Raw genomic sequence first — 56,748 nt, forward strand, 5'->3', positions numbered from 1 at the left:
CCCAGGAATAGGCCTCGTACTCGGGCAGGCCCGACTCGGCAATGGTGGGCACCTCGGGCAGCATGGCCGAACGCTGGCGGCTGGCCACGCCCAGCACCTTGATGCGGCCGGACTTGATGTGCTGCAGCGCGCTGGGCGCATCGGCAAACATCAGCTGCACCTGGCCGCCCAGCAGGTCGTTCATGGCCGGCGCGCTGCCCTTGTAGGGAATGTGCTGCAGCTTGATGCCTGCATGCATGTTGAACAGCTCGCCGGCCAGGTGCGTGCCGCCGCCATTGCCCGAGGAGCCGAAGCTCAGGCCGTTGCCGGACTTGGCCAGCGCGATCAGCTCGCGCACATTGCTGGCGGGCACCGAGGGATGGGCCACCAGGAAGACCGGGAACATGGCGGCAAAGCTCACAGGCGCGAAGTCGCGCTCTATGTCGTAGGTCATCTTCGGCTGCAGCGCCGGGTTCACCGCATGGTGGATGGAGCCCACGAACAGCGTGTAGCCGTCGGCAGGCTCCTTGGCTGCGAGGGCAGCGCCCACCATGCCGCCGGCGCCCGCGCGGTTGTCCACCAGATTGGGCTGCTGCCAGATCTCGCCCAGCTTCTGGGTGAAGGCGCGCGCCGTGGTGTCCACGGGACCGCCGGGCGGAAAGGGCACGATGAAGCGCACGGGCCGCGTGGGCCAGGCATCGGCCGCATGGGCCACCCGGGCTGCGGGAAACAGGCTGCTGGCAGCCAGCGCGCCGCCGGCGGACAGCAGGCGGCGGCGCTGCGACGAAAAGGAAGACGGGCAAGAGGATGGGAGGGAAGACGGGGGCATGGCGAAACTCCGGGCAACGGGCGGCGGCTTGCCGCGCGGCCCATTCTGGGCAAGCCGGCCTGCGCCGTGTTTCGCGAATGTGGAAGGCGCGCTTCCAGGGCTCCCAAGCGGTGGAAACCCTGGGAAGCGGTCCACTCCGATGCCGCCTAGTGGCTGATCATCCAGGGCCGCCGCGAGGGCGCGGACTTTGCGCCGTTGGGCGCCGTCACCGTGGCGCTGCGCCGGCCCGATCCGCAGCAGCCGCAGCCTGCCGGGTGCTTGAAGCGCGCATAGCCATGGTCATAGTCGCGCGAGCTGGCGGGCTCGTGGCGCGCGCGCTCGTTGGTGTCCATGGCGCGGCGCGTGCCGTCGGCCATCAGCGCCAGCCGGGGCGCGGCGGCCAGCACGCGCACAGCAGCCGTGCCGCAGCCGGGGCAGGCCGCGGGCTCGTCGCGCTGGCGCAGCGGCCGCAGGGCCTCGAAGCCGCCGCATTGCACGCAGTCATAGTCGTAGGTGGGCATGGGCGGACTCCTTGGCGTCAGCGCAGGTCGGGGGACAGGGGCATGTCGATGCTGCCGTCGAACTGGACGACAGGCCCTGCGGCGTTGGGGTTGATGTCGAAGTCGAAGATGCCCGTGGGCAGCCACAGCGTGGCGCAGGAGTTGGGCACGTCCACCACGCCGCTGATATGGCCCTGCACGGGCGCCGTGCCCAGGATGGAATACGCCTGGGCGCCGCTGTAGCCGAATTTCTTCAGGTATTCGATGGCGTTCAGGCAGGCCTGGCGGTAGGCCACATTGACATCCAGGTAGTGCTGCCTGCCGCTCTCGTCCACCGAGATGCCCTCGAAGATCAGGTAGTCGTCATAGCGCGGCGTGATGGGGCTGGGCTTGAAGATGGGGTTCTTGATGCCGTACTTGGCCATGCCGCCCTTGATCAGCGAGACCTTCATGTGCACCCAGCCCGCCATCTCGATGGCGCCGCAGAAGGTGATCTCGCCATCGCCCTGGCTGAAGTGCAGGTCGCCCACGCTCAGGCCGGCGCCATCCACATAGACGGGGAAGAACACCTTGGCGCCGCGCGAGAGGTCCTTGATGTCGCAGTTGCCGCCATGCTCGCGCGGCGGCACGGTGCGCGCGCCCTCGGCGGCGGCCTTGTCGCGCGCTTCGCCGCGCATCTGGCCCATGTGGGCCGTGCCGGCCGACGGCGGGTTGGCCAGTCCGGGCACGCGTTCGGGATCGGTGGCGATCAGGGCGCGCTCGCGCTCGTTCCACATCTCCAGCATGGGCCGGTCGGGCAGGCAGCCGATGAGGCCGGGATGGATGAGGCCGGGGAAGTTCACGCCCGGGATATGGCGCGAGCTGGTGAACATGCCCTTGAAGTCCCAGATCGATTTCTGGGCCGAGGGGAAATGGTCGGTCAGGAAGCCGCCGCCATTGTTTTTGGAGAAAAAGCCGTTGAAGCCCCAGAGGCTGTCGGGCTTGGCGCCGATGTCCAGCAGGTCCACCACCAGCAGGTCGCCGGGCTGGGCGCCCTTCACGCCCACGGGTCCGGACAGGTAGTGCACCGTGGTCAGGTCGATGTCGCGCACATCGTCGGCGCTGTCGTTGTTCTTGATGAAGCCGCCGGTCCAGTCGTAGGTCTCCAGGATGAAGTCGTCGCCGGGCTGGACCCAGCAGGCCATGGGAATGTCCGGGTGCCAGCGGTTGTGGACTCTTTCGTTGTCGGTGGGCGGGCGGTTCAGGTCAACCTTGATCAGCGTATCCGTCATGTGCAAAAACCTCCTGGGTGGGTGGGGATCGACAGCGGAGAACGGGCCGGGGTGCGGCGCGCCATTGCCGGCCTTCCTGTGGCGCCACGCTGTGCCAAAGCAGCGGCGCGCCCTCGGTGCGCTGGCAGGCGGCGCAGGGCGGGTATGAAGAAAAGGCCGGGAATGCATAAACACCATAGCAGCCGTGCCCGCCGGCCCGCCTAGGCAGCAACCCTGGGTTGACAGCCGGGCGCCGGCACTGGTGAAGCCACCCTTCCAGATTGGCGAATTGAAGCGGCCCCGCGATGCGGGCATGCTGGCGGACAGCCGCTGCGCCCGCGTGCCGGGTGCAGCGCCAAGAACACCGAGAACGGAAACACCGCCCATGCACCTGAGCGCACAGACCCACTACCAGGCCGAACTCGATGCCGGCCGCTTCTGCATACAGCAGTGCCCGCAATGCACGCGCCATGTCTTCATCCCGCGCGAGCTGTGCCCGCACTGCGGCGCCAGCCCGCTGCGCTGGGTGCGCACCAGCGGCCAGGGCACGGTCTACTCCACCAGCACCGTCGCGCGCAAGAGCGATGCCGGTGGTGACTACAACGTGGCCCTGATCGACCTGGACGAAGGCGTGCGCATGATGGGCCGCGTCGAAGGCATTGCGCCGGCCGACGTGCGCATAGGCCAGCGCGTGAGCGCCCATGTGGCGAGCAAGGACGGACGCGGCCTGGTGCTGTTCCAGCCCGCGCTCGGACAGGCGGCACAGGGATCGCAGGGAGGTGCAGCATGAACACCCGCATCCCCCAATCCACCCTGGACGCCGCCGCCGTGAACCGCCCGCTGCGCGGGCGCGTGACCATTGCCGGCGCCGCCACCTATGGCTGCGGCGAGGCCCCCGGCATGGACGACATGACCCTGCTGGTGCGCGCCGCCCATGCGGCCGTGGCCGATGCGGGCCTGACCATGCAGGACATCGACGGCCTGGCCACCTGCAGCGTCAACGCCAGCATGTGGACCATGCCCGTGATCGAGCACCTGGGCATCAACCCGACCTATGTGGACGGCACGATGATCGGCGGCAGCAGCTTCATCGCCCACCTGCTGCCCGCCATCCGCGCGCTGGAGGCCGGCCAGTGCAAGGCCGTGCTGGTGTGCTACGGCAGCGCCCAGCGCTCGGCCACCTTCGGCCGCAAGGAAGGCCAGGCGGCGCGGCGTTTCCTGGACCCGCAGCCCTACGAGTTCCCCTACGAGCCCGTGCTGCCCGTGACCGCCTATGCGCTGGCGGCCGCGCGCCACATGCACGAGTTCGGCACCACGCGCGAGCAACTGGCCGAGGTGGCCGTGGCCGCGCGTGCCTGGGCCCAGCTCAACCCCGAAGCCTTCATGCGCGACCCGCTGACCATCGAGGATGTGCTCTCGGCCCGCCCCATCGCCAGCCCCTTGAGCGTGCGCGACTGCTGCCTGGTGACGGACGGCGCGGGCGCCATCGTGCTGGTGCGCGGCGAGCGCGCCCGCGACCTGCCGCGCCCCCCCGTCTACGTACTGGGCAATGCCACGGCCATCTGGAACCGCCAGATCTCCTGCATGCCCGACCTGACCACCACGGCCGCCGCGCAGTCGGGCGCCCAGGCCTTTGCCATGGCGGGGCTCACCGCTGCCGACATGGACATGGCCCAGGTCTACGACGCCTTCACCATCAACACCCTGCTGTTCCTGGAGGACCTGGGCTTTTGCGCCAAGGGCGAGGGCGGCGCCTTCGTGTCCAAGGGCGGTATCGCGCCCGGCGGGCGGCTGGCCGTCAACACCAACGGCGGCGGCCTGTCCTGCGTGCACCCGGGCATGTACGGCATCTTTGCGCTGATCGAGGCCGTGCGCCAGCTGCGCGGCGAGGCCGGCCAGCGCCAGCTGGGACGCCACCGCACGGCCGTGGTCCATGGCAATGGCGGCACCCTCTCCAGCCAGTCCACGGCTGTGCTGGGTACGGCCGAAGCGCTTTGATTCCGTAGAGAGAAGAAAGAACACCGCAATGATCCGCGACCAAGAAACCCTCGAAGCCCTGCTGGACAGCGTGCGCCGCTTTGTGCGCGAGCGCCTGGTGCCCGCCGAGAACGAAGTGGCCGAGACCGACGAGATTCCCGAGTCCATCGTGCAGGAGATGCGCAACCTGGGCCTGTTCGGCATGACCATCCCCGAGCAGTTCGGCGGGCTGGAACTGACCATGGAGGAAGAGGTGCGCGTGCTCTTCGAGCTGTGCCAGACCGCGCCGGCCTTCCGCTCGGTGATCGGCACGACCGTGGGCATAGGCTCGCAGGGCATCCTCATCGACGGCACGCCCGAGCAGCAGGCGGCCTGGCTGCCCAAGCTGGCCACGGGCGAGATCATGGCCTCGTTCGCGCTGACCGAGCCCGAGGCGGGATCGGACGCGGCCTCGCTGCGCACCACCGCCATCAGGGATGGGGACCACTACGTGGTCAACGGCAACAAGCGCTTCATCACCAATGCGCCGCATGCGGGCATGTTCACGCTGATGGCGCGCACCGACCCGGCCAACAAGGGCGCGGGCGGCGTCTCGGCCTTCATCGTGGATGCGAAGTCGCCGGGCATCAGCTTCGGCAAGAACGACGTGAAGATGGGCCAGAAGGGCGCGCACACCTGCGACGTGTTCTTCGACAACGTGCGCGTGCCGGCGGCCAACCTCATCGGCCTGAAGGAAGGCCAGGGCTTCAAGACCGCCATGAAGGTGCTGGACAAGGGCCGCATCCACATCGCGGCGGTGAGCGTGGGCGTGGCGCGGCGCATCCTGCGCGACGCGCTGAACTATGCGCTGGAGCGCAAGCAGTTCGGCCAGCCCATCTGCGAGTTCCAGCTGGTGCAGGCCATGCTGGCCGACAGCCAGGCCGAGCTGTATGCGGCCGAGTGCATGGTGATCGACGCCGCGCGCCGCCGCGACGAGGGCCGCAACGTTTCCACCGAGGCCTCGTGCTGCAAGATGTTTGCCACCGAGATGGTGGGCCGCGTGGCCGACCGCGCCGTGCAGATCCTGGGCGGCTCGGGCTACCTGGCCGAGTTCGGCATCGAGCGCTTCTACCGCGACGTGCGGCTGTTCCGCCTGTACGAAGGCACGACCCAGATCCAGCAGGTCATCATCGCGCGCAACATGGTGCGCGAGGCGCGCGCCGCATGAGCCGCATGAGCGCACCGGCCCCCGACCGCAATGCCTTCATGCGGCTGATCGGCGCCTCGCAGGTGCCCGCGCCGCCCGGCAAGGTCCATGTGCGCCTGCCCCACATGCGCGAGGAACTGCTCAACCAGCTGCCCGCCGCGCACGGCGGCGTGCTCATGACGCTGCTGGACTCCGTGATGTCGCGCGCCGCGGGCGAGCTGCCCGGTGCGCCATCGCAGACCGCCGTGACGGTGGAGATGAGCAGCCGCTTCCACCGCCCGGGCAAGGGCGCGCTGCTGGCCGAAGGCTGGGTGGTGCACGCCAGCCGCAGCCTGTGCAGCTGCGCGGCGCAGTTGCTCGATGAAGACGGAAAGCTCGTGGCCACGGCCACCGGCACCTTCAAGTACTGGCTGGCACCGACCACGCTGGACCGGGGCACGGCCCAGGCCGACTGAACGGGCAGCGGTCGGCGGGCTGCTGTTGGCCGGCGGCTACTCCAGCGTGAGCCGGCCCTGTGCGTCGGCCACCAGCAGCTCCACCAGCTCCTGGGCGAAGGACGGCAGGGCCTCCAGGCTGCGCACGCAGATCTGCATCTCGCGCACCGACCAGGCATCGGACAGCGGCACGATGGCGATGTCCATGGAATGCGCATGGCGGCTGGCGGCCGATTCGGGCAGCACGCCCACGCCCACGCCGGACTCGATCATGCGGCAGGCCGTCTCGAAGTTGCCCACCTGGATGCGCTGCTTGATGGGCCGGTGCAGCTGGTCGCTGGCCTGGCGCAGGAAGGCATGGATGGCGCTGGATTCGTGCAGGCCCACATGGTCCAGGTCCAGCGTGTCGGCAAAGGCCATCTGCATCTCGCCATCGAGCGCATGGCCGCGCGGCACCACCAGCACCAGGCGGTCGCGGCGGTAGGGCAGGGTCTCCAGGTTCTCCGTGCGCACCAGGCCGGCGACGATGCCGATGTCGGTCTGCCCCTCGGTCACGGCACGCACGATGTCGTGCGACAGGCGCTCGCGCAGGTCGATGTTCACGTCGGGATTGCGGCGCAGGTAGTGGCGCAGCACGGGCGGCAGGAACTCGCCCAGCGAGGTGGTGTTGGCAAACACCCGCACATGCCCCTTGATACCGCGCACGTACTCCTGCATGTCGCCGCGCAGGTGCTCGATCTGGCCCAGCACCATGCGCGCATGGGTGACGAAGGCCTGGCCCGGCGGCGTCAGCGTCACGCCCTGGCTGGTGCGGTACAGCAGCTTGGTGCCGATGCTCTCTTCCAGGTTCTTGATGCGGGTGCTGGCCGCCGGCAGGGAGATGAAGGAAAGTTCCGCGCCACGCGTCATGCTGTTGGCGTCGGCGATGTGCACCATAAGGCGCAGATCCACAAGATCGAAATGCATGGCCATCCGGCATTGTAGAAAGCCGCAGGCTCCGGCACTGAGCCGCGCGCGTCAGTACAAACCGCAGTGCCGGCCCGTGCGCGAACGCGCGCTTTCACAAATGCGAAGCCGCAGCAGGTCCGCGCGCCGTAGCATGGGCCCATCTGCCCGGGATAGCCGCCTCAGCCCATGAACCACACAGAAACCCCCTCCCCCAGCCCCATCCACAACACGGCCACCCAGACCGCAGGAGCGCTGGGCCATCTGCGCGTACTCGACCTCTCGCGCGTGCTGGCCGGCCCCTGGTGCACCCAGAACCTGGCCGACATGGGGGCCGACGTGATCAAGATCGAAAAGCCCGGCGAGGGCGACGACACGCGCCACTGGGGCCCGCCCTTCTTCCCCGATGCGCAAGGCAATCCCTCGGACAACGCCGTGTACTTCGCGGCCTGCAACCGCAACAAGCGCTCGGTCACCGTGGACATGGCCACGGCCGAGGGCCAGCAGCTGATCCGCGAGCTGGCCATGCAAAGCGATGTGGTGGTGGAGAACTTCAAGACCGGAGGCCTCAAGCGCTACGGGCTGGACTACGCCTCGCTGAGCGCGCTGAACCCGCGCCTGATCTACTGCTCGGTCACGGGCTTCGGACAGACCGGGCCCTATGCGCCGCGCGCCGGCTACGACCTGCTGGTGCAGGCCATGAGCGGCCTCATGAGCATCACGGGCCGCGCCGACAGCGAGCCCGGCGGCGGCCCGCTGCGCGTGGGCGTGGCCGTGATCGACCTGTTCACCGGCATGTATGCGACCACGGCCATCCTGGGCGCCGTGGAGGCGCGCCACCACACGGGGCGGGGCCAGCACATCGACATGGCCTTGCTGGACGTGGCCATGGCCGTGCTGGCCAACCAGGGCGCGGGTTTCCTGAACACCGGCCATGTGCCGGGCCGCCAGGGCAACACCCACCCCAGCGTCGTGCCCTACCAGGACTTCCCCACGGCCGACGGCCGCATGCTGCTGGCCATCGGCAACGACGGCCAGTTCGCGCGCTTTTGCGGGGCCGCTGGCGTGGACTGGGCGCGCGACGAGCGCTTTGCCACCAATGCCGGCCGCGTCATCCACCGCGATGCGCTGATCCCGCTGATGGCCGAACTCACGCGCGGCCGGCCCACGGCCGAGTGGATCGCGCTGCTGGAGGACAAGGCCGTGCCCTGCGGCCCCATCAACCACATCGGCCAGGCCTTCGACGATGCCCAGGTGCGCGCGCGCGGCCTGCGCGTGGAGCAGGAGCGCTATCCGGGCGCCACGCCGCCTGCGGGCGAGACCATCAACCGCGTGGTGACCACGGCCAGCCCGCTGCGCCTGTCGGACACGCCCACCACGCTGCGCCATGCGCCACCCGCCCTGGGCCAGCACACGGACGAGGTGCTGCGCGAGCGCCTGGGCCTGGATGCGCAGCAGCTGCAGGCCCTGCGCGGCAAGGGCGTGGTCTAAGCGACTGGCGACAGACGCCGGTCGCCTTGATGCGCTGAAGTTTCCGATGCCTTGAAACCGGCCATCCGCGGACGCGGATGGCTGGGCTGCGGGCCTGCAAACGGCTTTTAGGACACGTCCTATCCAAAATCAGATGGCGGGCATCCTCATCCTCAGACGGTGCGGAAATAATTCCCACCACAGATGCAGATAGCCACTTTTTCCCTGTCCGAAGTCCCTAGGACAACTACCCGCAATGCCCGCCCCCAGCGCGCGGCAGCCGCCGCCGAACGCCTGGCCGCAGCGGGTATCCGCGTGCCAAACGGTGCAGGCGGATGGTTCGCAATCCTCTGCATCCTCCCCGCCGCTGCGGCATGCCCGCGAAGCGCCCGCCGCAGCGCAGGCGCACGGACAGGGCCTGCGCCATGAGGCCCCGCATCAAGGGCCGCATCTGCCGGACCTCGGGCTGGTTCCCTCCCTGAGCGGGCACTGCGGCCCCCGTTTTCTCTTTCGCTGATACCCGTTCCACCTTGCTCTGCACGGCAGGCAAGGTGCGCCCTGCTGCACGCCTTTTTTCCCCCTTGCCGTTCAAGGGACACGCCTACAGGACTTCGCCATGCAAGCCTTTCGCAATCTCAAGATCTCCTCCAAGCTGCTGCTGGCCTTCGTGGCCGTCCTGGCGCTGACCACCTTCGTGGGCCTCTATGCCGTGCTGCAGCTCAGCCGGATCAACCAGGCGTCCATCGATATCGCCACGCGCTGGATGCCTTCATCACGCATGTTGCTCGACATCCGCGCCACCACGGCCCGCTACCGCGTCAACGAGCTGCAGTACCTGATATCCACCAGCGAGCAGGACATCGGTGCCTTCGACAGGATCATGGGCGAGCTGTGGAAGAAGACCCAGACCAGCTACGACAACTACGCCAGCTTCATCAGCTCCGCGCCGGAGAAGGCCGCCTACGACGAACTGGGCCGGCTGCGCAACGAGTACGCCAAGGAGCACGCCATGGTCATGGCCCTGGCGCGCAATGACCGCAAGGACGAAGCCCTGGTGCTGGCCCAGGGCGAATCGCTGGAGCTGAGCCGACGCCTGTATGACCAGATCGACCGCATGGTGCAGATCGACCACGAAGGCGGACAGCAGGCCAACGACCACGCCAATGACCTCTACCGCAGCGCACGCATCTGGGTGGTCGGCCTGCTGGGAGCCAGCATTTTGCTGGGGCTGGCCCTGGCGCTCACGCTGGCGCGCATCGTGGCGCGTCCGCTGAACGAGGCCCTGGGCGTGGCCCAGGCCGTGGCCGAAGGCGACCTGACGCGCCGCATCCAGGCCACCACCACCGACGAAACAGGCCAGCTGCTGCACGCACTGCACCGCATGGACCAGAGCCTCATCCACATCGTCCGGCAGGTGCGCAGTGGCACGGACTCGATCGCCACGGCCTCCAGCCAGATCGCCTCGGGCAACAACGATCTTTCGGTGCGCACCGAGCACCAGGCCAGCTCGCTGGAAGAAACCGCTGCCTCCATGGAGCAGCTCACCGTCACGGTGCGTCAGAACACCGACAACGCGCGCCAGGCCAACCAGCTGGCGGCCTCGGCCTCGGCCGTCGCCCAGCAAGGCGGCGAGGTGGTCTCCCAGGTGGTGGACACCATGGGCGCCATCCATGCCTCCTCGCGCAAGATCGCCGACATCATCGGCGTGATCGACGCCATCGCCTTTCAGACCAACATCCTCGCGCTCAACGCGGCCGTGGAAGCGGCCCGCGCGGGCGAGCAGGGCCGTGGGTTTGCCGTGGTGGCTGCCGAAGTGCGCGCCCTGGCGCGGCGCTGCGCCGATGCGGCCAAGGAGATCAAGCTGCTCATCGAGGACTCCAACGGCAAGGTCAGCACCGGATCGGCCCTGGTGGCGCAGGCCGGGCAGACCATGCAGAACATCGTCAGCAGCGTGCGCAACGTGACCGACATCATGGGAGAGATCACGGCCGCCAGCGTCGAGCAGACGGCGGGCCTGGAGCAGATCAACCAGGCCATCTCGCAGATGGACCAGGTCACCCAGCAGAACGCCGCCCTGGTCGAGGAAGCCGCCGCCGCCGCCCAGTCCCTGCAGGAGCAGGCCTATGGCCTGCAGCAGGCCGTGAGCGTCTTCAAGCTGGAGCAAGGCCTGGAACTCACCGCCCTGCCCGCAACCCCTCAGCCCATGCCGGCTCCGGGCCTGGCCAGGATCACCAGCGCTGCCCAGTCAGGCCGCTGGGAAGCGCATTGATCAGAAGGAATGGGCCATGCCCACGCCGAAGGCCGTGCGCGAGCTCTGGTTCTCGTAGCGCTGGTGTCCCAGGCTGGTGTAGAGCATGGTGCGCTTGGACAGCGCGTACTCGGCGCCCAGCGACAGCATGTTGTTGGTATCGCGGTCCAGCCGCTGGCGTGCATAGCTGGCCTTGAGCGTGGTCGCCCCGATGCCGTAGGTGGCGCCCAGCGAGACCATGCGCGACTTGTCGGGCCCCGTGCCGGGCGTGCCCGACTTGCTGCGGTCATAGGCCAGCATCACCGCTGCCGTGCCGATGCGGTACTTGCCGCCCATGTACAGGTCGGTGTCGCCGCTGCCGTTGCGCTCGTGCGCCAGCATGGCCGCCACCGCGCCCTGGTCGTAGTTGACCGACACCGAGCGCGCACGGCCCTGGCGGCCCGGCGCCTCGGTGCGCTCGGGCGAGGCGCTCAGGTGCAGCGAAAAGCCGCCGAACTTGGGCGAGTCGTAGAACACGCCGTTGGACATGCGGCCGTACTCGGGCGAGCCGTTGTTGCTGGCGCGGTCGGTCGGCGTCAGGTAGTGGGCCATGTGCCAGGCCGGCGAGGCGATGCGGTTGAAGTTGCCCCAGGGATCGAACTGCCACTCCTGGCTCCACATGGCGCTGAGCGCGCGGCCCAGGCGCAGATGGCCCCAGCTGCCCTGCAGGCCCACGGTGGACTCGTCATGCCAGAAGGGCTTCTTCGGATAGTCCTCGGTCAGGCCCGTGTCCAGGTCGAAGCGCGTGCTCAGCCGGAAGGTGGCCTTCAGGCCACCGCCCAGGTCCTCGAAACCGGCAATCGCCAGGTTGCTGCGCTGAATCGTGCCCAGCTTGCTGGTCTTGTCGAAATCCCGGAACACGCCAGCGTCGAGATAACCGCTGATGGTGACGTTGGAGCCTGTGGCAGATGACTGGGCAGCCACCGGCAGGGCAGCCGCAACGGCGAGAGAAGCAAGGGTCAAGCGGGAGGTACAACGCATCCTGAACGGGTTCCTGGAAATGAAAGATGGCACAACACCGGCGCGGCCCGGGGGCATGCGCAAACGGCGACGGGGGTTGCCACGACAGAGGTGGCTGGAAGGTGCGCGGCGGGCTGGTGGCTTGCAGCGACTTGGAGGCAGCCAGGATGCAGATCGCAGCATGATCGCTGCACATTCATTGCACATCCCGGCCAAAGACGTCATCCGCGCAGATGGCGAACGACAGCCGGCATTATGAAAGCTGGGGCCGGCGATGACCACGCCACCGTCAGGCCCGGTCAGTTTCGTAGCGTGGCGGCCCCGGGCCGGGGCCAGGTCGTCAGCGGCTGCGCTCGGTGCGCGACACGTCCCAGAGACGGTTCATCTCGCTGCAAAAAGGCTGGGCGCAGGGCGCGCGGCCCTCGTACTGGCAGCCTTCGGTGGTGCAGAAATGCGACTGGTGCTCGAAGGCGCGGCGCTCGCGCGGCAAGGCGCCCGAGGCCTGGGCCGCCGCCATGTGCAGCCAGGGATCGTTGCGCTGCTGCAGCATCTGCTGCACCTCCTGCGCAAGCGCAGGCGACAGCGAAGCCACCGAGGCCAGGCCGGCCGGCGACGCCATGGCGCCGCCCGGCTGGCGCAGCGGCTGCAGCTCCAGCAGCAGCAGGGCGCTGGTGCGCAGCGCATCGGCGCCACGCGGCTGCACCACCACGGCCACCGGCCCCGAGGCCAAGGACTGCAGCGAGGCATCCAGCGGCAGGCGCAGGCCCGGCTCCGTGGCCTGCGCGCCCGCCAAGGGCAGCGCAGCGCCCGCAGGCAGGGCCGCCGCAGCCGTGAAAGGGGCCGCACCCGGCGCGGAAGCCGATGCGGCCGCCAGCGCCATGGCCGCGCCCTGCGCCTGGGCCCAGGCCTGGGGCACCTGCAGGCTCAGCGTGAAGCCGCGCTCGCCCTGGGGCGTCAGCAGCGTGCCCTGCTGCACCCACCAGCTTTGCAGCGCGGGCAGGGTCTGGGTTGCGCCGCCTGCAACCCCTCCAGGCGCGCTGGCACCGGCCTGCGGTGCCAGTCCCGATCCGGCCAGCAGCGCATCCACCACCTTGGCCTTGGCGGCTGCCACGGCCAGCGTCACTGCGGCAGCAGCGGGCTGCAGGGAGGCTGCGGCCTGCAATGCAGGCGAGGAAGACGCCGCCTGCGGCGCGCCGGCGGCCTGGGCAGAGGCTGATGTCCCCGTCTGCGGACTCTGCGATGGCTGCGCTTGCCCTCCGGCCGGCGCTGTACCTGCCGCTGTACCAGCTGTCGTGCCGGTGGCCAGCGCCTGCAGCAACGCGGCCGATCCGGGCTGGGCCGCGAGCAACTGCAGGGCCTGGCCCTGCTGGGTCCCTACTTGGGCCAGCAAGGCCTCCAGCAGCCGGCCCAGCGCCTCGGACACGCCGCTGGCCGGCCACTGCGGCGCGGGCGCGCCGGGGCTGGACTGGACCTGGCGCGCCAGCTGGGCCACCAATTGCTCGAAGGCCTGCAGGCGCAGGCTTTGCAGCATCTCGGGCGACCAGCGCACGGCCGTGGCCGCTGGCGGCGTGACGGGAACGGAGGGTGAGGCGGATGACGCGGGTGAATCCGGCGCCACCGGCGCGCCAGCGGCCGGGCCGGAGACTGGTGCCGCCACTGGCAGCGGCAGCCCTGCGGCAGGGGACGGGACGGGCGGCAGCGGCGAACTCATGTCAGAGGCTCCGCCCGGGCCATCAGGCCGATTCCGGGTAGAACAGGCGGCGCGTGGGCGTGCTGCCCACGGCCTTGGCGATGGCGCCGATGTGGTCCGGCGTGGTGCCGCAGCAGCCGCCCACGATGTTGACCAGGCCTTCGGACGCGAATTCGTGCACCAGGCGGCTGGTGACCTCGGGCGTCTCGTCGAAGCCCGTGTCGCTCATGGGATTGGGCAGGCCGGCGTTGGGGTAGCAGCTGATGAAGGTCTCGGGCGCGGCCTTGTTCAGTTCCTGGACGTAGGGGCGCATCAGCGCCGCGCCCAGCGCGCAGTTCAGGCCGATGGACAGCGGGTTGGCATGGCGCACGCTGTGCCAGAAGGCCGTCACCGTCTGCCCGGACAGGATGCGGCCCGAGGCATCGGTCACCGTGCCGCTGATCATGATGGGCAGGCATTCGCCGCTTTGCTCGAAGGCCTCGTCCACCGCGAACAGCGCGGCCTTGGCGTTGAGCGTGTCGAAGATGGTCTCGACCAGGATGACGTCGGAGCCGCCCTCGATCAGCGCCAGCGTCTGCTCCAGGTAGGCCTGGCGCAGCTGCTCGAAATTCACGTTGCGCGCGCCCGGATCGTTCACGTCGGGACTGATGCTGGCCGTCTTGGGCGTGGGGCCCAGGGCGCCGGCCACGTAGCGCGGATGGCCGGGCGTGCTGTACTTGTCGCAGGCCGCGCGGGCCAGCTGGGCGCTCTTGAGATTCATCTCGCGCGCCAGATCGGCCATGTGGTAGTCGTCCTGCGCAATCGTGGTCGCGCCGAAGGTGTTGGTCTCGATCAGGTCGGCGCCGGCGGCCAGGTACTTGTCGTGGATATCGCGGATCACGTCGGGGCGGGTGAGCGACAGCAGCTCGTTGTTGCCCTTGACGTCATGCGGGAAGTCCTTGAAGCGGTCGCCCACGCTGCCGGGGCCCGTGTAGCCCTGGCCCCGGTACTGGGCCTCTCCCAGCTTGAAGCGCTGGATCATGGTGCCCATGGCGCCGTCAAGAATGACGAGGCGCTTGGCAAGGATGGCGGGAAGCTCTTTGGCGCGGGTGTACTGGGGCAGGCTCATGGGCAGCGATTGTAGGAACTCCGGGGCGGCCGTGCCGGGCACGAGGATTCCCCCAGAAAAACGGCCTGCGCCCCAAACAAGAGGCGCGACCTATGAAACTAGCGCACCCCCACGCCAGAGACACCGAGGAAGGGCCTATGCCGGCCGCGCCGCCCCGCACCGAGGGTGTCGTCCCCCTCCCGCGTAGCGAGAGAGGGGGAAGCGGCGCAGCCGCTCAGGGGGTGCTAACCATTTCAGCTGCAGACAGAGACGACTTGAGCCGGCTGGCGGCTCAGGCTCACATACACATGGCCCACGCCGCTGTCGAAATACGCGGCCTCGTGGCGGCCCAGTTCCACCGATTCGCCGTTCTCGAACAGGATGCGCACTCGGCCCGAGAGCACCATCACGAACTCCTGGCCCGCATGGCGGATGGTCTCCGAGAATTCGCCGGCCTCGCGCGCATTGATCACGGCCACCAGGGGCTGCATCTTCTTGCCCGGGAAGGCGCCGCACAGCACGCTGTAGAGGTACTGGTCGGTCTCGTAGCGCTGCACGTCCTCGAAGCAGTCCTTGACCACGGTGGGCGTGTCGCCGGCCGCCTGCTGGGCGTCCCCGACCATGAACAGCCGTGTCATGTCGATGTCCAGCGCGTTGCCCAGCATGAGCACCTTCTCGTAACTCAGCGCGATCTGGCCGCGCTCGGCCTTGGAGATGGTGGACACGGCCAGCCCGCTGCTTTCGGCCACCTGCTGCAGCGTCAGGCCGCGCTCCTTGCGCGCCTTGCGCAGCTTGGCGCCCACTTCGTGCTTGCCCGCAGGCATGGCGGCGGCCGTGCGGGCGCCCGGCAGCACGGCGGCGAGGACCTGGTCTGGCGTGGGGAGAGTGCTGGACCTGGGGCTGGACCTGGGGCTGGATCTGGTGCGGGGGCTGGGCATGAAGCGGGCGATCGGGGCTGGCGACCGCCCGATTCTAGGGTCAGGCCCGGCCGTCAGGCGCCGCGCAGGCCGGCCCCGGGCGCCTGCCTGCGGCCCATGCGCAGCCAGCCTACCAGCGCGCAGGCCATGAGGGCGAAGCCGATGTAGCCATAGACCGGGTAGACCATGCCCACCAGCGTGATGAAGCCCGCGAAGCTGCCGCCCAGGGCCAGCACGCCCGCCACGCCCGTGCCCCAGCGAAAACGCGGCGTGCCGGCCGGCAGGATGCGGGCCACGAAGGCATAGAGCATGCCCACGGCCGTGTTGAGGATCATGCCGAAGATGACCAGCGACATCAGGTGCCCCAGCCAGGGCGAGATCTGCGTGGCCAGCGACAGCATGGGCATGGACAGGCCGCCCAGCGTGTCCATGCGCCAGTACATCGCGGCCGCGATCATCAGCATCAGCAGGCCCAGCAGCAGCCCGCCCGCCACGCCGCCCCACAGCGCCACGCGGCGCGAGCTGGCCTGCCCGCCCATGATCACCAGGAAGGGCATGCCCGCCACCACGTTGTAGGAGACATAGAGCAGCGCGGCCACCAGCCAGTGGCCGGCGCCCCGGGGCTGGGAGGCAGCGGCGGCCTCCAGCGCGGCCATGTCGCCGTGGGGCGTCAGCAGCACGTAGCCGGCGACCACCACGGTCATGAACACCAGCAGCGGCGTGACGGCGCCGATGAAGGCGATCACCCGGCCCACATCCAGGCAGACGATGAGCACCGTGGCGACGGTGGCCAGCACGCTGCCCCAGACCTCGGGCAGGCCCAGCCACTGGTGCAGCAGCGAGCCTGCGCCCGCCAGCATGACCACGGTGATGGCAAACAGGAAGAAGGTGATCAGCACATCGAACACCATGCCCACATGCCGGCCCAGCAGGGCCTGCACCACCTCCTTGTGCGAGCCGGCCTGCAGGCGCTGGCCCATGGTGGAGAACGCCATGGACAGGAAGACGAAGGCCAGGGCCGCCACCAGGCAGCCTGCCAGGCCGATGGCGCCAAAGCCCGCGAAGAACTGCAATATCTCCTGCCCCGAGGCGAAGCCCGCCCCGACGATGACGCCGACGAAGGCGCCGGCAATCCTGCTCACTTCCTTGAATGCACCCATGCCTGTCTCCTTGGATTGTTGTGTGTTGCGGGGGCCGAAAAGGTGAAAAAGGGATGACGGGTCAGGCCGCGAAGCGCGCCGGACTCAGCCGCAGGGCATCGACGCCCTGCGCCAGCAGCTCGGCGGGCAGCGGCTCGCGCATCAGCAGCGCGGCCGCGGCGGCCGAGGCGCCGGCCGCCGTCTGTATGCCGTAGCCGCCCTGCCCGGCCAGCCAGAAAAATCCCTCGCGCTGCGCATCCCAGCCGATCACGAAGTCGTCGTCGGGCGCAAAGCTGCGCAGCCCGGCCCAGACATGGCGCGGCCGGCGTATGCGCAGGCGGGTCAGTGTCTCGATGCGGTCTATGCCCATGGCCACGTCCAGCTCCTCGGCCACCACGTCGTGCGGCGGCACGGGATCGGCATTGGCGGGAGAGCCCAGCAGCTGGCCCGCATCGGGCTTGAAGTAGAAGCTCTCGTCCACGCCGATCACGGCAGGCCAGCCGTGGATGTCCTCGCCCTCGGGGGCGGCAAAGGTAAAGGCCGAGCGGCGCCGGGGCTCGATGCCCAGCGGCCGCGCGCCGCACAGCCGGGCCACGGCATCGGCCCAGGCGCCTGCGGCATTGACCACGGCGCGGGCACGGACCTGCGACCCGTCCTGCAGCACCAGGGTCCACAGGCCCTGGCCATCACCATCCACCTCACGCTCGGCGCCGGACAGTTCGGCGCCGCAGCGCAGCCGCGCACCGGCACGCGCCATGCCGCGCAGAAAGCCCTGGTGCAGTTCGGCCACGTCGATGTCCATGGCGTCCAGGTCATGCACGGCGCCCACGAGCAGGCTCTCCTGCAGGCAGGGCACCAGGGCGCAGGCCTGGCGCGCGTCGATGCGCTCGGCGCGCAGGCCGTCGCGGCGGTACATGGCCAGGGCCTCGTCCAGCTGGGGTTCCTGGCCGGCCGTTCCTATGTAGAGCACGCTGCGCGGCTGCAGCAGCGCGTGCTCGCAAAAACCTTCGGGCGGCGCGCTGTAGAAGCCACGGCTGGCGCGTGTCAGCGCGCGTATCTGCGCGGTGCCGTAGCTCTCCATGAACATGGCGGCCGAGCGGCCCGTGGCGTGGTATCCGGGCTGCGGCTCGCGTTCCAGCACCAGCACCGAGGTGCCCGCACCGGCCAGCCGCCAGGCCACGGAGGCGCCGGCCATGCCGGCACCGATCACGGCGAAATCCAGAACCTGGCTTTCCATCATCCATTGCTCCATTTTTTTCCAATGAGAAAATTATCCGATAAGAAAAAAATGAGGCAAGCCCCTGGTCCTCGTGGTTTTCACCGGGGGCGCCGCACAAGAAAAAAGGGACGGCGCCTGGCCGTCCCTTGTGGCAATGCGCGTCGCACGCTCAGGCCGGCGGCAGCTTTCCGTCCCAGCCACCGGCCAGGGCCTGGTACAGCGCCACGGCGGCGCGCAGGCCGCGCGCACGGCTGTCGGCGGCCGCGTCCTGGGCCGCATACAGGTCGCGCTGCGCATCCAGCACTTCGTACAGGCCCACGCTGCCCAGCTGGTAGCGGCGCTGCGCCAGCTGTTCTGCGCGCTGGCGCTGCTCGGCAGCCTGGGCCAGGTGGGCGTCTTCGCTGCGCGTGCGCTGCAGGCGCACCAGGGCGTTCTCCGTGTCCTCCAGCGCCAGCAGCACGGTCTGCTGGTACTGGGCCAGCGCAGCCTGGGCGCCGGCCTCGCTGGCCGCGATGCGCGCCCGCACGCGGCCCACGTCGAGAAAGGACCAGTCCACGCCCAGGAACACGCTGCTGCGGGCGCTGGCGCCCTCGAACAGCGAGCCGCCGTGCAATGCCGTGCTGCCCAGCAGCCCGCCCAGCGACAGGCGCGGGAACAGGTCGGCCGTGGCCACGCCGATGCGTGCCGTGGCCGCATGCAGCCGTGCCTCGGCCACGGCCACGTCCGGGCGCCGGCGCAGCAGGCCGGCCGGCGTGCCGGGGTCGATGGCCGGCGGCAGCTGCGGCAGGGCGGCAGGCACATCCAGCGCGGCAATCAGCGCCTCGGGCACCTGGCCCGTGAGCACGGCCAGCCGGTGCTGCGCCATGGCGATCTGCGCCTGCAGCGCGGGAATGCGCGAGCGCGTGGCCTCCAGCTGGGCCTGGGCGCGCGCCAGGTCGAACTCGGTGCCGCTGCCGTGCGCCAGGCGCAGCTGCACCAGGCGCAGCGTGTCCTGCTGGTTGGCCGCGTTGGCCTGCGCCAAGGCCAGGCGCTGCTGCCAGCCGCGCAGGTCGGCGTAGCTGCCCGCCACCTGGGCCGCAATGGCCACCTGCAGGGCCGCCAGGTCGGCCGCATCGGCGCGCAGGTCGGCATGCCGCGCCTCGATGCTGCGCCGCACGCGGCCGAACACGTCGATCTCCCAGCTGGCGGCCAATCCGGCCGTGTAGCTGCGCTGGCTGCGCGGGCCATAGAAGGCCTCGCTCTCGCTGAGCTTTTGCTGCGTGGCCCGGCCCGACATCGTGACCGTGGGCAGCTGGTCGAAGCGGCTTTCGCGCAGCAGCGCCTGGGCACCGTCCAGCCGCGCCAGCGCCACCTGCAGGTCCTGGTTGTCGCCCAGCGCGCGCTCCACCAGCTGCGTCAGCTGCGGGTCCTGGAACTGGCGCCAGAAGGCGGCATCGGGCTCGGCCTGGGGGGTGGCCGGTGCAGGCTCGGCCCGCGCGAACTGCGCTGCGGCCCGCGGCGCCGCAGGCGCCTTGAAGTCGGGGCCGACCGCGCAGCCGCCCACCAGGGCGGCGGATGCCAGCGCCAGCGCGTGGCGGCTCAGGGACTTGCGTATCTCAGGCATGTGGGGACTCCAGGGAGGCGGGCTGGGCAGGCCCGGTGGAATGCGCAGGCGCATGCCCCGTCAGCGCGCGGCCCGAAAGCCGGCGCAGCGTGACGTAGAACACCGGCGTGAGGAACAGGCCGAACAGGGTCACGCCCAGCATTCCCGAGAACACGGTCACGCCCGTGGCCGCGCGCACCTCGCTGCCCGCGCCGCCACCGATGAGCAGGGGCACGGCACCCGCGATGAAGGCGATCGAGGTCATGACGATGGGCCGCAGCCGCAGGCGGCAGGCCTGCAGCGCGGCATCGACGATGCCCACGCCGCGCAGCTCCAGCTCGCGCGCGAATTCCACGATCAGGATGGCGTTCTTGCAGGCCAGCCCCATCAGCACCACCAGCCCCACCTGCACGAAGACGTTGTTGTCGCCGCCGGCCAGCCAGACGCCGAACAGCGCCGCGCAGATGCACACGGGCACGATGAGGATCACGGCCAGCGGCAGCGTCCAGCTTTCGTAGAGCGCGGCCAGCACCAGGAAGACCAGCATCACGGCAATGGCGAAGACCACGGCCGCGGCGTTGCTCTGCTCCACCTGCTGGTAGCTCAGGTCGGTCCAGGCCAGCTCGATGCCGCGCGGCAGCGTGCGCTGCGCGATCTCCTGGAGCTTGGCCAGCACCTCGCCCGAGGACAGCACGCGCGGGTCGGAGTCGCCGATCAGATCGGCCGCCGGAAAGCCGTTGTAGCGCAGCACCGGGTCGGGGCCGAAGCTGGGCACCACGGTGACCATGGAGCCTATGGGCACCATCTCGCCGCGCGCATTGCGCGTGCGCAGACTGGCGATGTCCTCCACGGTCTGGCGGTGGTCAGCGTCGGCCTGCAGCATCACGCGCCAGACGCGGCCGAAGGCGTTGAAGTCGTTGACGTAGACCGATCCCAGGTAGGCCTGCAGCGTCTGGAACAGGTCGGTCAGCGCCACGCCCTGGGCCTTGGCCTTGGTGCGGTCCACCTTGACTTCCAGCTGCGGGATGTTGGACTGGTAGCTGCTGACCGGGTAGGTCATGCCCGGTGTTTTGGCGATCTCGGCCTGGAAGGCCTGCAGCGCCTGCTGCAGCGCCGCGTAGCCCAGGCCCGCGCGGTCCTGCAGGAACAGCGAGTAGCCCGAGCCGTTGCCCAGGCCCTGGATGGGCGGGGGCATCAGCGCATAGGCGAAGCCGCCTTCGATCTGCGAGAACTTCGCGCCCAGCTCGGCATTGATGGCCTCGGCGCTGCGCGTGCGCTCGCCGAAGGGCTTGAGCATGATGTAGGCGCTGGTCAGGTTGGGCGTGGTCGTGGACTGCAGCGCGTTGAAGCCCGCGAAGGCGGCGACCATGTCCACGCCTTCCACGCTTTTGGCGGCATCGACCATCTGGCGCGTGACCGCATCCGTGCGGTTCAGCGAAGCCCCCTCGGGCAGCTTGGCGCCGCCGAACAGGTACAGCTTGTCCTGCAGCGGGATGAAGCCGCCCGGCACGGCCTGGAACAGCACGGCCGTGCCCGCCAGCAGCGCCGCATAGACCGCGAACACCAGGCCCCGGCGGCGCAGCGAATGCCCCACCGAGTTCTGGTAGCCGTGGGCGCTGCGGTCGAAGAAGCGGTTGAAGGGCCGGAAGAGCCAGCCCAGGCTGCGGTCCAGCCCGCGCGCCAGCGGATCGCGCGGCGCGCCGCGCGGCTGCAGCAGCTTGGCCGCCAGCGCGGGCGACAGCGTCAGCGAGTTGATGGCCGAGATCACCGTGGAGATGGCAATCGTCACGGCGAACTGCTTGTAGAACTGCCCCGTCACGCCGCTGAGAAAGGCCATGGGCACGAAGACCGCGCACAGCACCAGGGCGATGGCGATGATGGGGCCCGAGACCTCCTTCATCGCCAGGTGGGCCGCCTCCAGGGGCGTGTGCCCTTCCTCGATGTAGCGCTCCACGTTCTCCACCACCACGATGGCGTCGTCCACCACGATGCCGATGGCCAGCACCAGGCCGAACAGGGTCAGCGTGTTGATGGAGTAGCCCAGCAGGTACAGCCCCGCGAAGGTGCCGACGATGGACACGGGCACGGCCAGCAGCGGGATGATGGAGGCGCGCCAGGTCTGCAGGAAGACGATGACCACCAGCACCACGAGGATGACGGCCTCGATCAGCGTGCTCTGCACCGCCTTGATGGAGTCGCGCACGAAGACCGTGGGGTCCCAGACCGTCTCGAAGGCCACGCCCTCGGGCAGGTCCTGGGAGAGCTTGTCCATGGCCGCGTAGACCTGCTCGGCCACGCCCAGCGCATTGGCGCCGGGCGACAGGAAGATGCCCACGGCCGCCATGTTCTTCTTGTCGCTCCACGAGCGCAGCGTGTAGTCGCTGGCGCCCAGCTCGATGCGCGCCACGTCGGCCAGGCGCACGACCTGGCCGTCCGCGCCGCCCTTGAGCACGATGCTGCCGAATTCCTCGGGCGTCTTCAGCCGCCCGCGCACGTTGATGGACAGCAGCTTGTCCGCGCTCTGCGGACTGGGCTGCGCGCCCAACTGCCCGGCCGAGACCTGGATGTTCTGCTCGCGGATGGCGGCAATCACCTCGGGCGCCGTGAGCTGGCGCGCGGCCACCTTGTCCGGGTCCAGCCACACGCGCATGGCGTAGTCGCCCGCGCCGTAGATGCCCACGTCGCCAATGCCCGGAATGCGCGCCAGCACGTCCTTGATCTTGAGCGTGACGTAGTTGCGCAGGTACAGCGCGTCATGCTGGCCGTCCTGGGACACCAGGCCCACGTACATCAGCGGCGTGGACGACTGCTTTTGCGTGGTCACGCCGAACTGGCGCACCTCCTCGGGCAGACGGCTCTGGGCCTGGCTGACGCGGTTTTGCACGCGCACGGCGGCCGTGTCGGGGTCGACGTCGGGGCGGAAGGTGGAGACCACCTGCAGGCTGCCGTCGGACGCCGCGACCGACTTCATGTACATCAGGCCTTCGACGCCGTTGATGGCCTCCTCCAGCGGCACGGCCACCGACTCGGCGACCTCCTTGGGATTGGCGCCCGGATAGGTGGCGCGCACCACCACGCTGGGCGGCACGACCTCGGGATACTCGCCCACGGGCAGCTGCGGAATCGCGACCAGCCCCACGGCGAACAGGATGATGGAGAGCACGACCGCGAAGATCGGCCGGTCTATGAAGAATTTGGAGAAGTCCATGGTGCGCTTCCCGGTTCACTGCGCGGCCACGGCCGGCGCCTTGGCCACCGCCGCCTGCCCGTCGCCGGGAGCAGGCTTGGGGCTGATCGGCATGCCGGGGTAGTAGATGCGCTGCAGGCCGCCGACCACGAGGCGGTCGCCCGCCGCCAGCCCCTTGTCCACCACGCGCCGGCCATCGACCATGCGGCCCAGCTCCAGGTCACGGCGCTCGGCCTTGTTGCCCTCGCCCACCACATAGACGTACTTGCGGTCCTGGTCGGTGAGCACGGCCTTGTCGTCGATCAGCAGCGTCTGCCGCTCGCCGCCCAGGCCCTGCGCGTCTTGCAGTTGCACACGCGCGAACAGGCCCGGCGTCAGCAGGCGGTCGGGATTGGGCAGGCGGGCGCGCATGCGCACCGTGCCCGTGCCCGCGTTGAGCTGGTTGTCGGTGAAGTCCAGGCTGCCCGCATGCGGAAAGCCTTCGTCGCCAGCCAGCCCCACACGCACGGGCCGCTGCACGCCGGGCCGCCCCTTGGTGTCCTTGGCGGCCTGCTGCTGCCGCAGGAAGCTGTGCTCGTCCGCATCGAAGTAGACATACACCGGGTCCTGCGAGACCACGGTGATCAGCACGCTCTGGTCGGCCTGGGCCAGGTTGCCCACGGTGAGCAGGGCGCGGCCCGCGCGGCCGGAGACCGGCGCGCGCACCTCGGTGAAATCCAGGTTGAGCCGAGCTGCCGCCAGCGCGGCCTCGGCGGCACGCACCTGGGCGGCGCTCTGGGCCAGGGCGCCGGCGCGCGTATCGGCTTCCTCGCGCGAGACGGCATGCTCGGCCACCAGCTGGCGGGCACGCTGGTCCTGGGTGCGGGCCAGCGCGGCGCCTGCGCGCGTGCGCTCCAGCTCGGCCTCGGCGCTGGCCAGGGCGGCGCGGTAGGGCCGCTGGTCGATCACGAACAGCAACTGGCCCTTCCTGACCTCCTGCCCCTCGCTGAAGGCAATGCGCTCGATATAGCCCGACACGCGCGGGCGCAGTTGGACCGACTCCACGGCATCGATGCGGCCGTTGAACTCGTCCCAGACACGCACGCTGGCCGGCACGACCTCGCTCACCAGTACCTCGGGCGCAGGCGGCGGGCCGTCGCTGGCGTGGGCATCGCCCACGGCCTGCGGGCGGCAGCCGGCAAGCAGGGCCAGCGCCGCCAGGGCGCCTCCGAACAGGGCACGCCGCAACGGCGGCGGTGGAAGAACGGGCATGGATCGACTCTCCTTGAGGGGGATGGGCAAGGCCCTGCTGCCGGGGCTGCGGCGGGGCCGGAAAAAGGGGCGGGACCGCAGGCTCTGGAGGCCTTCCAGGCGGTTGCTCACAATGGGTTGCATTCTTCAAGTTCAAGTGAACTTGAAGTCAAGATCCGTGCGCAAAGACACCACGAAAATTGAGGACGGTTTGCCGGGGACATCGCTGGCCGGATCGGACAAGCGCAGCGGCAATTGACCAGGAACGACCTGAAAAGACCTGGACAGGCGCGCACAGACGGACACACGCGCGTTGCCGCACCTGCAGGACGCCACCACTACACTGCAAGGCCATCTGACCCAGGGTGGCGGCCAGGTTTCACCAGGAACCGCCAGGTACCGCCAAAAGCCGCCGACTACTGCCGACGAACGCCGACACCCTCCATGGAAAAGCACTGGATGCCTGCCGCATGAATCTGCTTGCTCACGCCACACTGTCCCGGCCACAGGGACGCAACGAACGCATCAGCACCGTGAGGGTGCTGGCCCTGGAGATGCCGAGCGGCGACACCACGGCCACCGCAGCGCGCCATGTCGTGACCTTGCAGGTCACGCAATTGAAGGCCGGCGTCGTCGCGCAGGTCGATGACAGCACGCTCACCCCCTTGCCCCAGGCGCTGGAGCCTGCACGCCAGCGCGCGCTGGCCTACCTGCGCCAGCGCCTGGGCGCGGGCGATGTGCTGCAGTCCCATGAGGGCTTTGCGGAGCTGGATGCTGAAGCAGGCCCGGCGCCCTCCCCCGGCCCGGCCCGGGAACAGGCCACGGTGCCGCCCGGCCTGCCGGAGTCGGCCCTGCAGGCCGGCGCCATTTCCGCCCTGTGCAAACGCCTGGACGGCAGCGCCTGGCGGCTGATGCCCTCGGGCCAGCAGGCCCGGTTGGTGTGGCGGCTGGCCGAGTATGCGGACCCCGCGCGCAGCGGCGCCGCCCAGCGCCTGCTGCATGCCCAGGTTCCACGCCTGGTGGCACTGCTGGGCACGGGGGACGATCTGCTCGACTACTGCCTGGCCTACCTCATCGGGCGCCTGGGCGATGGCGGCGCGGCAGTGGCCCTCCAGGCGCTCTCGCAACGCGGCACCAGCGAGGCCACGCGCGATCTGGCGCACCAGGCCTGGCTGGCCCTGCTGGAGCCGCGGGAACGCCAGGCGGCGCTGCAGGAGTACCAGGCGCAGTGGGCCGGGATCCCCCCGCAGGAAAACGGCCCGAAAGAGGACGGACCGCAGGCCGAACAGGCCTTCTTCCAGGCCCTTGGGCCACAGGCGCTGCTGGCGGCCGATGCGCTGGGCGCGCACGACGGCGCCGTCCACCAGCAGCTGCTGGCCTGGATGGAGCGCATCCCCTTCACGCGCGCCTGGTGGCCGGCCCTGCGGCGCATCCACAAGCGTGCCGAGTGGCGGCGCGACCACGCCCTGCTGGCCGTGCTGCACGCGCGCTTCGATGGCCCGCGCGACGAGGGTGCCGTCTTCAGCCGCGACACCTCGCTGTACCTGCGCCTGCGCGGCTGGCGCCAGCTGCGGCGCATGGCCTCGGCCGACCACAGCGAAAGCGCCGCCCATGCCGCAGCCCTGCTCCAGGCCATGGACCGCTGCTGCGCGGGCCAGCCTGCCTCGCGCTCCGGCCGCCTGCCCGAATCGCGCTGGCTGCTCGCTGCCCGGCTGCTGCTGCCGCGCTGGCCGCAACTGCATGCCTCGGCCCGCGCCCACACCTGGTACACCGACGAGCCGCTGGACCTGCAGCAGCTGCCCGCGCAGCGCGTGGAAGGGCTATCGGCCATGTGGGACGCCCACCCCGGGCAACTGCTGCAACTGGTGGGCCGTTCGCAGTCCACGCTGCTGCTGTGGTCGCTCACGCGCGCCCTGCAGGACCAGAAGGCCTTTCTGGACGGCCTCGATGCAGCGGCCACCGCGCCGCTGCTGCACAAAACCTATGCACCGGCGGCTGCGCTGGGCCTTCAGATCGCGCAGCAGCGCATGGTCTCGCTGACCGACGATGCGGCACGCCGGCCCTGGCTGCTGGCGCTTGCGCAATGCGGCGACGGGCCTGCCGCCAGCTACCTGGGCGCCTGGCTGTCGCGTGACCGCGCAGGCGCCGCGCGCGATGCCGAACTGGTGGCAGCCCTGCTGCTGTCACCGGCCGCCAGCTCGCGCACCCAGGGCCTGGCCCTGCTGTTTTATGCCGATGGTGCAGCCGTGGCCCTGGCCTTGCTGGCGGCGCTGCCCACGCTGGACACCGAAAGCCCCACGCTGGCCGATATCCGCGATGCCGTGCAGGCATTGTTCGATGGCAACGGCCCGCTGGCTGCGCAGGCCGCCAGCGTCCCGGCCCCGCCGCTGCACCACCTGCTGGCGCACTCGGTGACGGCGCTGGTGGAGATGGCCACCGCCTGGCTGCTGGCGCATCCGCAGGGCCTGCGGACCCTGCCCCCGGCGGCGTTGCGCGGGCTGCTGGAATCCGAGGAACCTGCGCGCATGGCCTGCGGCATCCGGCTCATGGGCAGCCTCGCCGATGACCTGCTGTGCGAGCAGGCCGCCATGCTGGCCGAATTCGCCGTATCGCCGCATGCTGCCTTGCGCGCAGCGGCAGCGCCCCTGGTCGAGCGCCTGGCCGGCACCCCCCTCTACAACACGCGCTGCAATGCCCAGATCGCCGAACGCCTGCACGAAGTGCTGTTCCGCGCGGAAAAGGCCGAAGGCGTGCACGACGCGGCGCTGCGGCTGCTCACCGGCCCGCTGGCCGCCGTGGCCCCGGCCCGCGATGCCTCGGGCATCTGGCGTGCCCTGCAGGCGCAGGCCAAGGGCGCACAGCGCTACGGCGCCTGGGGCCTGAAGGCGCTGGACCTGCAGGCCTACACGCTGCGCCAGTGGTCCACGCTGGCCCGTCATGCCGATGCCGACGTGCGCGCCTTGAGCCGCCAGAGCATCGATGCGCAGCTCACCCCCATGGACCGGACCCTGCCCGAGCAGGCCGAACAGCTGATGCCGCTGGCCGACGCCCTGTTTGCCGACACGCAGCAGTACGCACGCGAGATGTTCGGCCAGCGGCTGCCGGACGGCGCCCTGTCGCCGCAGCTGCTGCTCGGCTGGGTCGATCATGCCCAGCCCTGGGTGCAGGCCCTGGGCCGCCAGCGGCTCGCGCAGCACATGAGCGCGCCCGAGGCCAGCCTCTTCCTCACGCGCCTGGCCCAGCACCCCGCCACCAGCGTGCAGCTGTTCGTCACGCAATGGCTGCTCGCCCTGCCCGACGAGCCCGCGCCGCAGCGCGCGGCGCGCCTGCAGGAGCTGCAGCCCTACTTCCTGGCCGTGCTCAGCCAGGTGCACCGCGCGCGCGCCAGCAAGACGCGCGTGCTGCATTTCCTGCGCAGCCAGGTGCAGGCGCCCGAGACCGCCGCCGTGGTGGCGGCCATCTTTGCGCGGCAGGTGGTCAGCGCCAGCCATGCCGACCAACCCGACTATGTGGCCGGGCTGCGCGACATCGTGCAGCGCCATCCCCAGCTGGCGCAAAGCTTCATGCAGCCCCTGGCGGCGGAGCGGCGCGGCCAGGCCCCGTCTTCAACCTGAGCGCCGCAACAAGGCACGGAGTCGATCGGACATGGAATTTCGCTATCAGTACTACGGCAGCACGCAGGTCAACGACACGGCGGCCGAGCAGGCCTTCTCCTTCGCGCCCGACCTGCTGCGCCCACCCACGCGCTTCGACGGCCTGCTCCGGCGCGACGGCCCGGCCTACCTGCAGGTGCGCGAAGGGCTGTCCGCGCTGCACAGCGTGGTGGTCAGCGACCTGCGCACGCGCGGCCGCGACAAGACGGCCTACCGCGAATGGCTGCAGGAGCACGAAGCGCAAATGCTGGCCACCTTCATGGCCGACACCGGCGGCGCCCAGGCGCGCGCCAAGGAAATCAGCGCCGAACTCAAGGACCTGCGCGAGACCCGCAACCAGGTGCTCACCCCCTTCTACAAGGCCCAGCGCAAGTACTTCGACTGGCTGTTCGTGGCCAACCGCGATGCCTGGTATGTGCTGGACCCCGTGATCACCGTGCACCCGGACCGGCTGCTGTTCGAGGCCTTCAGCCAGGACGAGTCGAGCTACTGCGCGGTCAGCATCCGGCACGAGGCCTTCGAGCATGCGGGCGAGCGCATCTGCGGCACCACCAACATCGATTACTCGGCCAGCCTCTACGAAGAATTCCAGAAGATCCGCAACTACCGGGACACGCGGCTGACGCTGGACCCGGCCGGCTTTGCCGTGCAGGTGGGCGGCGACCCCGCGCTGCGCGAGGAAAAGATCGACCTGCCCGACAGCTGGCTGCGCGGCTTCGTGCAGGTCTCCAGCGCCATGGCCCTGCCCGCCACCGTGCTGGAGCTGCACCCCATGGACCTGTTCAACATCTGCGCGCGGCTGCGTGCCCGGCGCGAGCGCCACGGCCCGCGCGCGCTGCGCTTCGAGCTGGCGCCGGGACAGCCGCCCACCGTGGTGTTCGAGCCCTGGGAGGAGCGCCTGGCCACCCGGCGCTCGCACGTCGTCAGCGATGCCATGGGCACGGGCGGCGGCACCATCCGCCTGTGGGGGCGCCGCCGCCTGCTCACGCTGGAGCGGCTGATCTCCCAGGCCACGCGCGTGCGCGTGCACCTGCTGGGCAGCGGCATGCCCAGCTTCTGGGTGATCGAGCTGGGCCTGGTCACGGTCACGCTGGGCCTGTCGGGCTGGAGCGCCAACGACTGGGCCGCCAGCGCACGCTTTCACCTGATGGCGCCGCAGGCCGAGGTCACGCCTGCCGATGTCCAGACCGTGGGCCGGCAACTGCAGTCGTGCTGGCAGGCCGGCGCGCAGGATCTGGCCCAGGCCACGGGCCTGTCCACGGCCCAGGTGCACACGGCCATGACACGCTGGATGCAGGCCGGGCGCGCGGTCTACGACCTGGACGCCGGGCGCTACGCCTGGCGCGAGCTGCTGCGCGAGCCGCTGACGGCGCAGCAATTGCAGCCCGCCAACCCCGAGGAGGACAAGGCGCTGGCCCTGGTGCGCGGCAAGGCCATTGCCCCGCCGCGCATCGACCGCAAGGACGGGTTCAGCCGCATCACCGGCCAGATCCCGCGCGCCGACGGCAAGCGCCTGTTCGACACCCAGCTCGAACTCGATGCCGACGAGCGCCTGACCGATGCGCGCTGCAGCTGCAACCACTACCAGCAGTACCGGCTGCGCCAGGGGCCCTGCGAGCACATGATTGCGCTGCGCCTGGTGGCGCAGCCCCAGCTCGATGCCGCCCGCCAGCCGACCGGCCCGCAGATGAAGGCCGCAGGACAAGGAGAAATCGCGTGAACCGCTTCAATTGCTCTACACTGCCACGCGGAGCGACGCGCAGGCTCTTGCAATCCGGGTGGTGTTTCGCCACCCTTGTGAACTGCCGTTTCATGCACCACGGGCGCCGTTTTCACTGTGCCACCCCAGCGACGGTATGCGTTTTCCTGAGTGGCTTACCACAAGCGAAACACGCATACCGTCGCGGGGTGGCGTCGAGCGAACAGCTCCCGTCCCGTGAGCCCTGCGGGCTCTTCGACGAGAAGCGCGTCGCTCCATTTCTTTGCCCGCCGCACAGCGGCCGGGCCCGCCTTGCCTGGGTGGCCGCATGAGCCAGCCGCAACCCACACGCGCCGAGATCTACGAGCGCATCAAGGCATCGAGCAAACAGGAAGTCATCCTCGACGAGATGCAGCGCCTGGGCTTCTGGCCCAAGGGCGAGGGGCAGCCGCAGCTGGCCGCAGCCCACATCCAGCGCGAGGGCGAGCTGCAGCGCGAGCTGGCCGAGCTGCGCCAGCAGATCGCCGTGCGCCAGAACCCCGAGCGCGCATTGCGCCAGATGCGCAAGGAGCGCATGCAAAAGGCGCTGGCCCAGCGCGAGGACACCAAACGCCGCCAGGCCCAGGAGCGCCACGACAAGGCGCTGGCCTGGCATGCGAAGCGGGCCACGCACGTGGGCTATCTGGGCCCCGGCGTCTCCGCTGCCCTGCAGGGGCCGCAGGCCGGTGAGGCACCGCCTGCTGCCGGGGAACGCCGGCAGGCCGACCCGCAAAGGCTGGCCCGGCATGGCCTGCCGGAACTTGCCGATGCGGCGCAGCTGGCCGATGCCATGGGCATCACCGTGGCCGAGCTGCGCTTCCTGGGCTTTCACCGCGAGGTGGCCCGCACCCACCACTACCACTCGTTCACCCTGCCCAAGAAGACCGGCGGCGAGCGGCTGATCTCCGCGCCCATGCCGCGCCTCAAGCGCGCGCAGTACTGGGTGCTGGACAACATCCTCGCCAAGGTGCCCGCGCACGATGCCGCGCACGGCTTCCTGGCCGGCCGCTCCATCGTGAGCAATGCCGCGCCGCATGCGGGCCACGACGTGGTCATCAACCTGGATGTGAAGGACTTCTTTCCCAGCATTGCCTTCGGCCGCATCAAGGGCGTGTTCCGTCATCTGGGCTATGGCGAGGCCATGGCCACCCTCCTGGCCCTGCTGTGCAGCGAAAACCGCGCCCAGGCCTGGCAGGTGGATGGCGAGAAGCTCTTCGTCGGCGGCAAGGCGCGCGAGCGCGTGCTGCCCCAGGGCGCGCCCACCAGCCCCATGCTCACCAACCTGCTGTGCCGCCGCCTGGACCGGCGCCTGCTGGGCCTGGCCAGGCAGCTGGGCTTTGTGTACACGCGCTATGCGGACGACCTGACCTTCTCGGCCTCGGGCGAGGCCGCGCGCGACAACGTGGGCCGGCTGCTGGGCCGCGTGCGCTGGATACTGCGCGACGAAGGCTTCACGCCCCACCCCGACAAGGAGCGCGTGATGCGCAAGGGCCGCCGCCAGGAGGTCACGGGACTGGTGGTGAACGCGGACAAGCCCGGCGTATCGCGCGAGACGCGCAGGCGCCTGCGCGCCGCCCTGCACCGCGCCACGCAGGCCAGCGCCGGCAAGCCGGCGCACTGGCAGGGGCAGGCAGCCCAGCCCTCGCAATTGCTGGGACTGGCGCAGTTCGTGTACCAGGTCGACCCCGTGCAGGGCGGCCCGCTGCTGGGCCAGGCCCGCCAGCTCACGCGCAGCCCCATCGACCGCGCCAACGATGCCCTGCTGCAGGCCAGCCGGCAGGACCGCGCGGCGGCGCGTGCACAGCCGCCCGCAAGCGCACAGTTCCGGCGTCTGGCCGCCAGCGGGCAGGCGCCTGCGCTGGCCAGCGGCAAGACGTGGTGGCAGCCGGCCGAGCCGGCGGCACCCGTGATCGAGAAGACCGACCAGCAGCGGCGCGAACAGCGGCTGCAGGAGCGCGAGGCCGCACGCGCCCAGGCAGCTGCGGCCGCACGGCCGGCCGTGGACACGCCGCAGCAGCAGCCCGCACAGGCGCCGAGCCCCGACGCCCAGGCCCCCGGCCCATCGCCGATGCCCGGCCTGCTGACCTACTGGACGCAGATCGTGATCTGCTTCTTGCTGGGCACGGTGTTCCAGGCACGCCTGATCACGCTGATCGGCATCGTGCTGGTCCTGCTCCTGCGCTACCGGCGCATACGGCGCTGGGATGTCTTTGCCGCTGCGATGGTGGTGGCCGTGCTGCTGGGCCTGGGGCTGCGGCTGTCGTGATGTTCGCGGGGCCGCAGGCCTCAGAGGCCTGCGGCCCCGCCCGCCAAGGGTGCGCTGCGCAGCGCCAGGAAGCGGCGCGGCGAAGTGCCCACCGCCTTGCGGAACATGGTCACGAAGGCGGGTGCGCTCTCGTAGCCCAGGGCATCTGCCACGGTCTGTATGCGCAGCCCCTCGGACAGCTTTTGCAGTGCGGTGAGCACATGCAGCTGGCGGCGCCACTGGTTGACCGTAAGCCCGGTCTCGGCCAGGAACAGCCGCGTCATGCTGCGCTCGCTCATGCCGATGCGCTGGGCCCAGTCGGCCAGCCGTGCCTGCAGCTGCGGCTGCTCGCACAGGGCGTTGGTCATGCGGCGCAGGCGCCGGTCGTGCGGCAGGGGCAGGTGCAGTCCTTCGGGCTGCGCCGCCTGGATCTCGTCGAGCAGCACCTGCATGAGCCGGCCATCGCCGCTGTCGGGCTCGTAGTCCTGCGGCAGGCCCTGCACGCGGTCCAGCAGCGCACTGAGAAAGGGCGAGACGGCCAGCGCATGGCAGGGTCCGGGCACGGGGCGCACGGCCCCTGCCTCGACAAAGACCACGTAGCCGCTGGCCGCACCGCTGCAGCTGACGCGGTGCAGCGTGCCGCCCGGAATCCAGGCGGCGCTGCGCGGCGGCACCACGCAGACGCCCGCATCGGTCTCCAGCGTGATCAGCCCCGCATGGGTGACCATGAGCTGGCTCTTGCGGTGGGCATGGAAGTTCATCCCCCAGTCGCCGGGGCCCGACCGCATGGGCAGGACGATCACGGGACGGTCCACATGATCGGGGTCCCATCTCTCGGGCAGGACTTTGAGCAGGGCGGAATCCACGGCATTCATGGTGTTTCTCTCAGTTCATGTCAATCGGTCATCAATCGGACCCGAGCAGCTCCCGTGCACGCTGCTGCGCCTCCTCGGGGGAGGCCACCAGCAGCATGGGATAGCCCCAGGCCTTGCCGAACATCTGTGCGAAGGCCTCGGCCTCGGCGCGCTTGTGCGCATCGGGCTCGGCGTGGACCAGGGCGCGCACCAGGCTTTTGAGCTCGGGGCGGCGGGCCTTCATCCACAGCACGACCTGCTTGCGCTCCTCGGGCGAGCGCTCCTCCTGGGACATGTCGCCGTCGCTGAAGAAGACAAAGGCCTGGCCGCGGGCCAGCAGGGCCGAGAAGTCTTCCAGCAAGCGGTCCACAGGCACGGCCTTGTCGCGCTCGTAGCCCATGCGGACCAGGGGAAAGCTGCTGCTGTCGATGTACATGGAAACCTCCGGCCGATGCCATTCAATACAAATGAGACCCATTACTGTATGAATGAACGGCAGCTGCGTCATTGCAGCACTCAGCCAAAGAATTTCGCAGTCCGGCCAGGACGCTCGCATGGGCGGTACAGACCCGGTTGCCCTGTTCCTGCGCTTTCGCTCAGAATGGCCGCATTCTTCGAGTTCAAGTGAACTTGAAGTCAAGCCACAAAGGAAAGCCACCATGAAAACCGAGGATGATCCGCTGCTCAGCATCGGCGACGTGGCGCAGCGCAGCGGGGTCAAGGCCTCGGCGCTGCGCTTTTACGAGTCGCTGAACCTGATCGAGTCCGTGCGCAGCGCCAGCGGCCACCGGCGCTACCACCGCTCGTCGCTGCGGCGCATCGCCTTCGTGGTGTTCGCCCAGCGCATAGGCTTCACGCTGGAGGAGATCGCCGAGCAGCTGGCCAAGCTGCCCAGCCGCCATGTCCCCACGGGCGGGGACTGGCAGAAGATGTCGCGGGTCTGGAAGCAGCGGCTGGACGACCGCATAGGCGAGCTGCAGCGGCTCAGCGAGAGCCTGGACCAGTGCATTGGCTGCGGTTGCCTGTCACTGCGCCACTGCGTGCTGCACAACCCCGGCGACCTGTGCGCACAGAACGGCCCCGGGCCACGCCGCTGGCTGGGCGACCCGCCGCCCGTGGCCATGGGCGGGCCCTGCCCGGGCCACTGCCACGACGAAGGCTGATCAGGATGAGCTATGTTCCCAACATGACGAGATTTCCAATTCCGGAGGGCAGCACCTACAAAACCGTGAGTGGGGCTGACGGTAGACAGTACATGGACGGAGTGGGAATCATCGTCGTCAAAGGCCACGGATGGGGCAACGCAATCGGCCATGTGACCCTATGGAACGGCACAGAATGCTCTGACACTTGCCACTTGATGTCGGACCCTGACAACGGCACGTTCGTGCCCGATATGGCATCCATTTGGGTATTGCCATGAAGCCCGCAGTCCTGCTATGGGTCTTGGCTGGTATCGCTTGCGCAACCGTGCAGGCGCAGACGCTCCCGCAAACAAGCAAGTACAGCCAGAAGACCCTTCTGAAGAATTGGGCGCTCAGCATTTGCCTGGCGCAAGTGGCTCAGGACGAGCGCACGGCCAGGGACGCCGGGTCCACCGCCGGAGCCTACCTGGAATTTGGTCAACAAGACTTGGCCGTGTATGACGACCTCCGGGCTCTGGTTGCCAAGTATGTTGCCCTGAAATACGGCGGCTCAGTGCCCTCGGAATTCAACACAATGAAGTGCATTGACCTGTTTCACAGCAAGGAGCTTGACCAGATCACCTCCAAGGCAGTGAAGAGTGTGAAGGTCAGGTAGGCCGGGACACAGAAAGGGCCAGCCAGTCAACGCTGCAAGGCAGAACGCCCATGCAGACGATGAAGATCTGCGGCCCCGGCGCGGCGCCGTGTCAGGTCGGCTTGCGCACGAAGTCCAGCACCGCCTGCAGCATGCGCTGCAGCGTGGGCTGGATCTGTTCGGCGCGCTCGGGAAGGTAGTCGAAGGGCAGGGCTTCCTGCATGTAGCTGCACTGCGTCATCTCCAGCTGCACGGCGTGGATGCCGGCCTCGGGCTGGCCGTAGTGGCGCGTGATGTAGCCGCCCGTGAAGCGGCCGTTGAGTATGGCGGTGTGGCCCGGCGCGGTCTGCGCAATGGCCAGCAGATGCTCGGCCAGCTCCAGCGCGCAGCTCGTGCCCTTGCCGGTGCCCAGGTTCAGGTCGGGCAGCTTGCCTTCGAAGAAACGCGGCAGCACCGAGCGGATGGAGTGCGCGTCCCACAGCGCCACGGTGCCGTGCACGGCCTTGAGGCGGTCCAGTTCGGCGCGCAGCTGTGCATGGTACGGGCCCCAGATGGCTTCGCGGCGCGCGGCGATTTCGGCGTCTGCGGGCACATCGGCCGGGTCGGCGTACAGCGGCGTGTCGTCGAAGGTGTCCACGGGGCACAGGCCGGTGACGCTCTGGCCCGGGTAGAGGCTGGCGCCATCGGGCGGACGGTTCAGGTCCACCACATAGCGCGAATGCGTGGCCACGAGGATGGAGGCGCCCATGGCCTTGGCGAACTCGTACAGGCGCGGCAGGTGCCAGTCGGTGTCGGGCACGTGGCGGGCTTCCTCGGTCAGGCGCGCGGCGATGTCGGGCGGCACATGGGTGCCCGCATGCGGCATGGAGATCAGCAGCGGCGCCGTGCCCTGGTGGAAGACGAAGGGAGGGGGAGCGGTATCGGTCATGGTGTGATTCTGGAACGTTTCTGGCGGATTTTGCGGGCCCATGGCATGCGGGTGCCTCAGGATTGCAGGGTGGCCGTGCGGGCCGCGACAAAGCCATGGGCTGCCGCCTCGTGCAGCGCATGCCGTCCGGCCTGCACGCGGCGCTCGCCGCCCACCCAGAGGCTGTGCAGGGCGCTGCTGCGGTGGCTGCCGAAGACATGGGCCGAGACCATGGCCTGCACCGGCAGGCCGGCCAGTGCCACATGGCCTGCATCCAGCGCCAGGAAGTCGGCCTGCTGGCCCACGGCCAGCCCGGCCACGGGGCGGCCTGCGGCCTGGGCGCCGCCCTGCACGGCGGCGGTCCACAGCGCGGTGCCCACCTGCGGGTCGGGGCCTGCCAGCACATTGCGCTGGCGCAGCGACAGGCGCTGGCTGTATTCGAGCATCAGCAGTTCCTCGGCCGCGTTGACGCAGGCATGGCTGTCCGAGCCCACGCCCCAGGCGCCGCCGTGGCCCAGCCATTGCGGCATGTCGAAGATGCCATCGCCCAGGTTGGCCTCGGTGGTGGGGCAGATGCCGGCCACGGCGCCGCTGCGCGCGGCGCCCGCGTATTCACCGGGCGTCATGTGGGTGGCGTGGACCAGGCACCAGCGTGCGTCCACGGGGGCATGCTCCAGCAGCCATTGCACGGGGCGCTGGCCGCTCCAGGCCAGGCAGTCGTCCACCTCCTGTGTCTGCTCGGCAATGTGGATGTGGACGGGCGCGCGCGCGTCCAGCGCCGACAGGCCCTCCACCGCCACGCGCAGGCTGTCGGGCGGCACGGCGCGCAGCGAGTGCGGCGCCAGGCCCAGGGCCGCGCCCTGGGCACGGGCCTCGGGCAGCAGGCGCTGCAGCAGGGCCAGCATGTTGTCGGTGCTGCGGATGAAGCGCGCCTGGTCGGCGCGCGGTGGCTTGCCGCCGAAGCCGCTGGTCTGGTAGAGCACGGGCAGCAGGGTGATGCCCATGCCGGCCTTGCGCGCGGCGCGCAGCAGGGCCAGGGACAGCGTGGCGTCGTCGGCATAGGGCCGGCCATCCCGGTCGTGGTGCACGTAGTGGAATTCGCAGACCGAGGTGTAGCCGGCCTCCAGCATCTCCACGTACAGCCAGGTGGCGATGGCCTCCAGCGACTCGGGCGTGATGCGCGCGGCAAAGCGGTACATGAGGTCGCGCCAGCTCCAGAAGCTGTCCTGGGCCTCGGCGCGGTATTCGGTCAGGCCCGCAAAGGCGCGCTGGAAGGCATGCGAGTGCAGGTTGGGCATGCCGGGCAGCACGGGGCCGGGCGCGCGCGGCGCGCTGCCTGGCTGTGCGTCGGCCTGTACGGCCTGCAGGCGCCCTGCGCCATCCCAGCGCAGCAGCACATTGCGCGCCCAGCCCGTGGGCAGCAGCGCGTGCTCGGCGAACAGCGTGCGGCTGTCGTGTGTCGGGTCGATGCCGCTCATTGCACGGCCTCCAGGATCTCGGCCAGCGCGCGCACGAAGCGTTCGTTGTCGGCCTCCGTGCCCACGGAGACGCGGATGAAGTGCTCGAAGCCCGGCTCCTTCCAGGGCTTGGTGATGATGCCCCGGACCAGCAGCGCCTCGTTCACGGGGCCGTTGGGACGGCCGATGTCGATGAACAGGAAGTTGGCCGCCGAAGGCGCCATCCGAAGTGCGGGCAGTGCAGGCAGGGCGGCCAGCCGCTGCGCCAGCACATCGCGCAGGCGCACGGTCTCGGCCACGCCGCGCTGCATGAAGCCCTCATCGCCCCAGGCCGCCAGCGCCGCCGCCTGGGCCGCCTGGTTGACGTTGAAGGGCGTGCGCACGCGGTCCAGCAGTTGCACCAGGGCCGCGTCGCTGGCCAGGCCGTAGCCCACGCGCAGGCCCGCCAGTCCCCAGGCCTTGGAGAAGGTGCGCAGCACGATCCAGGGCATGGCGCGGCCGCGCAGCAGGGCCAGCACGTCGGGGTAGCCGTCGGCGTGCAGGGCGTACTCGTAGTAGGCCTCGTCCACCACCAGCAGGGTCTGCGGCGGCGTGGCGTCCAGCAGGCGCACGAAATCGCCGGCGCTGAACATGCAGCCCACGGGATTGGAGGGATTGGCCAGCATGGCGATCTTGGGGCCGCGCGCCAGCGCCTGGCACCAGGCATCGACGTCGAAGCCCAGCGCGGGCGTCAGCTCCAGCAGCTCGACGCGGGCGCCCATCATGCGCGGGTAGATCTCGTGCAGGCCGAAGGCCGGGCGCTGGGTGAGCACGCGGTCGCCGGGCGAGAGAAACGCCTGGCAGAGCATCTGCAGGATGTCCTCGGAGCCATTGCCCACGGCAATGGCCTCGGCCGGCACGCCGGTGCGCGCTGCGATGGCCGCGCGCAGCGCCGTGCATTGCGCATCGGGATAGGTGCCCACATGCAGGGCCAGGTCGGCCAGGGCGCGGGCCACGGCAGGGCTGGCGCCAAAGGGGTTCTCGTTGCTCGCCAGCCGCGCGATCTCGGTGACGCCGTAGCGCGCCCGCACGGCCTCGGAGGACAGGCCTGCGTTGTACGGCGGCAGCGGCGGCACTTCGGGGCGTGCCAGGGTGTGGATCGCGTGGAGGGCGGGAGCGTTCATAGGTCGAATACCTTGCCGGGGTTGAACAGATGCAGGGGGTCCAGCGCCTGCTTGATGGCGCGCATCACGGCCAGTTCGGCCGGCGTGCGGCTGGCGCCGAGATAGGGCTTCTTGTGCAGGCCGATGCCGTGCTCGGCCGAGACGCTGCCGCCGAACTCGCCGACCAGGTGGTACAGCGCGGCCTCTACGCCTTCGCAGTCGCCGTTGGCGGTGGCACCGTCCACCGAGACATGCAGGTTGCCGTCGCCCACATGGCCGAAGAACAGCGAGTGGTGGCCGGGCCAGCGCGCGTCGAACGCGGCGCGGCAGGCATCGGCGAAGCGGCCGATGTCGGCCTGGGGCAGGCTGACGTCGAAGTTGACGGGCGGATGCATGTTCGTGTTGAGCTCGGCCGGCGCCTCGCGCAGCTTCCACAGCTGGCGCGCCTGTGCCACGGACTGGGCGATGACGGCATCGGCCACCTCGCCGGCCTCCATGGCCTCGCCCAGCGCCTCTTCCACGTCGGCGCGCAGCGTGGCCTCGTCCTTGCCGTCCACATCGATCAGGGCCAGCAGCGCATGCGCCTGGCCAAAGGGCGGCTGCAGCTTCTGCCAGCGGATGGAGGCCTGGATGAAGCTGTCCCACATCAGCTCGAAGGCCGCCACGCCGTTGCCAAAGCGCGATTGCATGCGCGCGAGCACGGACAGCGCCGCATCGAAGTCCGGCACGGCCACCAGGGCCGTGGCGCGGGCCTGGGGCGCGGGGCGCAGGCGCAGCAGCACGCGCGTGACGATGCCCAGCGTGCCCTCCGAGCCGATGAAGAACTGCTTGAGATCGTAGCCCGTGGTGTTCTTGAGCATGGGGCGCAGCATGGGCAGCACCGTGCCGTCGGCCAGCACCACCTCCAGGCCCAGCACCTGCTCGCGCATCATGCCGTGCTGCAGCACGCCGTTGCCGCCCGCATTGGTGGCCACGTTGCCGCCGATCTGGCAGCTGCCGCGCGCGCCCAGGTCCACGCCGAAGACCATGCCTGCGGCCACGGCCGCCTCCTGCACGGCCTGCAGCGTGGCGCCGGCCTGCACGGTCATCAGCGCGGTGCGCGCGTTCACGTCCTCGATGGCATTCATGCGCTCCATGGAGACGGCCACGGCACCCGCCACGGGCACGGCCGCGCCGGCCAGGCCCGTGAGCCCGCCCTGGGGCACGACAGGCACGCGGTGGGCCGTGCACAGGCGCATGAGCGCGCTGACCTCGTCGGTGCTGCGCGGGCGCACCAGGGCCAGCGGGCGCTGGGGCGGCGTGCCGCTCCAGTCGGTGTGGTAGCGCTCGGGCACATCGTCGCCGCGCTGCGCCACTTCGGCGCCCAGGGTGGAAATCAATTCATCGAGAAACAGTGCATGGGACATGAGCAGGCTTTCAGTGGCTCCCCTGCCTGCGGGTCCGCACGATGCGGCCCTGGCGCACGATGGTGCAATCAGGCTTGCTGCCGAACCAGTAGGCCAGCTCGGCCGCATGGCGCACGGGCCAGAGCACGAAGTGGGCGGGACGGCCGGCCGCGATCAGTCCATGCTCGTCCTGCAGGCCCAGGGCGCGCGCGGCATGGCGGGTGATGCCCGCCAGGGCCTCGGGCACGGTGAGCCGGAACAGGGTGCAGGCCATGTTGGCCATGAGCAAAAGGCTCAGGCAGGGGGAGGTGCCCGGATTGTGATCGGTAGAGACGGCCATGGGAACGCCCGCGGCGCGCAGGCCCGCGATGGGCGGCATGTGGGTGTCGCGCAGCGTGTAGTAGGCGCCGGGCAGCAGCACGGCCACGGAACCCGCGCCGCGCATGGCGGTGATGCCGGATTCGGACAGGTGCTCGATGTGGTCGCACGACAGCGCGCCATAGCGGGCCGCGAGGGCCGCCCCCTCCATGTTCGACAGCTGCTCGGCATGCAGCTTGACGGGCAGGCCCAGGCGGCGTGCGGCCTGGAAGACCTGCTCGGTCTCGGCCAGCGAGAAGGCGATGCGCTCGCAGAACACATCGACCGCATCGACCAGGCCCTCGGCCGCCAGTGCGGGCAGCATGGTGCCGGCGACCAGGTCGATGTAGTCCTGGCTGCGCCCTGCGTACTCGGGCGGCAGCGCATGCGCGCCCAGGAAGGTGGTGCGCACGGTCACGCCCAGGGCCTGGCCCAGGCGCCGGGCCACGCGCAGCTGCTTGCGCTCGTGCTCCAGCGCCAGGCCGTAGCCCGACTTGATCTCGATGGCGCAGACGCCCTCGTCCAGCAGCTGCTGCAGGCGCGGCAGGGCCTGGGCGAACAGCTCGTCCTCGCTGGCCTCGCGCGTGGCACGCACGCTGGAGACGATGCCGCCGCCGGCGCGTGCCACTTCCTCGTAGCTGGCGCCGTCCAGGCGCATGGCGAATTCGTTGGCGCGCTCGCCGCCATAGACCAGGTGGGTGTGGCAATCGACCAGGCCCGGCGTGGCCAGCATGCCCTGGCCGTCATGGCGCGGCAGGGACGCATATGCGGGCGGCAGGGCCTGCTGCGGCCCCACCCAGGCCACGCGGCCCTGCTGCACCACGATGCAGGCATCCTCCCCGTCACCCACGGCCTGGCCGGCCTCGAACATGTCAGGCGCCAGGCGCAGGTTCTGCCAGCAGCCGTCGGCCGAAGAGGATGGAGCGAGTGCGCAAGCGGATGCAGAAGCGGGTGCGTGGGGCTCGGTCATGGGGGGGGATTCCTTGGATGTCGTGGGTCGTCAGCAGGCTTGCAGCAGCACCTGCACCAGCCGCGCGTCGTCGGTCTGCGGCACCAGATGCTGCGGGTCGGGCTGCTGCACGCTCCACCACAGGCCCTGGCCGGGGATGAGCGCAGCGCCATCCGCCTGCCAGTCGCCCTGCAGCACCATGCACAGGCCGGCGTCGGCGCGGCCGGCGTCGGCAGCGCTGTTCAGCACCTGAACCTGCGCCCGCCACCGGCCGCGCCGCGCCATCACGTTGAAGTCGGTGGAAGTGCCGCCCAGCAGCGAGCAGCCCAGCGCCACATCGCCGGAGAACGCAAACGGCTGCCAGCGCGCGTCCAGCACATGGTCGATGCCTTCGCCGCGCAGGTGCACGCCGTCGCCATCGAGCAGCATGATCTGCCGGTCCACGCCCGCAAAGGCCGAGAACGGGCCGGGCTGGTCAATGGTGGCCACGCTGATGCGCCAGCCAAAGGCCTCCATGCCCGCCCCGGGCGGCCAGCAGGCGATCTCGCGCGTGCTGCCGCCCCCGTTCTTCCAGGGGCTGGCGGCGATCTGGTTCAGGTCGAAACGCTGCATTGCCGTGGTGTCCTGCAAGCGGCTCACTTGACCATGGGCAGGTTCAGCTGATGGCGCTTGGCGGCCGCCACGGCAATGTCGTAGCCCGCATCCGCATGGCGCATCACGCCGGTGGCCGGATCGTTCCAGAGCACGCGGCCCAGGCGGGCGGCGGCCTCGTCCGTGCCGTCGGCCACGATGACCACGCCCGCATGCTGGGAGTAGCCCATGCCCACGCCGCCGCCGTGGTGCAGGCTGACCCAGGTGGCGCCGCCTGCGGTGTTGAGCAGGGCGTTGAGCAGCGGCCAGTCGCTGACGGCGTCCGTGCCGTCCTTCATGGATTCGGTCTCGCGGTTGGGGCTGGCCACGGAGCCGCAGTCCAGGTGGTCGCGGCCGATCACGATGGGGGCCTTGAGTTCGCCGTTCTTCACCATCTCGTTGAAGGCCAGGGCCGCCTTGTGGCGCTCGCCCAGTCCCAGCCAGCAGATGCGCGCGGGCAGGCCCTGGAAGCTGATGCGCTCGCGCGCCATGTCCAGCCAGCGGTGGGTGTGCTTGTTGTCGGGGAACAGTTCCTTGATCTTGGCGTCGGTCTTGTAGATGTCCTCGGGGTCGCCGGACAGGGCCACCCAGCGGAACGGGCCCTTGCCTTCGCAAAACAGCGGCCGGATGTAGGCGGGCACGAAGCCGGGGAAGTCGAAGGCGTTCTTCACGCCCTGGTCCAGGGCCACCTGGCGGATGTTGTTGCCGTAGTCCACCGTGGGAATGCCCATGGCCTGGAAGTCCAGCATGGCCTGCACGTGCTGGGCGCAGCCCTGGGCGGCGGCGGCCTTGAGCTGGGCATGGCGCGACGGGTCGGCCGCAGCGGCACGCCACTCGTCCACGGTCCAGCCCACGGGCAGGTAGCCGTTGATCAGGTCATGGGCCGAGGTCTGGTCGGTCACGATGTCGGGGCGGGCGCCGCCGGCCTTTGCGCGGCGCACCAGCTCGGGCAGGATTTCGGCGGCATTGCCCAGCAGGCCGATGGAGATGGCTTCGCCCGCGGCCGTGTGCTGGGCGATGAGCTCCAGCGCGTGGTCGATGTCGCGCGCCTGCTTGTCCAGGTAGCGCGTGCGCAGGCGGAAGTCGATGCTGCTTTGCTGGCATTCGATGGCCAGCACGCAGGCACCGGCCAGCACGCCGGCCAGGGGCTGGGCACCGCCCATGCCGCCCAGGCCCGCCGTGAGGATCCACTTGCCCGTGAGGTCGTTGTTGTAGTGCTGGCGGCCGGCCTCGACGAAGGTCTCGAACGTGCCCTGCACGATGCCCTGGGCGCCGATGTAGATCCAGCTGCCGGCCGTCATCTGGCCGTACATGAACAGGCCCTTCTGGTCCAGCTCGTTGAAGTGCTCCCAGTTGGCCCACTGGGGCACGAGGTTGGAGTTGGCCAGCAGCACGCGCGGTGCGTTCTCGTGCGTCTTGAACACGCCCACGGGCTTGCCCGACTGGATCAGCAGCGACTCGTCGGCCTCCAGCTTTTTCAGCGACTCCAGGATCTGGTCATAGCACTCCCAGTTGCGCGCCGCGCGGCCGATGCCGCCGTAGACCACCAGGGCCTTGGGGTTCTCGGCCACGTCGGGGTCCAGGTTGTTCTGCAGCATGCGGTAGGCGGCCTCGGCCAGCCAGTTCTTGCAGTGCAGTTCGCTGCCGCGCGGGGCGCGGATGACGCGGCTGGCGTCATAGCGGGGATTGGTGGCAGCCGTGGCAGCGTTGGCGTTGAGGATGGCGTCGTTGGCGTTCATGGCGATCTCCTGGATGCGGGGGGTGAGCGGTTGCGGGGTTCAGGCAGCCTGGTGGCTGGGCAGGTGGCGGACGATGGCCTGGGGCCAGTCCGTGGCAAGCGCCCACTGGCGCATGGTTTCGATGTCGGGTGCCAGGTAGCGGTCACGGTCCAGGTGCGGAACCTGGCTGCGGATCAGCGCGTACTGCGCCTCGATCAGTTCGGAGCTGTTCAGGCTGCGGTCGAAGTCCATGCCCTGGGCGGCGGCCATGGCTTCCACGCCCACGATGACGGCGGTATTGCGCGCCATCTCGCCCAGGCGCCGTGCGCCGTAGGTGGCCATGGAGACATGGTCTTCCTGGTTGGCCGAGGTGGGCAGGCTGGTGACGCTGCTGGGGTGGGCCAGGCACTGGTTCTCGGCAGCCAGGGCGGCGGCCGTGACCTGGGCGATCATGAAGCCCGAGTTCACGCCGCTGTCGGCAATCAGGAAGGCCGGCAGGCCCGACAGGCCGGTGTCCAGCAGCAGGGCCATGCGGCGCTCGGAGATGGCGCCGATCTCGGCCAGGGCCAGGGCGATGATGTCGGCCGCGAAGGCCACGGGCTCGGCGTGGAAGTTGCCGCCCGAGATCACGTCGCCGTTGTCGAAGACCAGCGGGTTGTCCGAGGCGGCGTTGGCCTCGATCACCAGCACGCGGGCCGCATGGCTGAGGTTGTCCAGGCAGGCGCCCATGACCTGGGGCACGCAGCGGATGGAGTACGGGTCCTGCACGCGGCCGCAATGGGGGTGGGAGGTGTCGATGGCGCTGCCGTCCAGCAGCTCGCGCACGGCGGCGGCCACGGCGATTTGGCCAAGCTGGCCGCGCGCCTCGTGGATGCGCGCGTCAAACGGCTTGACCGAGCCCTTGATGGCCTCCAGCGTCAGGCAGCCCGCCACCAGGCCGGCCGCGAACACGCTCTCGCCCTGGAACAGGCCCACCAGGGCCAGCGCCGTGGACACCTGGGTGCCGTTGAGCAGGGCCAGCCCCTCCTTGGGGCCGAGCACGAAGGGCTCCAGGCCCACGTGGCGCATGGCCTCGGTGCCGGACACCACCTGTCCATCGATCTTGGCCTGGCCTTCGCCGATCAGCACGCAGGCCAGGTGCGACAGCGGCGCCAGGTCGCCCGAGGCGCCCACCGAGCCCTTGGCGGGAATCACGGGCAGCACGTCGGCGTTGGCCAGGGCCAGCAGCGCATCGACCAGCTCGGGGCGCACGCCCGAGTGGCCGCGCGCCAGGCTCACGGCCTTGGTGGCCAGCACCAGGCGCACCACGGCGTCGGGCAGCGGATCGCCCGTGCCCACGCTGTGCGACAGCACCAGGTTGCGCTGCAGCTCTGCCAGGCGGTCATGGGCGATCTTGGTGGAGGCCAGCTTGCCGAAGCCGGTGTTGATGCCATAGACGACCTGGTCCTCATCCACGATGTGCTGCACATGGGCCTGGGCGGCGCGCATGCGCTCGTAGGCGGACGCCGCCATGGACAGGCGCACGCCGCCCTGCTGGATGGCCCGCAACTGGGCCAGGCTGACCTGGCCGGGCTGCAGCGTCAGCGCGGTGCCGGGACGGGAGGTGAGGCCGGGAGTCGTGATGGTGTTCATGGTGATGCCCTGTCGGTGTCTGGGAGGGTGTGCCGGGATGGATGTCTATGCCTGTCTATACAATATCAATCGAAGCGGAACAGCGCAATAGCGGGAACCCCGCCTTTCAGGCCTCAGCCGTCGTGCGATCCGCCGTCGGTGCGAAAGCGGCTGCCCAGCCGGTATCGCATGCCCGGATGCACGCAGTGCACCCAGGTCACGGGCGTGCCCAGGTACCAGGTGCGGCGCGTCAGCGTCAGGCAGGGCTGGTCGGCGTCCATCTGCAGCCAGCGCGCCTGCTCGGGCGTGGGCAGCATGGCGTCCACCACATGCTCGATCTGGTCGAAGGGCACGTTGCGCACCAGATACACCGAAGGCTGGATCAGCGAGAAGTCCTGCTCCATGAAGTCCGGCGCCATGCGCGGGTTCACATGGCGATCTTCCAGCTGCACGGGCACGTCGTTCTCGAAATGCACGCCCTGCAGGTGGAACACCGAGCTGCCCGCAGACAGCTGCAGCGAAGCCGCCGCCTCGGGCGAGGCCGACTCGCGGCGCACGCTGATCAGCTCGAAGCGGTGGTCATGCCCGCGCTGGCGGATTTCCTCGGCGATGTTGGCGATGCGCAGCAGCGTGGACTGCGGCTTTTCCTCGGCCACGAAGGAGCCCACGCCGGCCACGCGCACGATCACGCCCTGCTCGGCCAGCTCGCGCAGCGCGCGGTTGGCCGTCATGCGGGCCACGCCGAACTCCTGCACCAGCTCCTGCTCGGACGGCACGCGCTCGCCGGCCGACAGCGAGCCATCGGCGATCTTGCGCAGCACATGGTCCTTGACCTGCTGGTACAGGGCCATGGGCACCTCCGCCGTCGTTGCGGAAAGTCGGGAAGCCGTGGAACGCGAAGACATGGTGTGGGCAGTGGTCATGGAAAAGCGTCAGTGTGCAGCAGCGGCCAGCGACTCTGCGCGAATCTCTTCGGTCAGCCGGGCTTTCAGCTCCATGAACTCGGGCGAGGTCTTGACCGTGTAGTGGCGCGGATGCGGCAGGTTCACGGGGATATCGGCCTTGATGCGGCCCGGGCGCGCGCTGAACACGGCCACGCGGTTGGCCATGAAGATGGCCTCGTCGATGTCGTGGGTGACGAACATCACGGTCTTGCGCTCGGCCTCCCAGATGCCCAGCAGCAGCTCCTGCATGAGCACGCGGGTCTGGTTGTCGAGTGCGCCGAAGGGCTCGTCCATGAGCAGGATCTTGGGATCATTGGCCAGCGCGCGCGCAATGGCCGTGCGCTGCTGCATGCCGCCCGACAGCTGCTTGGGAAAGTGGTTCTCGAAGCCGCGCAGCCCCACCTTGGCGATGAAGTAGTCGCTGCGCTCCTTTTGCAGCGCCTCGCTCACACCCTTCTCGCGCAGGCCGAAGCGAATGTTCTGGGCCACGGTCAGCCACGGAAACAGCGTGTAGCTCTGGAACACCATGCCCCGGTCGGCGCCCGGCCCGTCCACGGTGCGGCCGTCCAGCAGCACCTGGCCCGTGGTCGGGAAATCCAGCCCTGCCGCAATGCGCAGCATGGTGGACTTGCCGCAGCCCGAGGGGCCGAGGATGGTGACGAAGTCGTTCTCGCGGACCTCGAAATCCACAGGCAGCAGGGCCTGCGTGCTCGTGCCCTTGTGGCTGGTGAAGGTGCGCGAAACACCTTGAATAGACAAAAGATTCATCACGATTCTCCAGGGCGCTTGTCAATATTCACGGCGGCTGCAACCGGCGCGACTCACCTCAGAGACACCGAGGAAGGGCCTACGCCGGCCGCGCCGCCCCGCACCGAGGGTGTCGTCCCCCTTCAAGGGGGAAGCGGCGCAGCCGCTCAGGGGGTAGATCCTTTTCACAGGGTGCTCCACTCGAACATGCGACGGTTGACGGTCTTGAAGATGAAATCGGACACCAGGCCGATGAGGCCGATCACGATGATGCCGAAGATGATCTGGCCCGTGTTCAGCAGCGCCTGGCTGTCGGTGATCATGTGGCCGATGCCCGAGGACGAGCCGATCAGCTCGGCCACGATCACATAGGTCCAGGCCCAGCCCAGCACCAGGCGCAGCGTCTCGGCAATGCCGGGCGCGGCGCCCGGAATCAGCACGCGGCGCACCACGCCGGTGTTGGAGGCGCCCAGCGTGTAGGCGGCCTCCACCAGGTCCTTGCGCGCGCCGCCCACGGTGACGGCCACCATCAGCGTGATCTGGAACACCGAGCCGATGAAGATGACCAGCAGCTTCTGCGTCTCGCCCACGCCGGCCCACAGGATCAGCAGCGGGATGAAGGCCGAGGCCGGCAGGTAGCGGCAGAACGAGACGAAGGGCTCGAAGAAGGCCTCGACCGGCTTCCAGGCGCCCATGGCGATGCCCAGGGGCACGGCCACGACCGAGGCCAGGATGAAGCCGCCCATCACGCGCCAGACCGTCATGCCGATGTCTTGCAGGAAGCCGTACTCGGTGAACAGCAGCACGCCCTCGCGCGCCATGGTCATGGGGCTGGCCAGGAAGGTCGGGGAGACGAAGCCGCCCAGCGTCACAGCCGCCCAGACGAGAAAGAACAGCACGAAGAAGGCCACACCCAGCACCCACTTGGCCGTGGGGCTGACGGGCTCCAGCGGCGCCATGCGGCGGCGGCGGACGGGGGCTGGCGCCGCGGCGGGCGCGGGAGCGTGCGGTGTGGCGTGGGTCATGGGCTTGTTAGCCGGCTGGACTGCGGAAGTGGATGCGGCTTGCATGGTCATCCCCTGGCGGGCTTACTGGATGAAGCTGGCGTCGTACATCACGCCATAGTTCTCGGGGATGGAGCGGATGATGCCGGCCTCCTTGAGGATCACGGCCGACTCCTTCATGAAGGGCACCAGCTCGTTGGCGAAGAATTTCTGGTTGGCTTCCTTGTCGGACCACTTCAGGTAGGAGGCCGACTTGCCGAACTGCTCGCCACCCTGCTTGACGGCCGCGCCCATGATCTCGAAGGACTTGGTCTTGTCGGCCTCGATCATGGCCACCGCATCGAAGTACGACTGGGCCAGGGCCTTGGCGGCGGCCGCGTTGGCCTTGAGCCACTTGGGATCGCAGCCCACCGTGTCCATGACCATGGGGTAGTCGATGGTGGTGGCCAGGATCTTGCCCGCGGCCGGGTTGGCGCGGATGGTGGACAGGTAGGGCTCGTAGCTCATGGCCGCATCGTTCTGGCCGGCCACGAAGGCCTGGGCGGCGGGCTGGGGCTCCAGCGAGACGGTCTTCACATCCTTCATGGTCATGCCGTTCTTGTGCAGCATCCAGGCCAAGCCGAAGTACGGCGCCGTGCCCGGCGCGCTCACGGCCACCGTCTTGCCCTTGAGGTCGGCAAAGCCCTTGACGTCATTGCGCACGGCGATGCCGTCGGCACCGTAGGACTTGTCCATCTGGAAGATCTGCACGATGGGCACGCCGTTCGTGTTCCAGGCCACATGCGTCTCGATGGTGGTGGCCGCGCACTGGATGGCGCCCGAGGCCAGGGCCAGGTGGCGGTCCTTCTGCGGAATCATCTTCAGGTCCACCGCCAGGCCGTTCTTCTTGAAGATGCCGGCCTTGTCGGCCAGGGTCAGCGGCGCGAAGCCGGTCCAGCCCGACATGCCCAGGGTGATCTTGGTCTCCTGCGCGGCAGCGGGCTGCAGTGCGGCGGCAAGGCAGAGGGCGGCGGCCAGCAGCCCCAGGGGCAGGCGGCGGAACGTGGGGATCGAACTCATGTGGCACTCCTCGGTCGGGAAAGCAAGTTGGCGATGGCAGTTTCGGGGTCCGCAGGCAGACCAGTGCGGGAGCCCGAAGTGTGTTTTTGCCGACCGGACATGTATATACAGGATTACCCGGCAAACCGGTGATGGAGCGAGCATCCTGCATCTACCTGCGATCAACACGGAGAGCAACAGCAAATGCCGTGCCAACCAAGCTTGTCCATACAACCTGGGGAAAATCCCGGGTAACAGCTCACCACCGTGGTGCATGCCACGGGGCTGCGCGCCGCTACGGTGCAATCACGGCACGTGCCACCTTCAAGAACGGTGCAATCAGCGGCGAGGCATTGCCCGCCGGCACGGCCAGCACCACGCCCTGGGGGGCCACGCGGCCCCGGATGCGGCGGCAGGCCAGGCGCTGGCCATCGTGGGCGCGGTCCACCACCGGCCGCGTGGTCAGCACGCTCAGGCCGTGGCCATTGGCCACCATGGAGCGCAGCATTTCGATGGAGGCGAACTCATGGGCCACCAGCGGCGTCACGCCGGCCTCGCGGAACAGCGACAGGAAATACTCACGGCTATGCGGCAGATTGATCAGCACCAGCGGGTAGCGGGCCACCTCGGCCAGCCCCACGCTGGTCCTGGCCGCCAGCGCATGGCGCTGCGGCAGCAGCACATAGGGCGGCAGCGCCGCCACGGGCAGCAGCTCCATGCGGGGACGCGCCAGGCCCGTGTCGTACTGCAGGGCCGCATCGAGCTCGCCGCGCTCCACCTGTTGCGTGAGCGAGGCGATGTCGCCCTCCACCAGCTCCAGCGCAATGCCGGGGTGCAGGCGCTGCATCTGCGCCAGCAGGGCCGGCACCCAGCGCGCGCCCAGCGTGCTCAGAAAGCCCAGGCGCAGCACGCCCGCCATCGCCGCCGTGCGCGGCCCCTGCAGGCTGCGTGCGCCGTCCAGCAGCGCCTGGGCCTCGCGGCTGCGCACCGCGCCCGCCGCCGTGAGATCCAGCCCCCTGGCATGGCGGCGCACGAACAGTGCCTCGCCCCACAGCGCCTCCAGGTCGGCAATCGCCTTGGAGATGGACGGCTGGGACACGCCGATGGCCTCGGCCGCGCGCGCAGTGCTGCCATGGCGTGCGGCGGCCACGAAATACTCCAGCTGGCGCAGGCTGATATGGATCATCTTTTTGAATGCATTGCATCAGGATTGAATATTTTCCATTGATTCAATCACGCGCCAGCATGCAGCCATAGACCACCCGTCCAAGGCTGCCCCCATGACCGAGTCCACCCCCCTCACCGCCCGCCCGCTGGACGGCGTGCGCATCCTCGACTTCACGCGCGTGCTGGCCGGGCCGCTGTCCACGGCCCTGCTGGCCGACCTGGGCGCCGAGGTCGTCAAGATCGAGCCGCCGCAGGGCGACGACTACCGCGCCATCGGCCCCATGAACAACGGCGAAAGCGCGCTGTTCACGGTGATGAACCGCAACAAGCAAAGCCTGGTGCTGGACCTCAAGCACCCCGAGGCCGTGGCTCTGGTCCACGAGATGGCGGCCCAGGCCGACGTGGTGGTGGAGAACTTCCGGCCCGGCGTGGCCGAGCGCCTGGGCATAGGCGCAAGCCAGTTGCGGGCGCTCAATCCGCGCCTGGTCTATGTCAGCGTCTCGGGCTTCGGGCAGACCGGGCCGCTGGCCCACCGGCCGGCCTACGACATCATCGTGCAGGCCATGAGCGGCCTCATGGAGGCCACGGGCGAGCCCGATGGCGCGCCCACCGTGGTGGGCGAGGCCGTCAGCGACGTGGTGGCCGGCCTGTTCGCCTCCTGGGCCACGCTGGCCGCGCTGCTGCAGGCGCGCGCCACCGGGCAGGGCCAGCAGGTGGACGTGGCCATGTTCGACACCACGCTGAGCTTTCTGGCCACCTCGGTGGCGCGCTACCTGTTCACGGGCCGGCCCGCGCGCCGCGTAGGCAACCGCCATCCGCTGTCCGCGCCGTTCGGCGTGTACCGCGCAGGCGACGGCCACTTCGCGCTGGCGGTGCTCAACAACAAGCTGTTCGCCGCCGCCCTGCAGGCCATGGAACTGGGCAGCCTGGCCGGCGACCCGCGCTTTGCCAGCGATGAATCACGCTCGGCCCACGAACCCGCGCTGCGCGAGGCCATCGAGGCCTGGGCCGGCCGGCATGAAGTGGCGCAGGTGGTGGCCGCGCTGGATGCGGCGGGCGTGCCCGCCGCCCCCATCTGGAACATTGCCCAGGCGCTGGAGTCGCCCCAGAGCCAGGCGCGCGGCCTGCTTGGCGCGGTGCAGGACCCGCGCCTGCCCGGCCTGCGCCTGCCCACCCAGCCCGTGCATTTCAGCGGCGCCGCGCCCAACCGCGCCGAGCGCGCACCGGCCCTGGGCGAGCACACCGACGCCCTGCTCTCGCAGTGGCTGGGCCGGGGCGCCGAAGCCATTGCCGCGCTGCGCGCATCCGGTGCCCTGGGCACTGCAGGCGCGGTCCCCTCTTTCCCATCACATTGAGCGAACCTCCATGAACTTTCAACGACTGGGCACCACCGCCGACGACCACGCCATTGCCGATGCCGTGGCCCGCTTTGCCGACGACGCACTCGCCCCGCTGGCGCAGCGCATGGACGAAGAGGCACTGTCCGCCACCTGCCATGTGCCGGGCCTGTCGGCCCTGGGCGTGATGGGCATGAACCTGCCCGAGGCCCTGGGCGGCCCCGGCGTCACGCCCACGGCCATGCTGCTGTCCCTGGTGGCCATCTCGCGCGCCTGCGCGGCCACCTCGTCCATGATCGGCGCCCACTACCTGGGCACGGACGCCGTGCTCATCGGCGGCGACGACGCCCAGCGCCAGCAGTGGCTGCCGCGCTGCGCCAGCGGCGAATGGCTGGCGGCCTTTGCGCTGACCGAGCCGCGCGGCGGCTCCCACCCGGCCGACATGCGCACGCGCGCCGTGCGCGATGGGGACGATTATCTGATCACGGGCGTCAAGCACTTCATCTCCAACGCCGCCGAGGCACGCTTCATGGTGGTCTTCGCCAAGACCGACATGGAGGCCGGCGCGCGCGGCGTCAGCGCCTTCATCGTGCCGCGCGATCTGCCCGGCATCCAGGTCTCGGCGCCCGAAAAACTCATGGGCATCCGCGGCGGCCATGCCTTCGAGGTCTCGCTGGACGGCGTGCGCGTGCCTGCCAGCCACCGGCTGGGCGCCGAGGGCACAGGCTTCAAGACGGCGATGAAGGTGCTGGACAACAGCCGCCTGGACGTGGCGGCCACCGCCCTGGGCGTGGCCGAGGCCGCCCTGGCCGCCGCCGCGCAATGGGCCAATCAGCGCCTGGTCGGCGGCGAGCCACTGGCCACCAAACAGGGCATCCAGTGGAAGCTGGCAGACATGAAGCTGCGCCTGGAGGCATCGTGGGCACTGACGATGCAGGCCCTGGCCTTGCGCCAGGCCGGCCAGCCCTTCACCCAGCACTCGGCCATGGCCAAGCTCCATGCGTCCGAAATGGTGGGCTTCGTCACCGACGAGGCCCTGCAGATCCACGGCGGCTACGGCTACACGCGCGAAATGCCGCTGGAGCGCCTGGTGCGCGATGCGCGCATCCTGCGCATCTACGAAGGCTCGTCCGAAGTGCAGCGCAGCATCATTGCGCGTGGGGTGCTGGGCGGCAGCTGAATGCAGCAGCGGGTGGCTAGGAGAAATCTGAAAATGGCACCCTCGCGCCCGGAAAAGGCCGTTGATGCAGAGCGGCTCAAACCCCAGGTCTTCCCTGGACCTTGCGAGGGGGCGCAAAATGGCGGCTGTTGCGGCCTTCGGGCCGCAGCGCATTTTTTGCGGGAAGCGCCCGCATCCCGCTCCCTCCCGCGCCAGCCGCCTCTGCCGAAAGAAGTCCCCGTTGTCCGCCGCGCATTCCGTCCTGCAAGCCGTGTTCGGCTACGAACAATTCCGCGGTCCGCAGGAAGCCATCGTCTCGCACGTGGTCGCCGGCGGCGATGCGCTGGTGCTCATGCCCACGGGTGGCGGCAAGTCGCTGTGCTACCAGGTGCCGGCCATCGTGCGCCAGCAGCAGGGCCACGGCGTGGCGGTGGTGGTGTCGCCGCTGATCGCGCTCATGCACGACCAGGTGGGCGCGCTGCACGAGGCCGGTGTCAGCGCCGCCTACCTGAACTCCACGCTGTCCTATGACGAGACGCAGGAAGTCGAATGGCGCCTGCAAAGCGGCGACATCACCTTGCTGTATGCCGCGCCCGAGCGCCTGAACACGCCGCGCTTCCTGGGCCTGCTCGACGACCTGCATGCCCAGGGCAAGCTGTCGCTGTTCGCCATCGACGAGGCCCACTGCGTGAGCCAGTGGGGCCATGACTTCCGGCCCGAGTACCGCGCGCTGAGCGTGCTGCACGAGCGCTATGCGGGCGTGCCGCGCATTGCGCTCACGGCCACGGCCGATGCACTCACGCGCGCCGACATCGTCGAGCGGCTGCAGCTGGAGAGCGCGCGGCACTTCGTCAGCAGCTTCGACCGCCCCAACATCCGCTACCGCATCGCCGAGAAGAAGGACGTCAGCAACCAGCTGCTGCGCTTCATAGAGCGCGAGCACGAGGGCGAGGCCGGCGTGGTCTATTGCCAGTCGCGCAAGCGCGTGGAGGAGCTGGCCCAGACGCTGAGCCAGGCCGGCGTGCCCGCCCTGCCCTACCACGCGGGCCTGCCCTTCGAGACGCGCCAGCTGCACCAGGACCGCTTTCTGCGCGAGGACGGCATCGTCATCGTCGCCACCATCGCCTTCGGCATGGGCATCAACAAGCCCGACGTGCGCTTCGTGGCCCACGTGGACATGCCCAAGAACATCGAGGGCTACTACCAGGAAACCGGCCGCGCAGGCCGCGACGGGCTGCCCGCCGATGCCTGGATGGCCTACGGCCTGTCCGACGTGGTCAACCAGCGCCGCATGATCGACGAAAGCCCGGCCGAGGACACCTTCAAGCAGGTCATGCGCGGCAAGCTCGATGCCCTGCTGGGCCTGGCCGAGGCCACGGACTGCCGCCGCGTGCGGCTGCTGGCCTACTTCGGCGAGCAGTACGGCCTGGGCGCACCGGGAGAAGACGCAGAGACGGACCTTGAAGGCCGGCCTCTGCAGCGCGTGGCAAAGACCGCGTGCGGCAACTGCGACAACTGCATGGAGCCCCCGGCCCTGTGGGATGGCACGGACGCCGCGCGCAAGCTGCTGTCCACCATCTACCGCGTGCACGAGGCCAGCCAGCTGACCTTTGGCGCGGGCCACATCATGGACGTGCTGCGCGGCAAGGACACCGAGAAGGTGCGCCAGTACGGCCACGACAAGATCTCCACCTTCGGCCTGGGCAAGGACTACAGCGAGCCCCAGCTGCGCGGCGTGATGCGCCAGCTGCTGGCCACGGGCGCCCTGGGCCTGCACAAGATCACCAGCGAGAACAGCGGCCACAGCTTCGACACGCTGTGCCTGGCCGATGGCTCGCGCGACGTGCTGCGCGGCAATGTCCCCGTGCAGCTGCGCGAGGCCGTGGCCGCGCCGCGCACGCGCACCTCCAAGCGCGCCACCCAGCCCAACGCGGCCGCCGCCAGCCTGGGCCCCGACGCCCAGGTGCGCTTCATCAACCTCAAGGCCTGGCGCGCCGAGGTCGCGCGCGAACACAACCTGCCGGCCTATGTGATCTTCCACGACGCCACGCTGGCAGCCATCGCCGAGCGCAACCCCGCATCGCTGGACGACCTGCAAGGCATCAGCGGCATGGGCGCCAAGAAGCTCGACGCCTACGGCGCCGAGGTGCTGCGGGTGGTGGCCACGGGCTGAGTGAGCTTCAGGGCGCCACCGTGATGCCGGCTGCGTGCGCACGGCGTGCAGGCCGCACGACGATCTCGACCTGCTGGTCCAGCGACACCAGCGCCTGCATCAGGCGCTCCAGAGAGATGTTCTGCAGCTTGTAGCGCCGGACCTGGGAAATCTTGGGCTGCGTCATGCCCGTGATGCCTGCAGCCTCGGTCTGACTGAGCCCGCGCTTGTCCATCAGCTCGTTGAGCTTCATGGCCAGCACGGTTTTGGCCGACAGTTCCTGTGCGTCCTCGAAGCCCAGATCGACCAGCACATTGGCTGTTCCCTGCGAAGAATCCTGGCGATGCATCATGTTCTCCCGCCCGCTCCATAGCGGGCCAGTACGGACTTCAAACGCTTCTCGATCAGATCCACGTCGGGCTGCGGCGTGGCAATGCCGGATTTTGATTTTTTCTGAAACGCATGGAGCACATGGACGGCGTCGCCGATACGGACACTGTAGACGGCACGGAAAGCGTCTCCCCTGTGGTCTTCGACCAACTCATATACGCCTGGGCCCAGCCCTTTCCACGGCTTGGCCGAGTTCGGCATGCCGCCCAACTGGACAACGAACAGCGCCACGCCCATATCCTTCTGAACGCCGATGGGGAAGTCCTTGAAGTCCTTCTTCGATGAGCCTTCCCAGTACAGCAGTTTGCGTTGGTTCGTCATGAATTATATCCGTTCAGATATAAATTTCTCCATGCTTGCATCCAGCAAAAAGAAGAGCCCGCATCAGCGGGCTCTCTTCATCACTGCGCCAGCACCCTGAAGGTCAGCGTGTAGTTGTTGCCGTACTGCGGCGCGGCGGCGCCGGCGGGGGCGTCGGCGCGGTAGCGCACCAGGGCCAGGTAGATGCCGGACTTGGGCAGGGCGTAGGAGATGCGGCCCTCGCCATCGGTGGTCAGCGCGTCCACGCTGTGCTGGCTGGCCAGGTCCATGGCCGAGCGGAAGATTTCCACCTTCTGCGCGGCCAGCGGCTTGCCGTCGTATTGCACGGTGAAGTCGAACTTCTCGCCCGCGAACAGGTCGGCAGGATGCGTGACGGGCACGATCTCCAGGCCCTTGCCTGAGGGCGCGAGCGCGGCCCGGCTGGGCTTGCCCACCGTGATGTAGGTCTCGGAGACCGACAGCGACTGGTAGTGGCTCAGCAGCTTGGCATCGGCCGGCGTGGGCGTGGCGGGATCACGCGCGGTCTCCACCTTGCCGTTGCGCTCCCACGAACGGAAGACGGCGCCCAGGCGCTGGCCGGTGCTCACGCGGTAGGTGCCCTTCTCGTCGGGCAGTTGGTGCTCGGCCACGGTGCGGGTCTTGAACTGGCGCACATCGGCCACGGGCGTGACCGAGCCGTCGGGCGCCGTCACGGTGAAGCGCGTTTCGCCAAAAGCCACTTCGGGGATGAAGAACTTGTCGGCGAAGCTGGCGTCCACGCTGATGACGGCCCGGGGCGAAGCCTCGAAGCTGGTGGGCAGCAGGTAGGGCGTGTGGGCCTGGGCGGAGATGCACACGGCCGACAGCAGCGGCAGCCACCAGGCCAATCGCTTGGATGGGGTTTTGGCCATGTCCGCTCAGGGCTTCTTGACGTCGTTCTTGTCCACGACGCCATCGGCATTGACGTCGGCTTCCTTGAAGCTGCGTTCGGCGATGGCCATGTCTTCTTCCACGGTGTATTTGCCGTCGCGGTTCCTGTCCACGATGCCGAAGCGCACATGGGCCTGCTTCATGGACTGGGCATAGCGCTCGTCGGGCTGGCGGCCCGCGTACTGCTGCTTGAGGCGGGCCTCGAACTCGTCCACGTACTCCTTCTCGCTGAGCCAGCCGTCGCCATTGGTGTCGCCGGCCAGGAAGCGCTGCTTGCGCACGGTGTCGTACTCCTGGCGCGTGACCACGCCATCACGGTTGGCGTCGTAGCTGCCCATGAAGGCAGACTGGCCATGCCCGCCCGCAGGCTGGGCCGGGCCGCTGGCGGACGGTGCCGTGGGCGATGCGCAGGCGGTGAGCAGGGCCGCCAGGCCGGCAGCGGCCAGCATGCGGTGGGACAGAGAGAACTCGATCATGAAACGACTCCTGAAGTAGGCAGATACAGCGGCGGCTGCGATGGTGGTGGAGGCTTTCCGGCCGACACCGCCGCTGTAGGGAAGGCCGGCCGGCCCCTGGAGAAACTCCTCGGATCCGCGCCACGCGGCAAGTGAAGGTGGCGTGGATGCAATGGCATGGTGCGTAGGGTGCTCAGAACGCAACGTTCATGGACACGGCGAAGGTGCGGCCCGGGTTGCTCAGCAGCTCGATGTCGCGGCGGTCGCGCGCCACGCCGGGCTGCAGGCTGCGGGTGCTGGAATAGTCCCAGTAGCGCTTGTCGCCCAGGTTGTAGATGCCGGCGTTCAGGCGCACGTTCTTTGCGACCTGCCAGTAGCCGGCCAGGTCGAAGATGGCATAGCCGGGCACGCGGAACAGCTCGGTGGTCGAGTCCGTCAGGCCGGTGCCCGCGTTCTGGTAGCTGTCGCGGTTGGTGGCCACGGCCTGCTTGCCCGCGACGAAGGTGCCGGTCAGGTTCAGGCCCCATTGCCGGGCCGGTGCGTCATAGCCCACGCCGACGATGGCCTTGCGCGGCAGCACGCTGTCCAGCGGCACATCCTTGTCGCCTGCGTAGTAGGACTTGGAGGTGCCGCGGCTGATGCCCAGCGCCCAGGTGGAGTACAGGCCCCTGGCGGCGGGCATCCACTGGCCGTGGTCCAGGCGCGCGCTGGCCTCGAAGCCGTAGATCTTTGCGCTGTCGCGGTTCTCGGCCTGGTAGATGGTGCCGATGTGGGCGGGCACGTTGACGAACAGGTCGGGACGGCCCGCGCGCAGGTAGCGCGTGTAGGCGATGAAGTCGGAGTACCTGGTATA

47 protein-coding genes (2 of these 47 only partly in view) are annotated in these 56,748 nt (G+C 69.5%); 14 read left to right on the forward strand and 33 right to left on the reverse strand.

Annotation, left to right across the window (positions count from 1 at the left end; all coding sequences use genetic code 11):
• The 3 genes from AC57B5_RS19860 to fmdA all read right to left on the reverse strand — a co-directional run.
• Positions 1 to 808, reverse strand: the 5' portion of a protein-coding gene (locus AC57B5_RS19860; protein WP_034397659.1) for a tripartite tricarboxylate transporter substrate binding protein. 218 nt of this gene lie to the left of the window's left edge; 808 of the gene's 1,026 nt are visible here — the first part of the coding sequence; the start codon lies at positions 806 to 808; the stop codon falls past the left edge of the window.
• Positions 809 to 954: 146 nt separating this feature from the next.
• Positions 955 to 1,308 carry an FmdB family zinc ribbon protein gene (locus AC57B5_RS19865; protein WP_496400186.1) on the reverse strand — a complete coding sequence of 118 codons (354 nt, stop codon included), beginning with the start codon at positions 1,306 to 1,308 and terminating at the stop codon, positions 955 to 957.
• Positions 1,309 to 1,325: 17 nt separating this feature from the next.
• Positions 1,326 to 2,558, reverse strand: coding sequence for a formamidase (fmdA, locus tag AC57B5_RS19870; protein ID WP_013800071.1), 1,233 nt, complete (start codon positions 2,556 to 2,558; stop codon positions 1,326 to 1,328).
• Positions 2,559 to 2,922: 364 nt separating this feature from the next.
• On the opposite strand from fmdA, the gene AC57B5_RS19875 reads away from it, so the two are divergent.
• From AC57B5_RS19875 to AC57B5_RS19890, 4 genes are read left to right on the forward strand one after another with little or no spacing between them, the layout of a single operon-like run.
• Positions 2,923 to 3,327 (forward strand): Zn-ribbon domain-containing OB-fold protein, encoded by a 405-nt coding sequence (locus tag AC57B5_RS19875; RefSeq protein ID WP_496400187.1) that lies wholly within the window; start codon positions 2,923 to 2,925, stop codon positions 3,325 to 3,327.
• Positions 3,324 to 4,535: a thiolase family protein gene (locus tag AC57B5_RS19880; RefSeq protein WP_496400188.1), complete on the forward strand. Its 1,212-nt coding sequence runs from the start codon at positions 3,324 to 3,326 to the stop codon at positions 4,533 to 4,535. The genes AC57B5_RS19875 and AC57B5_RS19880 overlap by 4 nt, the downstream gene beginning before the upstream one ends.
• A 28-nt stretch (positions 4,536 to 4,563) precedes the next feature.
• Positions 4,564 to 5,721, forward strand: coding sequence for an acyl-CoA dehydrogenase family protein (locus AC57B5_RS19885; RefSeq protein WP_097204717.1), 1,158 nt, complete (start codon positions 4,564 to 4,566; stop codon positions 5,719 to 5,721).
• 5 nt (positions 5,722 to 5,726) lie between these two features.
• Positions 5,727 to 6,155, forward strand: coding sequence for a PaaI family thioesterase (locus AC57B5_RS19890; protein ID WP_096914373.1), 429 nt, complete (start codon positions 5,727 to 5,729; stop codon positions 6,153 to 6,155).
• Between the two features lie 36 nt (positions 6,156 to 6,191).
• Here the strand turns inward: AC57B5_RS19890 and AC57B5_RS19895 are convergent, their stop codons facing one another.
• Positions 6,192 to 7,106 (reverse strand): LysR family transcriptional regulator, encoded by a 915-nt coding sequence (locus AC57B5_RS19895; protein ID WP_012202113.1) that lies wholly within the window; start codon positions 7,104 to 7,106, stop codon positions 6,192 to 6,194.
• Positions 7,107 to 7,268: 162 nt separating this feature from the next.
• On the opposite strand from AC57B5_RS19895, the gene AC57B5_RS19900 reads away from it, so the two are divergent.
• Together AC57B5_RS19900 and AC57B5_RS19905 are read left to right on the forward strand one after the other, a co-directional pair.
• On the forward strand, positions 7,269 to 8,570 hold the full coding sequence (locus AC57B5_RS19900) for a CaiB/BaiF CoA transferase family protein (protein WP_088166499.1): 1,302 nt from the start codon (positions 7,269 to 7,271) through the stop codon (positions 8,568 to 8,570).
• A gap of 595 nt (positions 8,571 to 9,165) precedes the next feature.
• The gene (locus AC57B5_RS19905) at positions 9,166 to 10,818 is read left to right on the forward strand and encodes a methyl-accepting chemotaxis protein (protein ID WP_496400189.1); all 1,653 of its coding nucleotides are present in this window, start codon (positions 9,166 to 9,168) and stop codon (positions 10,816 to 10,818) included.
• Here the strand turns inward: AC57B5_RS19905 and AC57B5_RS19910 are convergent, their stop codons facing one another.
• The 9 genes from AC57B5_RS19910 to AC57B5_RS19950 all read right to left on the reverse strand — a co-directional run bounded on the left by AC57B5_RS19910 (position 10,819) and on the right by AC57B5_RS19950 (position 23,868).
• A complete protein-coding gene (locus AC57B5_RS19910) occupies positions 10,819 to 11,817 on the reverse strand; it encodes a porin (protein WP_012202110.1) in 999 nt (332 codons plus the stop codon). It abuts the gene before it with no gap.
• 319 nt (positions 11,818 to 12,136) lie between these two features.
• Positions 12,137 to 13,507: a Fe-S oxidoreductase gene (locus AC57B5_RS19915; protein WP_496400190.1), complete on the reverse strand. Its 1,371-nt coding sequence runs from the start codon at positions 13,505 to 13,507 to the stop codon at positions 12,137 to 12,139.
• A gap of 22 nt (positions 13,508 to 13,529) precedes the next feature.
• On the reverse strand, positions 13,530 to 14,594 hold the full coding sequence (locus AC57B5_RS19920) for a homocysteine S-methyltransferase family protein (RefSeq protein WP_043823294.1): 1,065 nt from the start codon (positions 14,592 to 14,594) through the stop codon (positions 13,530 to 13,532).
• A 233-nt stretch (positions 14,595 to 14,827) separates the two neighbouring features.
• The gene (locus AC57B5_RS19925) at positions 14,828 to 15,511 is read right to left on the reverse strand and encodes a helix-turn-helix domain-containing protein (RefSeq protein ID WP_185750967.1); all 684 of its coding nucleotides are present in this window, start codon (positions 15,509 to 15,511) and stop codon (positions 14,828 to 14,830) included.
• A gap of 53 nt (positions 15,512 to 15,564) precedes the next feature.
• The gene (locus tag AC57B5_RS19930; protein ID WP_012202106.1) at positions 15,565 to 16,650 is read right to left on the reverse strand and encodes a YkvI family membrane protein; all 1,086 of its coding nucleotides are present in this window, start codon (positions 16,648 to 16,650) and stop codon (positions 15,565 to 15,567) included.
• A 61-nt stretch (positions 16,651 to 16,711) separates the two neighbouring features.
• Entirely contained in the window at positions 16,712 to 17,866 is a 1,155-nt protein-coding gene (locus tag AC57B5_RS19935; RefSeq protein WP_496400191.1) for an NAD(P)/FAD-dependent oxidoreductase, read from the reverse strand.
• A 151-nt stretch (positions 17,867 to 18,017) separates the two neighbouring features.
• Positions 18,018 to 19,451 carry an efflux transporter outer membrane subunit gene (locus tag AC57B5_RS19940; RefSeq protein WP_313236444.1) on the reverse strand — a complete coding sequence of 478 codons (1,434 nt, stop codon included), beginning with the start codon at positions 19,449 to 19,451 and terminating at the stop codon, positions 18,018 to 18,020.
• The gene (locus tag AC57B5_RS19945; protein WP_034397640.1) at positions 19,444 to 22,638 is read right to left on the reverse strand and encodes an efflux RND transporter permease subunit; all 3,195 of its coding nucleotides are present in this window, start codon (positions 22,636 to 22,638) and stop codon (positions 19,444 to 19,446) included. The genes AC57B5_RS19940 and AC57B5_RS19945 overlap by 8 nt, the downstream gene beginning before the upstream one ends.
• 15 nt (positions 22,639 to 22,653) lie before the next feature.
• A complete protein-coding gene (locus tag AC57B5_RS19950) occupies positions 22,654 to 23,868 on the reverse strand; it encodes an efflux RND transporter periplasmic adaptor subunit (protein WP_496400192.1) in 1,215 nt (404 codons plus the stop codon).
• A 449-nt stretch (positions 23,869 to 24,317) separates the two neighbouring features.
• Between AC57B5_RS19950 and AC57B5_RS19955 the strand changes: the two genes are divergently transcribed.
• The 3 genes from AC57B5_RS19955 to AC57B5_RS19965 all read left to right on the forward strand — a co-directional run bounded on the left by AC57B5_RS19955 (position 24,318) and on the right by AC57B5_RS19965 (position 31,504).
• The gene (locus tag AC57B5_RS19955; protein WP_496400193.1) at positions 24,318 to 27,461 is read left to right on the forward strand and encodes a hypothetical protein; all 3,144 of its coding nucleotides are present in this window, start codon (positions 24,318 to 24,320) and stop codon (positions 27,459 to 27,461) included.
• Between the two features lie 31 nt (positions 27,462 to 27,492).
• Entirely contained in the window at positions 27,493 to 29,220 is a 1,728-nt protein-coding gene (locus tag AC57B5_RS19960; protein ID WP_496400194.1) for an SWIM zinc finger family protein, read from the forward strand.
• A gap of 307 nt (positions 29,221 to 29,527) precedes the next feature.
• On the forward strand, positions 29,528 to 31,504 hold the full coding sequence (locus AC57B5_RS19965; protein WP_496400195.1) for a reverse transcriptase family protein: 1,977 nt from the start codon (positions 29,528 to 29,530) through the stop codon (positions 31,502 to 31,504).
• Between the two features lie 20 nt (positions 31,505 to 31,524).
• Here the strand turns inward: AC57B5_RS19965 and AC57B5_RS19970 are convergent, their stop codons facing one another.
• Together AC57B5_RS19970 and AC57B5_RS19975 are read right to left on the reverse strand one after the other, a co-directional pair.
• Entirely contained in the window at positions 31,525 to 32,358 is an 834-nt protein-coding gene (locus tag AC57B5_RS19970) for a helix-turn-helix domain-containing protein (protein WP_496400196.1), read from the reverse strand.
• A gap of 31 nt (positions 32,359 to 32,389) precedes the next feature.
• Positions 32,390 to 32,773 (reverse strand): hypothetical protein, encoded by a 384-nt coding sequence (locus AC57B5_RS19975; protein ID WP_016447388.1) that lies wholly within the window; start codon positions 32,771 to 32,773, stop codon positions 32,390 to 32,392.
• A 223-nt stretch (positions 32,774 to 32,996) separates the two neighbouring features.
• On the opposite strand from AC57B5_RS19975, the gene soxR reads away from it, so the two are divergent.
• Entirely contained in the window at positions 32,997 to 33,500 is a 504-nt protein-coding gene (gene soxR / locus AC57B5_RS19980) for a redox-sensitive transcriptional activator SoxR (RefSeq protein ID WP_012202096.1), read from the forward strand.
• A gap of 256 nt (positions 33,501 to 33,756) precedes the next feature.
• Positions 33,757 to 34,137, forward strand: a complete 381-nt coding sequence (locus tag AC57B5_RS19985) for a T6SS amidase immunity protein Tai4 family protein (RefSeq protein ID WP_496400197.1) — start codon at positions 33,757 to 33,759, stop codon at positions 34,135 to 34,137.
• A gap of 91 nt (positions 34,138 to 34,228) precedes the next feature.
• Here the strand turns inward: AC57B5_RS19985 and hutG are convergent, their stop codons facing one another.
• The 13 genes from hutG to AC57B5_RS20050 form a co-directional block, all read right to left on the reverse strand.
• The gene (gene hutG / locus AC57B5_RS19990; RefSeq protein WP_199139789.1) at positions 34,229 to 35,086 is read right to left on the reverse strand and encodes an N-formylglutamate deformylase; all 858 of its coding nucleotides are present in this window, start codon (positions 35,084 to 35,086) and stop codon (positions 34,229 to 34,231) included.
• 14 nt (positions 35,087 to 35,100) lie between these two features.
• A complete protein-coding gene (locus AC57B5_RS19995) occupies positions 35,101 to 36,501 on the reverse strand; it encodes a formimidoylglutamate deiminase (RefSeq protein ID WP_496400198.1) in 1,401 nt (466 codons plus the stop codon).
• Complete coding sequence (locus AC57B5_RS20000; RefSeq protein ID WP_496400199.1) at positions 36,498 to 37,643, reverse strand: histidinol-phosphate transaminase; 1,146 nt, start codon at positions 37,641 to 37,643, stop codon at positions 36,498 to 36,500. Before AC57B5_RS20000 ends, AC57B5_RS19995 begins: the two co-directional genes overlap by 4 nt.
• Positions 37,640 to 39,028, reverse strand: coding sequence for an FAD-binding oxidoreductase (locus AC57B5_RS20005; protein ID WP_496400200.1), 1,389 nt, complete (start codon positions 39,026 to 39,028; stop codon positions 37,640 to 37,642). The genes AC57B5_RS20000 and AC57B5_RS20005 overlap by 4 nt, the downstream gene beginning before the upstream one ends.
• 10 nt (positions 39,029 to 39,038) lie before the next feature.
• Positions 39,039 to 40,334 (reverse strand): imidazolonepropionase, encoded by a 1,296-nt coding sequence (gene hutI / locus AC57B5_RS20010; protein ID WP_310638497.1) that lies wholly within the window; start codon positions 40,332 to 40,334, stop codon positions 39,039 to 39,041.
• A gap of 30 nt (positions 40,335 to 40,364) precedes the next feature.
• Positions 40,365 to 40,925, reverse strand: a complete 561-nt coding sequence (locus AC57B5_RS20015) for a HutD/Ves family protein (RefSeq protein ID WP_496400201.1) — start codon at positions 40,923 to 40,925, stop codon at positions 40,365 to 40,367.
• 23 nt (positions 40,926 to 40,948) lie between these two features.
• Positions 40,949 to 42,682, reverse strand: coding sequence for a urocanate hydratase (hutU, locus tag AC57B5_RS20020; protein WP_016447381.1), 1,734 nt, complete (start codon positions 42,680 to 42,682; stop codon positions 40,949 to 40,951).
• A 39-nt stretch (positions 42,683 to 42,721) separates the two neighbouring features.
• Positions 42,722 to 44,293 (reverse strand): histidine ammonia-lyase, encoded by a 1,572-nt coding sequence (hutH, locus tag AC57B5_RS20025; protein ID WP_013800045.1) that lies wholly within the window; start codon positions 44,291 to 44,293, stop codon positions 42,722 to 42,724.
• Positions 44,294 to 44,406: 113 nt separating this feature from the next.
• A complete protein-coding gene (gene hutC / locus AC57B5_RS20030) occupies positions 44,407 to 45,177 on the reverse strand; it encodes a histidine utilization transcriptional repressor HutC (protein ID WP_049801468.1) in 771 nt (256 codons plus the stop codon).
• 27 nt (positions 45,178 to 45,204) lie between these two features.
• On the reverse strand, positions 45,205 to 45,984 hold the full coding sequence (locus AC57B5_RS20035; RefSeq protein WP_496400202.1) for an ABC transporter ATP-binding protein: 780 nt from the start codon (positions 45,982 to 45,984) through the stop codon (positions 45,205 to 45,207).
• Between the two features lie 164 nt (positions 45,985 to 46,148).
• Positions 46,149 to 46,988: an ABC transporter permease gene (locus tag AC57B5_RS20040; protein ID WP_496400203.1), complete on the reverse strand. Its 840-nt coding sequence runs from the start codon at positions 46,986 to 46,988 to the stop codon at positions 46,149 to 46,151.
• Between the two features lie 63 nt (positions 46,989 to 47,051).
• A complete protein-coding gene (locus tag AC57B5_RS20045) occupies positions 47,052 to 48,026 on the reverse strand; it encodes an ABC transporter substrate-binding protein (RefSeq protein ID WP_496400204.1) in 975 nt (324 codons plus the stop codon).
• A 274-nt stretch (positions 48,027 to 48,300) separates the two neighbouring features.
• The gene (locus tag AC57B5_RS20050) at positions 48,301 to 49,191 is read right to left on the reverse strand and encodes a LysR substrate-binding domain-containing protein (protein WP_496400205.1); all 891 of its coding nucleotides are present in this window, start codon (positions 49,189 to 49,191) and stop codon (positions 48,301 to 48,303) included.
• Between the two features lie 94 nt (positions 49,192 to 49,285).
• Between AC57B5_RS20050 and AC57B5_RS20055 the strand changes: the two genes are divergently transcribed.
• The 3 genes from AC57B5_RS20055 to AC57B5_RS20065 all read left to right on the forward strand — a co-directional run bounded on the left by AC57B5_RS20055 (position 49,286) and on the right by AC57B5_RS20065 (position 53,841).
• Positions 49,286 to 50,527, forward strand: coding sequence for a CaiB/BaiF CoA transferase family protein (locus AC57B5_RS20055; RefSeq protein WP_496400206.1), 1,242 nt, complete (start codon positions 49,286 to 49,288; stop codon positions 50,525 to 50,527).
• A 10-nt stretch (positions 50,528 to 50,537) separates the two neighbouring features.
• Positions 50,538 to 51,689, forward strand: a complete 1,152-nt coding sequence (locus tag AC57B5_RS20060; protein WP_373788497.1) for an acyl-CoA dehydrogenase family protein — start codon at positions 50,538 to 50,540, stop codon at positions 51,687 to 51,689.
• Positions 51,690 to 51,909: 220 nt separating this feature from the next.
• Positions 51,910 to 53,841 (forward strand): RecQ family ATP-dependent DNA helicase, encoded by a 1,932-nt coding sequence (locus tag AC57B5_RS20065; protein WP_043780224.1) that lies wholly within the window; start codon positions 51,910 to 51,912, stop codon positions 53,839 to 53,841.
• Positions 53,842 to 53,848: 7 nt separating this feature from the next.
• Here the strand turns inward: AC57B5_RS20065 and AC57B5_RS20070 are convergent, their stop codons facing one another.
• From AC57B5_RS20070 to AC57B5_RS20090, 5 genes are all read right to left on the reverse strand, one after another.
• On the reverse strand, positions 53,849 to 54,169 hold the full coding sequence (locus tag AC57B5_RS20070; RefSeq protein ID WP_016452227.1) for a helix-turn-helix domain-containing protein: 321 nt from the start codon (positions 54,167 to 54,169) through the stop codon (positions 53,849 to 53,851).
• Complete coding sequence (locus AC57B5_RS20075; protein ID WP_065344914.1) at positions 54,169 to 54,531, reverse strand: type II toxin-antitoxin system RelE/ParE family toxin; 363 nt, start codon at positions 54,529 to 54,531, stop codon at positions 54,169 to 54,171. The genes AC57B5_RS20070 and AC57B5_RS20075 overlap by 1 nt, the downstream gene beginning before the upstream one ends.
• A gap of 80 nt (positions 54,532 to 54,611) precedes the next feature.
• The gene (locus tag AC57B5_RS20080; protein WP_496400207.1) at positions 54,612 to 55,421 is read right to left on the reverse strand and encodes a DUF4198 domain-containing protein; all 810 of its coding nucleotides are present in this window, start codon (positions 55,419 to 55,421) and stop codon (positions 54,612 to 54,614) included.
• A gap of 6 nt (positions 55,422 to 55,427) precedes the next feature.
• Positions 55,428 to 55,916, reverse strand: coding sequence for an EF-hand domain-containing protein (locus tag AC57B5_RS20085; RefSeq protein ID WP_012202078.1), 489 nt, complete (start codon positions 55,914 to 55,916; stop codon positions 55,428 to 55,430).
• Positions 55,917 to 56,088: 172 nt separating this feature from the next.
• On the reverse strand, positions 56,089 to 56,748 hold the final stretch of the coding sequence (locus AC57B5_RS20090) for a TonB-dependent hemoglobin/transferrin/lactoferrin family receptor (RefSeq protein WP_496400208.1). The gene runs 1,767 nt beyond the window's last position; only the last 660 of its 2,427 coding nucleotides appear in the window; its start codon lies off the right edge, out of view — the gene reads right to left on this strand; its stop codon occupies positions 56,089 to 56,091.

The sequence above is a fragment of the Delftia sp. BGA-UO-ETr-SB1 genome (assembly GCF_059567865.1).

Excerpts from the sequence above, each read along its gene's own strand:
- AC57B5_RS19970 (WP_496400196.1), bottom strand. The coding sequence starts at position 32,358 with ATGAATGCCGTGGATTCCGCCCTGCTCAAAGTCCTGCCCGAGAGATGG.
- AC57B5_RS20045 (WP_496400204.1), bottom strand. The coding sequence starts at position 48,026 with ATGAGTTCGATCCCCACGTTCCGCCGCCTGCCCCTGGGGCTGCTGGCC.
- AC57B5_RS19905 (WP_496400189.1), top strand. The coding sequence starts at position 9,166 with ATGCAAGCCTTTCGCAATCTCAAGATCTCCTCCAAGCTGCTGCTGGCC.
- AC57B5_RS20035 (WP_496400202.1), bottom strand. The coding sequence starts at position 45,984 with ATGAATCTTTTGTCTATTCAAGGTGTTTCGCGCACCTTCACCAGCCAC.
- AC57B5_RS19875 (WP_496400187.1), top strand. The coding sequence starts at position 2,923 with ATGCACCTGAGCGCACAGACCCACTACCAGGCCGAACTCGATGCCGGC.
- AC57B5_RS20085 (WP_012202078.1), bottom strand. The coding sequence starts at position 55,916 with ATGATCGAGTTCTCTCTGTCCCACCGCATGCTGGCCGCTGCCGGCCTG.
- AC57B5_RS19985 (WP_496400197.1), top strand. The coding sequence starts at position 33,757 with ATGAAGCCCGCAGTCCTGCTATGGGTCTTGGCTGGTATCGCTTGCGCA.
- soxR (WP_012202096.1), top strand. The coding sequence starts at position 32,997 with ATGAAAACCGAGGATGATCCGCTGCTCAGCATCGGCGACGTGGCGCAG.
- AC57B5_RS19945 (WP_034397640.1), bottom strand. The coding sequence starts at position 22,638 with ATGGACTTCTCCAAATTCTTCATAGACCGGCCGATCTTCGCGGTCGTG.
- AC57B5_RS19910 (WP_012202110.1), bottom strand. The coding sequence starts at position 11,817 with ATGCGTTGTACCTCCCGCTTGACCCTTGCTTCTCTCGCCGTTGCGGCT.
- AC57B5_RS19915 (WP_496400190.1), bottom strand. The coding sequence starts at position 13,507 with ATGAGTTCGCCGCTGCCGCCCGTCCCGTCCCCTGCCGCAGGGCTGCCG.
- AC57B5_RS20000 (WP_496400199.1), bottom strand. The coding sequence starts at position 37,643 with ATGAACGCTCCCGCCCTCCACGCGATCCACACCCTGGCACGCCCCGAA.
- AC57B5_RS19935 (WP_496400191.1), bottom strand. The coding sequence starts at position 17,866 with ATGGAAAGCCAGGTTCTGGATTTCGCCGTGATCGGTGCCGGCATGGCC.
- AC57B5_RS19880 (WP_496400188.1), top strand. The coding sequence starts at position 3,324 with ATGAACACCCGCATCCCCCAATCCACCCTGGACGCCGCCGCCGTGAAC.
- AC57B5_RS19865 (WP_496400186.1), bottom strand. The coding sequence starts at position 1,308 with ATGCCCACCTACGACTATGACTGCGTGCAATGCGGCGGCTTCGAGGCC.
- hutG (WP_199139789.1), bottom strand. The coding sequence starts at position 35,086 with ATGGGCCCGCAAAATCCGCCAGAAACGTTCCAGAATCACACCATGACC.
- AC57B5_RS19995 (WP_496400198.1), bottom strand. The coding sequence starts at position 36,501 with ATGAGCGGCATCGACCCGACACACGACAGCCGCACGCTGTTCGCCGAG.
- fmdA (WP_013800071.1), bottom strand. The coding sequence starts at position 2,558 with ATGACGGATACGCTGATCAAGGTTGACCTGAACCGCCCGCCCACCGAC.
- AC57B5_RS20040 (WP_496400203.1), bottom strand. The coding sequence starts at position 46,988 with ATGACCCACGCCACACCGCACGCTCCCGCGCCCGCCGCGGCGCCAGCC.
- AC57B5_RS20005 (WP_496400200.1), bottom strand. The coding sequence starts at position 39,028 with ATGTCCCATGCACTGTTTCTCGATGAATTGATTTCCACCCTGGGCGCC.
- AC57B5_RS20060 (WP_373788497.1), top strand. The coding sequence starts at position 50,538 with ATGAACTTTCAACGACTGGGCACCACCGCCGACGACCACGCCATTGCC.
- AC57B5_RS20075 (WP_065344914.1), bottom strand. The coding sequence starts at position 54,531 with ATGACGAACCAACGCAAACTGCTGTACTGGGAAGGCTCATCGAAGAAG.
- hutC (WP_049801468.1), bottom strand. The coding sequence starts at position 45,177 with ATGTCTTCGCGTTCCACGGCTTCCCGACTTTCCGCAACGACGGCGGAG.
- AC57B5_RS20050 (WP_496400205.1), bottom strand. The coding sequence starts at position 49,191 with ATGATCCATATCAGCCTGCGCCAGCTGGAGTATTTCGTGGCCGCCGCA.
- AC57B5_RS19925 (WP_185750967.1), bottom strand. The coding sequence starts at position 15,511 with ATGCCCAGCCCCCGCACCAGATCCAGCCCCAGGTCCAGCCCCAGGTCC.
- AC57B5_RS19920 (WP_043823294.1), bottom strand. The coding sequence starts at position 14,594 with ATGAGCCTGCCCCAGTACACCCGCGCCAAAGAGCTTCCCGCCATCCTT.
- hutH (WP_013800045.1), bottom strand. The coding sequence starts at position 44,293 with ATGAACACCATCACGACTCCCGGCCTCACCTCCCGTCCCGGCACCGCG.
- AC57B5_RS20015 (WP_496400201.1), bottom strand. The coding sequence starts at position 40,925 with ATGCAGCGTTTCGACCTGAACCAGATCGCCGCCAGCCCCTGGAAGAAC.
- AC57B5_RS20055 (WP_496400206.1), top strand. The coding sequence starts at position 49,286 with ATGACCGAGTCCACCCCCCTCACCGCCCGCCCGCTGGACGGCGTGCGC.
- AC57B5_RS19885 (WP_097204717.1), top strand. The coding sequence starts at position 4,564 with ATGATCCGCGACCAAGAAACCCTCGAAGCCCTGCTGGACAGCGTGCGC.
- AC57B5_RS19975 (WP_016447388.1), bottom strand. The coding sequence starts at position 32,773 with ATGTACATCGACAGCAGCAGCTTTCCCCTGGTCCGCATGGGCTACGAG.
- hutI (WP_310638497.1), bottom strand. The coding sequence starts at position 40,334 with ATGACCGAGCCCCACGCACCCGCTTCTGCATCCGCTTGCGCACTCGCT.
- AC57B5_RS19890 (WP_096914373.1), top strand. The coding sequence starts at position 5,727 with ATGAGCGCACCGGCCCCCGACCGCAATGCCTTCATGCGGCTGATCGGC.
- AC57B5_RS19900 (WP_088166499.1), top strand. The coding sequence starts at position 7,269 with ATGAACCACACAGAAACCCCCTCCCCCAGCCCCATCCACAACACGGCC.
- AC57B5_RS19965 (WP_496400195.1), top strand. The coding sequence starts at position 29,528 with ATGAGCCAGCCGCAACCCACACGCGCCGAGATCTACGAGCGCATCAAG.
- AC57B5_RS19955 (WP_496400193.1), top strand. The coding sequence starts at position 24,318 with ATGAATCTGCTTGCTCACGCCACACTGTCCCGGCCACAGGGACGCAAC.
- AC57B5_RS19940 (WP_313236444.1), bottom strand. The coding sequence starts at position 19,451 with ATGCCTGAGATACGCAAGTCCCTGAGCCGCCACGCGCTGGCGCTGGCA.
- AC57B5_RS20080 (WP_496400207.1), bottom strand. The coding sequence starts at position 55,421 with ATGGCCAAAACCCCATCCAAGCGATTGGCCTGGTGGCTGCCGCTGCTG.
- AC57B5_RS20070 (WP_016452227.1), bottom strand. The coding sequence starts at position 54,169 with ATGCATCGCCAGGATTCTTCGCAGGGAACAGCCAATGTGCTGGTCGAT.
- AC57B5_RS19895 (WP_012202113.1), bottom strand. The coding sequence starts at position 7,106 with ATGGCCATGCATTTCGATCTTGTGGATCTGCGCCTTATGGTGCACATC.
- AC57B5_RS19950 (WP_496400192.1), bottom strand. The coding sequence starts at position 23,868 with ATGCCCGTTCTTCCACCGCCGCCGTTGCGGCGTGCCCTGTTCGGAGGC.
- hutU (WP_016447381.1), bottom strand. The coding sequence starts at position 42,682 with ATGAACGCCAACGACGCCATCCTCAACGCCAACGCTGCCACGGCTGCC.
- AC57B5_RS19960 (WP_496400194.1), top strand. The coding sequence starts at position 27,493 with ATGGAATTTCGCTATCAGTACTACGGCAGCACGCAGGTCAACGACACG.
- AC57B5_RS19930 (WP_012202106.1), bottom strand. The coding sequence starts at position 16,650 with ATGGGTGCATTCAAGGAAGTGAGCAGGATTGCCGGCGCCTTCGTCGGC.